The sequence below is a fragment of the Dehalobacter sp. TeCB1 genome, assembly GCF_001707455.1.
Taxonomy (GTDB): Bacteria; Bacillota; Desulfitobacteriia; order Desulfitobacteriales; family Syntrophobotulaceae; genus Dehalobacter; species Dehalobacter restrictus.
Map to the genome: position 1 here is coordinate 1 of NZ_MCHF01000030.1, position 55,181 is coordinate 55,181.

Here is a 55,181-nt window from a genome sequence, read left to right on the forward strand (position 1 = left end):
GCTCCGAATCAGTGAGATGCTTGTTTTTTGCCATGGTAAATTCTCCTTTGACTCAAAGATTCCCGCAGAACACATCCTAAAGTTCTTGTCGGAATATTGCCAGACTAAATGCAATCACTCCCCCATGGGGGAGTGAAGAAAAAGGAGACTTTCGATTGTAAGACTTAATGCCACTATCCTGTTTGAAGATTTAAATGCAATCACCCAGTAATGTATAGGTTGCATTTACAAAGTCAATTGAGGTTTTAAGGACTTCAAACAATAAGTCCAAATTTGTTCGTGACATAAGCTCTTTTATAAGATATAATAATAGAAAAATTGAATATGTGGTAATGAGCGATTCTTGCCCGAGGGCAAGAACTGAAAAGGGAAGTCAGTGAATGCTGACGCGGTACCCGCCACTGTACGAGGGAGTCGATCCACAAAAATGTCACTGGGATTTGCCTGGGAAGACGTGAGTCGATGATGATCTTGAGCCAGGAAACCTGCTCTTGCCAGCCGCTACGGCAATCTACGGGATGTTAGGGAGGTGAATACTCTGTGTTTTCTGGATTCTTACCGTTTTTTGATACAGGTTAGACTCTTTACCCTTTCATGGTAAAGAGTTTTTTTGTTTTTCGGATTTTGTTATTAGCTATGGAGGTTAAAATGATCATCCTTCTGGGAGAAACGCCTGCAGCTCGTGAGATTAGTGAACATCTCCAAAACAGGGGGATCAACTTCATCAAGAAGTCGGCTTGGATTGGCAAAGACAACCTGACGCTGCCTTCTGTTATTGTCGATATCAGCCATCCTTCCAGTGATAAGTTTGTTTCGCTAAGTCAATTTTGCAAACAATCCGGAGTCCCTTATCTTAGGCTAGAAAGGCCTGAAACCAATATTCCGGATAGTCCCTTAATTTCTCAGGCATGTAATTGGGAGGAAGCGCTGCTTTGTCTGAATGAGCGCATTAGCACATTATACCAGAAGAAAGAACGGCAGGTAAAAGTTTTTATCACTACCGGCAGTCATCAACTGGAAAGTATTGTGCATAGCCCCTTTGCCGGTATGGCCCGTTTCATTGTCCGCGTTCTTCCCGAAGGCTGTCTGGTGCAGAAATGTCAGGATTTAGGCATTCATCCCCGGGACATCCTGGCCATGCAAGGTCCTTTTTCCAAAGATATTAATAAAGCACTGTTTAAGTTTTACGGAGCGGACATCGTTTTGACAAAGGATAGCGGGCTTGCCGGCGGAACGGATACAAAAATATCGTCAGCTTTAGAATTGGGGTTAGAAATTCTGCTGATACGGAAAAATAAAGCTGGCTATGGTTTAATCATGAATAATATTGACGAATTAATAACATGGATTGATGAGAATATTTTAAAATAATTCATTAAAAATTTTGGATAAAAAGAAAGGTGACGCTAATGAATAGTAAAAGAATAATGATGATCGCAAGCATTACGTTGATGCTGATCTTATTGCCTCAAAACGTTTTCGCCATGCATATTATGGAAGGTTTTTTGCCCCCGGTTTGGTGTATTTCCTGGGGTGTCCTGACAATCCCGTTTTTAGCTTATGGTTTGTATTCCCTGCGTAAGTTGACGACAGAATCTTCAAAAGTGAAGTTACTGCTGGCGATGGCCGGTGCGTTTGTCTTTGTCTTATCCTCTCTGAAAATACCCTCCGTTACCGGAAGCTGTTCACATCCCACCGGAACAGGGTTAGGCGCAATTTTATTCGGTCCGGCGATCATGAGTATCCTTGGCATCATTGTTTTATTATTCCAGGCTATTTTGCTGGCCCATGGAGGGCTTACGACTCTGGGAGCGAATACATTTTCCATGGCGGTTGTTGGTCCGTTTGTAGCCTTTGCTGTTTATCTTATTGTGCTCAAAGCAAAAGGACCCCGGTCACTGGCAATCTTCTTAGCGGCAACACTTGGGGATTTAGCTACCTATATTACAACATCAATTCAGCTGGCACTTGCTTTTCCTGACCCAACGGGAGGGATTACAGTTTCTGCAGCTAAATTTTTGGGTATTTTTGCTGTTACCCAAATCCCCTTGGCAATCAGTGAAGGAATACTGACTGTGATTATCTTCAATGCAATTATGAATTACCTTAAAGGCGATGAACTTCAATCCTTAAAAATATTTTCCAAGGGGGCCGCACGATGAATAATACTTATGATAAACAGGGCAATAAAAAAAGAATTACTACCAATCTTATCTTGATTGTTATTGTTATCCTGCTGGCTGTCATTCCGCTTATTATCGCTAAAGATGCGGAATTCGGCGGAGCGGATGGCCAAGCCGAAACTGCGATTACCGAGATTAACCCTGAATACAACCCCTGGTTTTCTTCAATTTTTGAGCCTCCCAGCGGTGAAATTGAAAGCTTGTTGTTTGCTCTGCAAGCAGCGTTAGGTTCCGGCATTCTCTTTTATGGACTGGGTTACCTGAAAGGGCGCAGTAAAAAAGAAGAGAACAGAAATAAAGCTTAGTGGCAACATCGTAAAGTATGAGTATTCTGCGTAAGAATATAAGCAAAATTCGTATGAAATAAGGAAAAAAGCATGATAAATATTGACAATTACGCCTATGCTTCAAAACTGAAACGTAAAAATCCGATGGAAAAAGTTGCCTTTGCTTTGTTGACCCTGGGTGTCTGTCTTTGGGGGAATTCCATCCTGCTCTCGCTTGTAGTTTTACTGATCATGACGTGGTTGTCCGTCAGGAAGGGTGGGATCCCGCTCCGCTTTTTTCTTAAACTGATGCTCCTGCCGATGTCATTCTTAATCTTGGGAGTGCTTATGATAGCCTTTCAAATCTCAAATGATCCCCAGCAGTTTGTTATGTCTGTGCCGGTGTTCGGTACATTTTTAGGATTTTCTAAAATCGGTATAGAGACAGCCGCACAGCTATTCTTCAGGGCCTTAGGAGCGGTATCCTGCTTATATTATTTGTCCCTGAATACGCCGATGGTTGACCTCCTATCTGTACTGCGGAAGCTGAAATGTCCTAAAATTCTGGTGGAATTGATGAGTTTAATTTATCGGTTTATTTTTGTATTGATGGAAACAGCGGAGACAATGTATACGGCTCAAAATTCCCGCTTAGGTTATTCCAGCCTGAAAGCGGGGTATCATTCGTTGGGGGCTCTGGCATCAACTCTTTTTATCCGGGCCTACAAACGCTCGGATGAGATTTTTACGGCGATGGAAGCCAGGGGATATGACGGGGATATTGAAGTATTGGAAGAACTGGCTCCTTTCTCTTGGCAGGGTTTCTTACCAGCAGTATTGATAAATATGATTTTGATCGGTTCCGTATTGTTGGGAAGGCAGTATATAGGGGGATTGCTTTGATGAATTCGGAATGTCCATTTGAGGCTTCCGCGCATCGGACACTTGATGAAAATACTGAAATAAAAAGTCATTACATGTTCTAACTAACTGAATACTGACAAAGCTCAGGTACCAAAGTCCGAGGATTTTGGTTGAAAAGGGAAGCAGGTGCAAATCCTGCACGGTCCCGCCGCTGTAATGGGGAAATGTTTCATGAATGCCACTGGTTTATTCCGGGAAGGCGTGAAACATTGATGATCCGGAGTCAGAAGACCTGCCTGAGTAGTTTACTTCAACTCTGCGAAAGACAGAGGAGGTGCTGTATGTTAAACATCATATATTTTACTAAATATATTGTTGACACCTCTTGACGTGAAGTTGAGAGGTGTTTTTGTTAAAGGATAAAGATGGAGGAATTTTCATGATTAAGTATCAAAAGAATTTTTTTATTGTCGTCATACTGATTATGATTTGTTCGCTGATAGTGGCAGGCTGTTCCGCCGGAAGCCAGGAAAGCAATAAGCCCTTAACCGGCAAAGAGGTCAGTTTAAGTTATACAAACGCATTTAAGATTGCTGATTATGGCAACAATATCAAGCTGTTGACGGATGCGGAAAACAATCAGTTCCTGCTGGTGCCGGAAGGAGTGAAGACACCTAAAATACCGGAGGCCGCAGGGGCGACGGTTATCAATACACCGCTGAAAAAGGTAGTTTACTGTTCGACCACACAGGTAGGCTTGCTTCAGGCAATATTCTCAGACAAGGACTGGGACAGTATTGCCGCCGTCACTACAGATACAGCAGAATGGTATGTTGATGAAGTGAAAACGCGCATGGAGAATGGAACGATTCAATATGTCGGCACAGGGGGCATGGCAGATCCGGATTTTGAAAAGATCCAAGCACTGAACCCCGATATGGTCTTTGTCTATACCGGAGATTACGGACTGCAGAAAACGCTCGCCAAAATGAAGGAACTTCATATCCCCTGCGTGGTCGTCAATGATTATACGGAACCTACGGATATGGGACGTCTGGAATGGCTGAAATTTTTAGGCGCGTTCTACAACAAGGACCAGAAAGCCGCCGGCTTTATTGAAGAGAAAGCGGCGATGCTGCAGGAAATCACAGCTGCCGTTAAAGATAAGCCGAGTCCAAAAGTTGTCTATGGCATGGTCTACGATGGCAAGGTGTATATTACCGACGGCGGATCCTATGTGGCAAAACAAATAAAGGAAGCCGGGGGAGATTATGTATTTGCGAATGTTAACCCGGATAAAACCGGCAGTTCCCAAATTTCCATGGAAGAATTCTATGAGAAAGGCAAGGATGCGGACGTATTTATTTATTCCTCAATGGTTGCCTATATGCCCTCCGTCGAGAGCCTGCTAAAGGCCGAACCGTTATTAAAAGATTTTAAAGCTGTCAAGAACGGAAAAGTGTATTGCTTCGCTCCTTGGTACTACATGTCGATTAACAAAACGATTGAAGGCGTGAAAGATATGGCCTCGCTCTTCCATGAAGGACTTTACCCGGAATGGAAACTTGTCATGTTCCAACAGCTGCCGGGAAAATAGAACATGGAACAAAAGCGTGTCAAACCAACCTTGTTTTGACTGCAAGACTTGTTTGAGCGGTGCAATCATAACATGTACAGCGGAGGAAAAAATGAAAATTCATACTTTATCGACTGGGGATGAAGTCCACAGGTATCAAAAGAGCATCATCATTCCGTTCCAAGAGGACCGCAAGGTGCTAAGCACCTCCGTTCTAAACGGAGGATACAGCGAAAAGCTCAAAGCGGCCTTCAACCACGATTCCAATCCGGGAGAAGGGATGACCTGCTCGCTTAGGACAGATTCCTACCTGAACGACCTGAAGCTGCTTGCCGCAGAGATCGGCCTCGATCCGGAAACGGTGACGGGCATTTCCACCGCCGCGTCGATGGATAATGTTTCGATCAAAACGGTTTCTTATGATAATCTCACGGTGACCGCCATTGTCACCGGAGGAGTGGAAGTCAACGGCGGGAGGGTCGGAGACCCGGCATCTTACCATGAAGCTCAGGGCAAAACCGTCATGACAAAGGAAGGAACCATCAATATTATCCTGAATATCGATGCGGATTTACTCCCAGGTACGTTGACCCGCGCTTTGGTAACCTGCACGGAGGCCAAAACGGCCGCCTTGCAGGAGCTGATGGCGGGAAGCAATTACTCCCGGGGGTTAGCGACAGGTTCAGGAACAGACGGTACGATTATCATTGCCAACAGCCAATCCGATTTAAAACTGACCTATGCGGGCAAACACAGCAAGCTGGGTGAACTGATCGGCTTAGCGGTGAAGCCGGCCGTCAAAGAGGCGCTGTTTTTGCAGACCGGTTTATGTCCAAAAAGCCAGCACAGTATGCTGCGACGCTTGAAACGCTTTGGCATCACGGAAGATAGTATCTGGAACAAGCATTGTGACTTGGGAGAAAAAGCATTGGTCAAACCCTTATTTATTCAGCAACTGGAAATCCTGGACAGAGAAGAGGAACTTGTCGCCCTGACCTCGCTGTATGTCCACCTGATGGACCAAGCGGATTGGGAGCTGATCTCTCCCGGGCGTGCAGCACAGGAAGGCAAGGCTATTGCCGACAGAATAAGACAAAAGTACGGGCTCGACGTTGAATATACTTATTGCTGGCAATCCGCTGAGGAGACAATAACCGGAATGCTGGAAAATTTCGCGGATCTGACGGCAAGAATCACCACAGTATGCTCGGATTAATGGTACTTACCGGGATCAATGTACATGTTTCCGGCAAGCACAATAAGTAGGGGAGAAAAAATGGATCAACAAAGACTGAAATTGAAAATGCATGTGTTTTTTATTATTATACTGGCGCTGCTGGCAACAATGGTGTTTCTATTGAATATTTCAGCCGGTTCTGTAAACATCAGCCTGGAACATATTATCAAAATATTGACGGGACATGAAACCGGGAATGACACCTATGCATCGATTGTCATGAACATCCGTCTGCCAAGGGCGTTGGCAACGCTAGTCGGTGGCGCTTGCCTCGCGGTGGCAGGACTTTTGCTGCAAATCTTCTTCAGGAACCCGATCGTAGAACCCTACGTGCTTGGCATCTCATCGGGCGCCAGTCTGTTTGTGGGCCTCGTGGTCTTAGGGGGATATACTTTCGGCATGACGCATATGACGCCGATGTTTCTGTTCGGCGGCGCGTTTCTCGGTGCGATGGTCGTCATGCTGGTTGTGGTATTAGCCGCCAAAAAAGTCAGGAATATCACCACACTGTTAATTATCGGGTTAATGGCGGGATTTATCTGCAGTGCAATGACCAGTATGCTGACAGCGTTTGCCGATAAAGAAAAAATTCATGCGTTTATGATGTGGACGCTGGGGAGCTTTTCCGGTTTTTCCTGGACGCAGGTGGAGTGTCTGTATCTGATCGGTGTTCCGTTCCTGCTGATGTCCTTATTGATTTGCAAACCGCTGAACGCGATGCTTTTCGGAGAAAAATACGCCTTATCGATGGGGTTGAACATCAAACGGTTCCGGATGCTGGTTATCCTGATTTCCAGCGTACTGACCGCGGTAATCACGGCGTTTGCCGGCCCGGTTTCCTTTGTGGGTCTGGCGGTCCCCCATATGGTGAGAATTTCTTTTGGTACTTCCGACAACCGTGTTTTGCTTCCGGGTGTTATCCTGGCAGGCGCGTTAATGACCGGAATTTGTGATTTGGGAGCGCGGATGCTGATGGCACCGACAGAATTGCCGCTGAGCGCGATTACTTCGTTGATTGGCGCGCCGATTGTTGTCTATCTGCTGCTTAGAAAGGGGAGTGAACTGTGAATAATGTGATTCTTGCTGAGAAAATGGATGTCGGATATGAAAAAACGGTGGTGGTGGAAAATGTCGACCTCCGGGGCATCAAGGGACAGCTAATTTGCCTGCTTGGTCCCAACGGAGCCGGAAAATCCACCATCCTGAGAACGCTGTCCGGGCTTCTTGCGCCTGTCAGCGGGACAGTGTATATCAACGGCAGTGATTTAAAAAGCATTAAAAAACCAGAATTGGCGAAAAAGTTAGCTGTAGTCTTGACAGAACAGGTATCGTTAGGTCTGCTTACCGTTTTTGAAATTGCAGCTATGGGACGCTTTCCGCATACCAACCTGATCGGCAAATTGTCGGACGAGGACAAAGGAATTATTCAGGAAGCCCTGCAGGCGGTAAATGCCGTCCATTTGAGGGACAGATATTACGCTGAACTCAGTGACGGTGAAAAACAAAAAGTGATGATTGCCCGCGCCTTGATCCAGCAGCCGGAGCTGATTGTTCTCGACGAACCAACAAGCCACCTGGATGTCAAACATAAAGTTGAAGTCATCAGTATCCTGCGCAGGTTATGCCTGGAAAAAGGCATAACGGTCGTGCTCTCGCTCCATGACATTGATCTGGCCATTAAAGGCTGTGAAACCATCCTGCTGATCCAGGACGGAAAAATTGCAGCCCAGGGTACGCCTGAGGAAATCATCAAGGCCGGAACGATTCAATCGTTGTATGAGATTGAAGGGGCGCAATACAATGAATTGCTGGGAAGCCTGGAATTTTTCAGCCGTCAGTATCCCGAGATTTTTATTGCAGGGGGGAATGGAACGGGCGCAGGCGTGTATCGTGCGCTTTCCCGGGCCGGATACGGAATGTGCTGCGGGGTGCTGCACAGCAATGATATTGATATCCATATCGGTAAGGCCTTAGGTTGTGAAATTATTGAGGAAGAGGCTTTTAACGCCATCCATGAAGATAAATATCATCAGGCCAGGGAGATTATGAAAACCGTGGATTATATGATTGATACAGGTTTTCCGGTAGGAAGCATCAATCAGCGCAATATGGACCTGGTGATTGAAGCGGTGAAAATGGGGAAAACCGTATTCTCCTTGTTCCCGAAAGAACATGCATTCAAGCGTTACGGGGAGTGGACGGATAAAATCCGCTATTGCTCGAAAGCGGCGGAAGTTACCAAATGCATTGAAGACAAAAAAACAATGGAAAGGGTGTGAGGCATTATTATGATCATTGCCCGACTTGCTACGGGAGATCAAGTTTACAAGTATAACCGCTGCCTGGTGGTACCTTTCTTAGGAAAGCGCAAGGTCATGAGCACCTCCATGCATAACGGAGGCTACCGTGAAGATTTAACGGCGGTGTATAACCAGGATGTCAACCCGGGTTCCGGCCGGGAATGTGAACATTGCAAACCGGGACAGGAAGAAAAAATCAAGCGGTTTATGATCGACGATCTGGGACTGGATTACGACACAGTGGCCTATATGGCGACCATTGTCTCCATGGACAGCGCTGCCGTCAAAACGGAAACCTATGATGAGCTGACCGTTACCGCCATTGCTACAGCCAGTCTGGAAGTCAACGGCGGACGGGTGGGAGAGAAAGCCACAAGCTATGAAAAACGTGGGAAAAGCGTTAGTCTCAAGCCGGGAACCATTAATATCATGGTTTTTGTCAACGCCGATATGACACCCGGATGCCTGGCACGCAGCATTGTCACAGCTACAGAAGCTAAAACCGCCGTCCTGCAGGAACTGCTGGCCGGAAGTTTGTATTCATCCGGAATTGCCACCGGATCAGGAACAGACAATGTGATGATTATTGCCAATGCGGAATCGGATAATACCTTGACCTATGCCGGGAAGCACGGCAAACTGGGGGAATTGATCGGCCGGATGGTTATGGATGCAGTCAGGGAATCGCTGGGGAAACATATGGGCCTTACCAGAGAGAGCCAGCACAGTATGCTGGCCAGACTGAAACGGTACGGCATCACTGAAAAAAGCTTCGGCGACAAGTGCCGCGAGGTCTGTTCCGGAGTGAGCCTGGCCGATGCAATCGGCCGTATCCATGTGCTGGATTCACAGGATGAAATCGTTTCCTTAACGTCACTTTATGTCCATTTGCTGGATCAATTGTCTTGGGGATTGCTTTCAGTAAAGGAAGTTGAGTTTTCCGGAAAAATTATCTTGCAGAATCTCGCCGAACACCGGAAGACGACAGCGGAATGGACCGCCTGTGCCAATGCGGATCAAAAAGAATGGGTGCAAGCGATGCTGGATTCATTTGTTACGACAGTCTGCCGGGGAACAGCAGCGGCAATTCAAACGAATCAAGAAGATTAATGAGGGTTGACCGTAGGGCTTTCAGACGAAATGTATTTCATATTTAAGTTATAAGGAGAAAAATAATAATGAAAAGAAAATCTCAATTGCAATGTTTTTTAATTTTAACAATGGTACTAACTTTGCTGGTGATGCCCCTGGGGTGTGCCAAAGAGACTGCGCAAATGGATTCCGGTATAGCCGCCGCCATCGGCAGTGTTAAAGATGTGAAAGCCATGTATCCTGCCGGGAGCAGCATGAATTTGAAATTTGCCAAAAACTTCAGCATTGCGTACCTGGAAGACGGCATGAAACTTGTTACCGACGGCCAGAAGAGACAAATGCTTCTCCTGCAGGAAGGACAGCAGGCGCCTGCGGAATACAAAGAATTACCAACAGTCACCCTGCCTTTAAGTCAGGCGATCTACTCCAGTTCGACACAGGTCGGTTATCTGCGGGCGTTTGATAACGATATGCTGTTTGACAGTATCGTCGGCGTTCGGATGAAAGCGGAAGACTGGGACTTTGATGCGATGAAGAACCGTATGCTGAGCGGGCAAATCAAGGATATCGGCGATAATACCACGACAAGTACCAGCTATAACCATGAAATTATTCAATCCTTAAATCCAAAACTTGTTTTTACGAGCCAGGGAATGGGGACAGAGCAGCAGAAACTGATGGAAATGCTGAATCAGGCAGGGATTCCTTATTTGTTCGACGGGTCGAGTACGGAGCTTGATTATCGGGGAACGATGGAATGGCTGAAATTCTATGCGGCCTTTTACAATCTGGAAAAAGAAGCAGACATTTACTTTGATCAGGCGATCGCCCGGATTGACGAAATGAAAGAAAAGGTCAAGGACGCTCCGAAACCGAAGGTCGGCTGGGGAATCATCAGTATGGGCAAAGTCTATGTGGAAAACGGCGGCTCCAAAAGTGCGCAAATGGTCAGAGACGCAGGCGCTGAATATATTTTTAACGATATTGGCGCCGGTCAGGACGGTGTGACGAGCATCAGCGTTGAGGAGCTTTACAACCGTCTGGCGGAAGCGGATATTTTCCTCAACAGAGGGATGCCGAAATATGGGCCGGATATAAAATCCATCACGGATCAGGCCCCGGTCTTGGCTGAGCTGCCTTGTTTCAAAGATAAAAAAGTCTGGCAGATTACGGATAGTTACTGGAGTACGTACCATAATATCGACCAAAAATATATTGAACTGGCGGCGATCTTTCATCCTGATCTTTATCCGGATTATCAGTTTAAAAACTTCATCCTGATGCCGGATGTTGCGGAGTAAGGGAGGAGAGTCATGGTCAATATTGTTGTGATTCTGACACCGATGGAGCCTTTTTTGACATTCAGGGAAGCACAAGCGGAACTGGACAGCCAATATCCGGGACAATTTCAGATCCATTTATTTAATACAACGGAACTCGACAATGACAAGGAGCAGGCTGCGGCCTGCCTCGAGGCCAGTCGCAACGCGGATTTTGTCCTGATAAAAATTCACGGGTCATTATCTTTTTTCAAAAGTTTTCTCAATCTCTTCACCTGTCTGAAGCAAAAACAACGTCTTTTTGTTTATACCACGATTGAAGAAGAGAATGCGGAAGTTTTTCCGGATTGCAGCATCCTTCCGGAGGATTTTAAGACGATCAATAAATACTATCAATCCGGCGGGCTTAAGAATACGGTCAATTTAATCAAATGGCTGGGCAATCAGTACGCCGGAGCAGGTGTTCCTGTGGAAGCGCCTGTTTGCCCGAAATGGAGCGGGATCTATGATCCGGATGAGAATACGGAAGACGAAGACGCATACCTGACACAGGTGAAAAACAGCGGGCTGCCGGTCATCGGCATCATTATCAATGTCCTGCTGGTTCAAAAGAATAATCTGGTCCATGTCGATGCCTTAATCCGGGAAATAAGAAAACAAGGCGCGCATCCTTTGTGTGTTTATTCGGATATGCTTCCGGACCAAGACCTGGGCTGTGAGGGAATCAGAGCCGCTCTGGAGCGCTGCATGATGTCTGAGGGAAAACCTTTGGTGGATTCGATCATTAACACCACCGCCTTCAGTCTGACCATCCTGGCTGATCCGGGTGACGGGTCCAAGCCGAGGGAAAGCAGTATTTTTGAACTTTTGCAGGTTCCGGTTTTTCAAGCCATGACCACATTGCAGTCTTTTGAGGAATGGAACCATTCGGTCAAAGGGCTGGACGGCCTGTCATTGAGCTGGAGCGTTTTCCAGCCGGAATTTGACGGACAGGTCATCACGTTCCCGTTCGCGACGACGGAAACAGTCGAAACGGCGTTGGGGCCAAAAAGAGAGGCGCAGCCGATTGCCGAGCGGGTGGAAAGTATTACAACCCTGGCAATCAACTGGGCCAAACTGCGATACAAGGATAACACAGAGAAAAAAGTCGCAATCATCCTGCATAATAATCCGCCCCGCAATGACAACATCGGCGGCGCTGCCGGGCTTGATACCCTGGTATCGCTGCAGCGGATGATCGGACGGCTGGAAGAATGCGGCATTAAGACGGATTACCATTTTGCCGACGGCAAAGAAATCATTGACCGGATCACCGCGGGACTGACCAACGACGGCCGGTGGTCCTCCCCGGAAACCATGCTGGAAAAGAGTATCGACACCGTCAGAAAAGAGCAGTACGGACGATGGTATGATGAATTTATTCCCCGGGTGAAAGAGAATCTGGTCAAATACTGGGGCGAACCGGTAGGCGATTTCATGGCGGTCGACGAACAATTGCTGGTTCCGGGCATTCTAAACGGCAATATTTTTATCGGGCTGCAGCCGCCGCGGGCGTTTGAGGAAAAAGCGGAAGAGATGTACCACAGTACGGATATTCCGTGCCCGCATCAGTATATCGGCGTTTACAACTGGGTGGAAAAGGTGTTTCAAGCTGATGTCATTATACACGTGGGTACCCATGGCACCATTGAATGGCTGCCCGGCAAGGAAGTCGGGCTGTCCAAAGATTGCTACAGCGATATTTGCATCGGCACGGTTCCGCATTTGTATGCCTACATCATCAATGCTCCCGGTGAGGGAACGCAGGCGAAAAGAAGGACCTACGCAACCATCCTGGATCACATGGTTCCTTCAATGATGGAAAGCGGCGTTTACGATGAACTAGCCGAGGTCGACGAGCTGATGAAGCAATATTACCATATCCAAAGCGCCGATCCGAAGAAACTGCCGGTCATTCAAAAGCAGATACGGGAGCTGGCGGTCAAGATCAATCTAAACAATGATATCGGTCTCACCCCGGAGATGCTGGAAGAAGATATCGACGGCTGCATAAAGCAGATGCATTCCTGGGTCAGCAAGGTGCAGGCCTGTGATATTTATGACGGGTTTCATATTTTTGGCATGGTCCCGGAAGAGGACCGGTTTCGGAATATGCTGAAGATGTTGGTAAGAAACAGAAACGGGAACACACCGTCACTTCGGGAAGGCGTATGCGATCTTCTGGGTCTTGATTTTGAAATGCTGCTGGCAGTGCCGGAGACACCGACAGCAGACGGAAAATCCTATGGGATTTTGCTGGCTGAAGCAGATGAAATGGGAAGAGAAATCTTTCTGGAATTGGAAAAACATCATTATGAGCTTCAGGCAGTGGAGGGAATGATTGAACAGTTTAAGGCGAAGTGCGTTAGCTGTTCAGAAAGCACGGACAGTTTCCGTAAGATGAACAGTACGGATAGGCTCAGACAATGCCTGAACTTTGTCTGTTCCTTCATTAAGCCGCGGGTGATGCGGATTACAGATGAACTGGACCGCTTTATCGGCGGTGTCAACGGGAAATTTGTACCTCCCGGCCCTTCAGGAGCGCCGACCAGAGGGAATGCTCGAATACTCCCGACAGGCCGCAATTTTTATTCCGTTGATCCGGGAGCTATGCCCTCGCGGTCATCCTGGGAGATTGGCCAGACCTTAGCGGACCAGCTGTTGGAACGGTATCTCCGGGATGAGGGAAAATACCCGGAAAGTACTTCAATTTTAGTCTATGCCACCGAAGCCATGCGGACGTACGGGGACGATATTGCGGAAACCTACTATTTGCTGGGGGTACGGCCTGTCTGGCTGGGCAATACGGACCGGGTCATCGGGATTGAAGCCATTCCCCTGGAAGAACTGGGACGGCCGCGCATCGATGTGACGTTAAGAATTACCGGATTGTTCAGGGACGCATTCCCCAACTTGATCGAACGGGTAGAAGACGCGGTGAATTTAGTCGCATCCCTTGATGAACCGGAAGAGCAGAATTACATTAAAAAACATGTCAAGGAAGAAGTAGCCGAACTGGTCGCCCAAGGCATCGAGATGGAACAGGCTTATGAATATTCGCTGATCAGAGTCTTCGGAGATGCTCCGGGCGCTTATGGCGCCGGGACCAAAAATGTGGTGGAAAGCAAAAAATGGAATGACGTCACCGATCTGGGCAAAGTTTATACCACCTGGGGCTGTCATGCTTACGGCAAGAAACTGCACGGGGAAAAACTGCCGGAAGTGTTTGCCTTGCGGATGAAAAAAGTCAATGTTGCGGTGAAAAACGAGTCTACCCGGGAGTTTGACATGCTGGACAGCGATGACTTTTACAATTATTTTGGCGGCATGGTGGCGGCGATTACCACCCACAGCGGTTCCCAAAAACCGGCCTATGTCCCGAGCACATCCGATACCGATCATATAGAGACGCTGTCATTGCATGAAGAAGCGTCACGGGTCATGCGGGCCCGGGTCAATAATCCCAAGTGGATCGAAGGATTGAAAAAGCATGGCTACCGGGGGGCGAAACAAATCTCGGCCATGGTCGATATTACCTTTGGCTGGGATGCGACGACCAATGTAATTGATGACTGGATGTACGACTGTATTGCCCAGCGTTATGCGTTTGACCGGGAAACGGCGGACTGGATGCGGGAAGTCAATCCCTGGGCCCTGCATAATATGGCCGAGCGTTTGCTGGAAGCCAATCAGCGCGGCATGTGGCATGCGCCGGAAGAAAGTGTGGAGAAACTGAAAAAGATCTATCTGGAAATGGAAGGCAGCTTGGAGGAACTGGGATAGAATTTTTCGGGCCTGTCTGCATGCCACAATTCCGCTTTCGGCCGTTGTGTCTTCCATGACACAAAAGGCCGCGCTTCGCTTCCTTGCTTCGCTGACGCCGGAACTGTGACATGCAGACTGATCAAAAGTTGGTTAAGTAAGTTCAGTAGAAGGAGATGGAATAATTGGCTCACATTTATCCTTTTGCGGCAGTTGTCGGCCAGGATGCCGTGAAGAAGGCGTTGATTTGGAATATGGTCAATCCCAGTATCGGCGGCGTGCTGATCAGCGGCGAGAAAGGGACGGCCAAATCCACGCTTGTCAGGGGAATCAGCTGCATTGCACCGGATGTCCGGCTGGTGGAATTGCCGCTGAATGTGACTGAGGACAGGTTATGCGGCAACATCAACTTTGAACATGCCGTGAAATACGGGGAAAAACGTTTTGAAGCCGGTATTTTGCAGCATGCCCACGGCAATGTTCTTTATGTGGATGAAGTTAATCTTTTAAGCGATCCTATCGTGAAAACGCTGCTGGAGTCGGCATCATCCGGGATGAATATCGTCGAAAGGGAAGGAATCTCGTACCGGCACCCCTCACGGTTTATTCTGGTTGGCAGTATGAATCCTGAAGAAGGGGGCCTGCGTCCTCAATTTTTAGACCGTTTCGGCCTGTATGTCGAAGTCAGCGGGGAGCAGGATACCCGGATCAGGGCGGAAATCATCCGGCGGCGGGTGGAATATGAAAAAGACCCGGCGGCATTTTGCGAAAAGTGGCAGGAAGAAAGTGAACAGCTGCGTATTGACATCCGGCGGGCAAAAGCAGCGATCAACCGGATTGAAGTAACAGCAAATGCCATACAATTGGCTGCTGCTATTGCCAGGGAAGGTAATTGCGCCGGTCACCGGGCGGAATTGGTGATTGTGGAAACGGCCAAGGCAATTGCAGCCATGGATTCCCGCATTGCCCTAAATATCTCAGACATCAAAGAAGCAGCGCAATATGCCCTGCCTCACCGGACAAGAGAAAAGCAGGAACAGCCGCCGTACTCTCAGCCGGAGCAGGAAGAACAGGAACAAGAGCAGGAACAGGAAGATCAGGAACAGACCCAGGAAGAAAACGAAAATCAGGAACAGGATCAAAATCCGGATCAAAGTCAGGACCCGGCGGATTCCAATGAGGCGCAGCAGGAAAAACAGGATCAAAACGACAACGACCGACCGGATGAAGGATCGGAGGACTCTCCGTCTTCCGAGCAGCAAAACCAAGATGACAGGGAACCAAATGAGGATCAGGAAGGCGCCGAAGGACCGTCTGAAACCTTGGATATTCCGGAAGAATCCTTTATTGTTTCCAGATGGCTCTCCGATGCCGGCATTCGTACCATCCAAAAGGGAAGCGGCAAGCGGAGTCTGGTCAAAACATCATCAAAGCAGGGAAGGTATGTGCGCTATCGTTATCCGGGCAGAGACGAAAGCTATGATCTCGCTTTCGACGCCACGCTGCGGGCGGCAGCTCCATACCAGGTTTTCAGAGAAAAAAACGGCAGAGCGGTGGCTGTCGAAAAAACGGATATCCGGGTGAAGGTTCGCGAGAAGCGGACAGGAAATACCATTATCTTTGTCGTGGATGCCAGCGGTTCCATGGGGGCGAACAAAAGAATGGCAGCGGTAAAGGGGGCAATCCTCTCTCTGCTCAATGACGCGTATCAGAAAAGAGACAAAGTCGGGATGATTGCGTTCAAAAACCGCTCGGCAGAGCTTCTTCTGGGAATCACCCGAAGTGTGGAATTGGCGGAGAAAAGGATGGCTGCGCTTCCTACCGGCGGCCGAACACCGTTGGCCGCAGGGCTCAACCTGGCCTACGAAATTGTTAAAGCGGCGAAAATAAAAGACAAAGACACGCTTCCGGTGATTGTTTTGGTCTCAGACGGCAGGGCGACCTACAGTGAAAGCGGATTGGATGCTTTTGAGGAAGCCGTTGCCGCAGCCCAAAGGATTGGGGCGGAGAAAATCAAATCTGTCGTCATAGACACCGACCAGAGCTTTATTAAGTTGAACCTGACGGAGAAGATTGCCAAGAGCATGAAGGCGGACAGTTTTGTTATTGAAGACCTCCGGGCACAAAATCTTGTCGCGGCAGTATCGTTATCGATCTAGGGATTGAAGCAAAGGAGAATAACGAATGAATAATGAGATTAAAAAGTACCCGTTTACAGCAATTGTCGGCCAGGAAAAGATGAAATTGGCATTAATTCTGAATGTGATTAATCCGTTTTTAGGCGGGGTCTTAATTCGCGGCGAAAAAGGAACAGCCAAATCAACGGCTGTTCGGGCGCTGGCTGATATGCTGCCGGAACGTTCGCAGGCGGAAGGATGCCAATTTTCCTGCGACCCGCTGCAGTCGGATAAAGTTTGTAGTGAATGTGCGGAAAAGATGAAGAATGATCAACCGATCAAGAGTATCACGACAAAAATGAAAGTCATTGATCTGCCCGTCAGCGCCACGGAAGACCGGGTCGTCGGAACACTTGATATTGAGCATGCCATCAAAAAAGGAGAAAAGAAATTTGAACCGGGTATTCTGGCCCAAGCCAACCGGAATATCCTTTACGTTGACGAAGTCAATTTATTGGATGACCATGTGGTGGATATCCTGCTTGATTCGGCAGCAATGGGGATCAATACCATCGAAAGAGAAGGCATCTCCTTTTCTCATCCGGCAAGATTTACTTTGGTTGGAACCATGAATCCGGAAGAAGGGGATTTGAGACCCCAGCTTTTGGATCGCTTTGGACTCGTTGTCGATGTTGCAGGGGAAAATGACACCGCCCAAAGAGTGGAGGTCATAAAGAGAAGGCTGGCTTACGAAAAAGACCCGGAAGCCTTTTGCCGCTCGTTTGATCACGAACAGTCGGCGTTGGCGGAAAAAATTCAAAAGGCAACCGCACTGCTTCCCCGGGTAAACTTTGAGGATGAACTTTTAGAAATGGCTGCGAAAATATCCATAGCACTCGGCGTTGACGGGCACCGGGCAGATATTGTCATGATCAAGGCTTCTATGACGATTGCTGCTTTCTATGGCAAAGATAAGGTGACCAAAGAAGAATTAAAAGAGGCGGCTGCCTATGTTTTGCCGCATAGAATGCGGCGGAAGCCTTTTGATGATTCGCAGATGAGTATCGATACAATAGAAGAGATCATTAATAAAATCATGGAACCGTGCGTTTAGAAAGCAAAAAAATATAACATGCCGGAAAATAGAAGGACGAATAAATCTTAATGAGTAATGAACAAGGTAAGTTAGCAATGAAGAAAGAAAGAACCCTGATTGTATTATGGACCACAAGCAAATGCAACCTGCAGTGCAAATACTGTTATGCCTCGGCTGCCGGAGAGCAAAAAAACATGGATTCGGATACGGCGGTAAAAATCTTGGATTATTTTGCGGATCAGCCCGTGAAGCTTCAGTTAACAGGCGGAGAGCCCTTGCTCAATTATGACCTGGTTTGTACAATATATGACTATATTGTCCAGCGCGGCTATGACGTCTCGCTGCAGCTGCAGACAAATGGAACCATCATCAATCAGGAAATCGCTAACGGCATTAAAAAAATGAAAATGGCTGTCGGCGTGAGCCTGGACGGTCCTCCGGCGGTGAATGAAAGTATCAGAGGCGGAACGCAGCAGACCGTTCAGGGCATTCAGCATTTAGCCAAAGCAGGGGTCATGCTTAATTTGAACAGCGTGGTGACAGCGCAGAATGTCGATAAGCTGCCGGAACTTGCAGATTTTGCGCTGTATCTTGGCAATGTGGCCGGTATTGGCTTTGATCTGCTGAGAAACGCAGGACGGGCCAAAGAAAACAGCGGGGCGGTGGGCAGGCCTACAGGCGAACAATTGAACACCGCGTTAAGACGCCTTTTTGAAAAATCGGAGTCAATTTATCAACAGTTCGGCAGAAAGATTATGATCCGCGAGGTCGAAGAAGCGAAGAAGCGCCTGTCCTCTCCGGCTGGCACTCAGGAATATTGCTATGCTTCCTGTGGACGCTCTTATGTTTTCTTACCCAATGGCGACTGCTATCCCTGCGGCTCGCTGATCGACAATCCCGACTTTTATATGGGCAATATCGGGAATCCGCCACTGAAACCGATTGCCATAGTCAAGCAAAGAGCGGGCCGGTGTGAGGCGTGCTGTTATCACCCCTTCTGTCCGGGAGGCTGTCCCTCCAGACTGATCGTCAATGCGGATGAGGCAGAGGATACATTAGACTGTGTTTTAAAAAAATCGGCTTTTGATATTGCCTCCGGTTTATTGAAATAAAATATTAGGTATTTCGGAAGCAATCGTTATGAAAATAAATTGAGAGGAGCATACCCATGTTACGTCTTATCAACTTGACTAAAAAATATGGAAACCTGACAGCGGTTAACGGGCTGAACCTGGATATTGAAGACGGGGAATTCTTTGGACTGCTGGGGCCGAATGGAGCAGGAAAGACCACGACGGTCAGAATGATCAGCACTCTGACGCCTAAAACTTCCGGTGACATTGTCATTAACAACGAAAGCATGGACCGGAACCTGGTTGCAGTTAAGATCAAAATCGGCGTTGTCCCCCAGCATAATAATCTGGAGAATGAGATGACCGCCTGGGAAAATCTTGAGGCTCACGGGATGCTTTATAACATGTCTAAGGCCTTAAGGAAAGAACGAATTGATGAACTGCTGGAATTCACGGAACTGACAAAACGGAAAAACGACCTGGTGGGCAAATATTCCGGCGGCATGAAAAGAAAACTGATGATTGCCAGGGCGTTGATGCACAATCCGGAGATTTTGCTTCTGGATGAGCCTACCGTCGGACTGGATGCCTCGGCCAGGAGGAAAATGTGGGACCTGTTAAAAAGCCTGAAAAGCAGAGGGCTGACCGTGCTCTTAACAACGCACTACATTGAAGAAGCTGAGGTGCTGTGCGACCGGGTAGGACTCATTAATGGCGGGGCCCTGGTGGAATTGGATTCACCCCAAAAATTGATTGAAAAAGTTGGTAAATTTGCCGTTGAAAATTTTGTTAATGGTAAGACCAAAGAAGAATTTTTTGAAACAAGGGAAGAGGCTGTCGCCTATGCAGCGGCTTTAGAGGGAAGCGTCAATATCCGGCCGTCCAATCTGGAGGATGTTTTCCTGAAATTAACCAATAGAAGGGTGGAATCCTGATGGCTGCCTTATACGGAATATTGTGGCAGGAGTTTGTTTTATTTAAAAGAAAGTTTTGGAGCACAACGATCGGCGCCATGGTTTCACCGACACTGTATCTGATCGCTTTCGGCTGGGGATTAGGCAGCGGGATGCAGGTAGAGGGGCGCTCCTATATGGAGTTTGTGATTCCGGGGATTATCGCCATGAGTACGATGTTGGTAAGCTTCAGCAACGCCGCCAACTCCATTAATATCGCCAGAATGTATTACAAAACGTTTGAGGAATTTATGGTCGCGCCCGTGAATATGACGGTATTTGCGCTGGGCAAAATTATTGCCGGAGCGTTATACGGCATGTACTCCGCACTTTTGATTATCATTTTGGTATCCGTTTTTGCAGGAGGACTTCCTTTGTCGCCTTATTTTATCCTCATAACACTGCTGAACTGTTTTGTTTTCTCTGCCGGCGGCTTTCTGGCAGGTTTAATGATCAACTCACACGGTGGGATGGCCAAGTTTTCCAACTTCGTGATTACCCCGATGTCATTTCTCTGTGGGACGTTTTTTTCTATTGAGAAGATGCCCCTGGTATTGAAGTATTTCATCCAGGTGCTGCCGCTTACGCATACCAGCATAGGTCTAAGGAGCACAGGAGAAGGGATCGCAGCGATGGCCCTGCATTTCGGTGTATTGGCAGGCTATTTCATTGTGCTTTTTATTGTTGGGGCGTGTTATTGTAAAAAAGTAGAATGAAAAAGTCAGAAGAAAACGATTCGATGATAACGAATATCTTGCCTATTGGTTATAAGTCTCGTTTTTCAGCGTTTAAAAATCGTGGTAAAACATCTTACAAATACCTTTATTTCATCTTCAGTCAGTTGCCGGACATAATGTTCGGACAGTATCCGGAATTTCTTGAAGATTATCTTTCGTGGAGCCTCGAGGTTCAAGAAGCCTGTAAAAGAGCAAAAAATTAGTTGCGTTAAAGGCAAACTCATCAAAAGATGGGGACGCAAAGCCGCAGGGGCTAAGGTACTTACTCGTACTATGGTAGCCTGGCTGCCGTAGAGACTTTGTCTAACCTGCCTTTAACGGCAGTTTTTTTTATGCATTGTAAGGAATCAATTTACTATTATTACAATATTAGAAAATATCGACATATTTCGATCAATTTATCAATGCTCACGAAGCTATTATCTTTACTTTTTTTTGTAAGTAAGTTGATGACAGATAAAAAATGGATTTATGTTAAAGGAGCTAAAACAGTATATGTACAGGATTAAATTTAACTTTTATCTTTATAGGATAAATTACGGAATCTAACTGCTGTACAATAAAATACAATATAACCTGGAAAACCGCAGTTTGCAAAAATTAGGCTGCGGTTTTCTTATTGACAAAAACAACGCTTTTTCGACTTTAAATAAATTAAAACAATCTCTTTATGATCTGATGATATTGAAGAATAAAGGGATAGCGAACAAACTGGTTTTTGCTGTTTTCTTTGAATATTTCCCAGTATGCCGTTCTCCGCCTCTGTTTTGGTTGTTCTACCCCCTTGAGGTCTTTGAAAATTGAATATGTGTTTTATCCGGTACGTTCCCCATATGTCCTGTAAAAGGAAAGCCAGATTGCAGGTACGCAAAGATCACCTGTCCGGTAATTCTTGAGGATTGCAATAAGAGGATCAATAATGCTTAATCGGGTTGATGAAGGTAAGGTTGAAGCGATCAATACCCATGCAATAAATAAATGTTGGTAGCATTTATGGCCATGACACATATGGCGGGATAATGATACTTGCGTGCAGTCGAGGTTAAGTCCCAGAGTGCGCCCCGGTCGTTGACGGGGAGGTGAATTTCCTATGAGACGGTTAACCGCCGTCTGCCGGATAAGATCGTGATTGAAAAACCAAAACAGAGGTGCAGTTATAGGGGCACGCTTATTTTTTACGTATTAATCTATCACAAAGGTGTGCCCCTGTAATTGCAAATATATAAATAGGAAGGAATTATAAATGGACGAGAAATTTTATACGGTACCTGAAGTTGCTGAACTTCTAAAGGTAAGCAAAAATTACATATATGAATTGATTAATCGAAAGCAAATTAATTATTTACGTTTGTCGGAAAGAAGAATAAGGATTCCTGCCAGTGCTTTGGAGAATTGCAAACTACAAGATTTGGACACTCTTGGTTATAATCAGATTGTCCAATCCCCAAAGGCGGGGAGGCCAAGAAATGTCTGTAAGAGAGCGCGGTGAGAGTTGTTGGCAGATCCAAATTTATTTAGGGAGAAAGGAGGACGGCGCAGAAGATTATCATTATGAAACATATCATGGAAATGAGACTCAAGCGAACAGATATCATGATAAATTGAAAAAGCAAATAAAAAAACAATTAAAGTCTGCTTCAGGAAAATTGCTGTCTGTTGAAGATCTAATTGACAAGTGGGCCAATATATTAGGAAAAGAAATTGAGGATACAACCAAAGATACTTACAAGCGGCAAGCGAATGCAGTAAAGCCGCTTGTTGAAGGGCAGATGCTCTATGAATTGAATGTAGAAATAATCGAAGAAAGATTAAAGACTCTTGACGGGAAAATTGACGCCGGCATCCTAAAGGTCAGAACAGTGAGGAATTACTATTCGATATTAAAAAGAATTCTTGCTTGGGGAGCTTCGAGGGATTTGGTTCAGCCGGATTTAATGAAAGATATAAAACCCCCGAAGGTCTCCAGGATCAAAAGAGATGTTTATTCTCAAAGCAACTTAAATATTTTCATCGATACTGCTAAAGAATATAAACACTATTTGCCCCTTAGAATCCTAGGAGTAGGCGGCTTACGCGTCGGGGAAGTAATCGGCGGCAAGTGGAAGAATTTAGACCTGACTCATGAGAACGGGAAAATGAAAATCGTAGAAGCCATGAATTCCAGAACGAGAAAAGATAATAAAGAGACAAAGACCTTGAATAGTGAACGAACGATTATCTTCGATGTGGAAACAACAAAAGAATTGGTAATTCATAAAGAATCTATGCAAAAGCTGAATAAAGCGAACGACAACGATTTCATTTTCCTAAGTGAAGACGGCAACCCGTTACGGTATCAAGTTTTATTCAGAGCGAAAGAACGTGTCCTTAAAAAAGCCGGACTGCATCATATCCGGATTCATGACCTGAGACATGGGGTGGGGTCGATCTTGTTAGACAAAGGTTATTCACTAACAACCGTGGCAGAATTTTTAGGACAAACCCCGGCGACGACAGCCGCGGTTTATGGCCATTCCTTACGACTAGGTAACTGTGAAGACGTATTGCGGTGAATTACCAAAATCCAGTCAAAAAACCCAGTCAATTCATGCAAATTGAATAATACCAGCGGTTTAAGGGTTGCGTTCAAAGCTTCGAGTCCTCTCAAACCCACCAAAATTAAAAACAAGAAAACCTTGTAATCCTTGATATTAGCGGATTTACAAGGTTTTTTACTATTATTACGAGTATTTTTAGTAGTTCATTATAGGCGCTAAGCTTGGATGACCGCTTGGGAATAACTAAGATTCGAATCCGGATTCGAATCTGGCAAGTTCCCGCCGGGAGAGGTTGGTTTAGGGTCAGAATTCCTTGTAGATTCACTTCCCATCAAAACAAAAGACTATATGATTTGGTTAAGTACGGTCAAGTAATTAAATTATAATACAAAGAATACACTCAAAATACAAAACATTATATTCCCAACTTTGAAAAATAGCCTCCTTTATAGTTAATTTATAAAACAATTAACTATAAAGAGAGGTTATTTTTTATTTGGGATAATCGTATAAAATAGGTGCATCGTTATAAGGTTCTTAAATTGGGATAAAATATAGTATAAACAATACGTGGAAGGTTTACTTGTAAGGGAATATTAAAGGAGTGACTGGCCATGAAGAAGAAAATTGTCTTGCTTTCTTTAACAGTACTTCTATTTGGGTTAGGCATTACAGCCATCGCCTATTATAATACGCCTATTAAAGATTATCAACAGCCACGGGCAGGAGAGGAAAATGAACAAACTCCACCTGAAGACAGTTTTGCTATCCGCGGAGTTATTGAGGGGTTCTACGGAACCCCCTGGACCATGGCGCAAAGAATCAACATGCTTACCTTTATTGGCCAACACCATTTAAACACGTATGTCTATGCTCCCAAGGATGACCCTTATCAGCGGACCAATTGGTCAGACCTCTACCCAATTGGACAACTACAGCAGATGAAGAGTTTGGTGCAAAGTGCAAAAGCGAATGGAGTTAATTTTGTTTATTCTATTTCTCCTGGTATCCCGTCACCGCTGCCTGGTGAAACATTGACCTCAGCAATGGTTGCCAACTCCATTACCTTTACATCTAAAGCCGATGTACAACTGCTTGAAAGCAAAATTGATCAGTTGCGTTCGATTGGAGTTCACACTTTTATGCTTTCATTTGATGATGTTCAACACTACTTGAAAAGTTCTGACCAACAAGTGTATGGTTCTGATTATCCTAAGGCTCATATCGATTTAGCAAATAAATTGCTTGAGGATGAGACTGTAAAAGATTCAAGTTTCAGGCTTTGGCTTGCTCCCACAGACTACTACGGTCTTAAGGACAGCGCCTATTGGACTACAATACGGTCACAGCTAGATCCCTCTATACAGGTGATCTGGACGGGGTCTTGGGTTTTAAACAAATCCATTACAAGTAGTGAAGCTGACCAAGTACGGCGGCTTTTGGGTAGGAAACCTCTTATCTGGGACAATTATCCGGTCAACGACTATACCTATGCAGTAAAGAAAGCGCCACAACTATTTATGGGACCATTGATCAATCGTTCGGAGGATTTGTCGGCATACACGAGTGGCATGTTAGCAAATCCCATGCTTCAACCTGAAGCGTCAAAAGTCGCACTTTATACTGTTTCCCAATATCTGTACAATCCCAGCACGTACCAGCCGCTTCAAGCCTGGGACGAAGCGCTCCAGAGCATGTCTGGCATAGGCGATGCATTGGCCTTCCGTAAATTTTGTCAATATTCAAGCCAAAGCACACTTGATACGGGTGACAATACCGGGTTTTCCAAATTAGCCGGCGCTTTTTGGCAAGAATACCAATCAGGCCAGCATGGACCTAGTGAATTAGAACTTCGTAAAGAATTACAATTACTGAGTGCTTTGCCCGATAATCTTAAGAAGACGATAACCAACCAACAGCTCTTGGCAGAAATTGGCCCATGGGCAGTAAAACTGGGTGAAGAAGGGCAAGCGGGACTACAGGCTTTAGTATATTTAGATTTATCGAACAATGATCCGCAAAAGCTTACGGCTAAGCAGCAACTTCAAGCAAGCTTGCAACAGTTACGAAACAACAACTTACAAATTGGATCGGAAGTACTATCATTTATTAATAAGGCCGAATCTAATTAGGAATTGCTAAAAATGGATAAGATCCAGTAATAAATCGAAAGTGTGGAACACTACAAGGATCAGCACGGATACTACCCCGAGTGCCATACATCAAACCCAGGCTAATGGTATAAAGTGCTCTGCTTGGTAATTATTGTATGGTATATTATTAACTTAGAAATATATTTATTTATTAAGTATTTAAGTTTCTCTATAATGATGGCCAAGGCCTAAAGGCTAAAATTAACTCCAATATTCATTATTTTTTATCGGAAAATGTAAGGCACTAATATTTTCTTAAGTCATAACCCCCTTTTGGGAATTACATTTTTTCTTTCAGGCACTATATTATTGAAAGAAATCACCTCTTTTCTGTAATTGGTTTTGGATAAATTCCTAAATCAAAAGAAAAGAGGTGATTTTTACTTTAGGTAGATTAATATTATCTGAATCAGTTTATCTGCCTGAAACTGAAATAGCGGTATTAAGGTTGGAATACCCGGTATTATGATCGATCATAACCAGATCAGCCCGATTGTCACCATTCATGTCTGCAGCAAGTGCAGCATCTTCATTCCTGGATCCCCATGGGCCAAAGGGTCTGTCGGCGATGAATTTACTGCCGTCGGAGATATAACTTTGCCAAAAACCGTCAGAGCCGTGTACCAGTAAATCGTCCTTACCGTCACCGTTAATGTCTGCTGCGAATATCTGAGAATCCGGTTTGAAGCAAAATGGACTGTTCCAGGTTCCAGCGGCAAGAGAGAATTTGTTTGCTTTTCGCCCGACCAGCATTTTCGACTGCTTGGTATCATGATCCATTACGAAAAGTTCACTGTTCCCATCACCATTAAAATCTCCTGCTGCAAGTTTTAGGTTCTTGGCTTTAAGCAGGCCAAAGCCTTGCCAGGTGATATCTGTAAAAAAACCGCCTTGATTGATTGCCGAACCAATTCTGCCATGTTCTTTGTCATACAGGAACAGGTCTGTGAGCCCGTCATGATTAAGGTCAGCAGCCAGGGGACGGATGGTCTGTGATTGATTTAAAGCCGGCCACTTTAAATGATAAGGAACAAATTTATTCCCGTCGTTTGCAGCTAAAATTAGATTCCCGGAGGCAGCATTGAACAACAGGAGATCTTCTTTGTCCTTATTTTTAAAATACCCGATTAAAGGAACCGTTCCTTTTTCCAGCGTTAAGTCCTTGAGCCATACACCTGAGTCTTGAAATGAGCGCGTGGCTCTGGGGGCATACCAGGAAGCTGTATATCGGAACATATGCCATTGATTTGCGCGCTTGTTCCATAGCAGCAGAGCTTTCCCCGAGGCATGCGGTACGAACTGACCGGCAAAAACTTCATCTCTCGGGTCAAACTGAATATTTTCCGCCCTTTGGGCAGGGACAAAGCCTACGAGTGAATAGATCGAGACAAAAGTGTATCCTCTGTTTTTTAGCTCCTTTACAAGCTGGTGCAAAAGGGAATTTTCATCATAAATATACTGAACTTCTCCGTTTTCTTGCTGGACTTTTTTTATAAACTGAAACTCATAGGTAGGATGGACGTATAAGGATGCCAGTGTCCCGCTTTTTGCCGGATCATCCAAGACAGCCAGCATAGCGGTAAGCCGTTCCGGGGAATTTAAATGCCCTAAAGGAGCAGGTACAACATCGAGGCCGCAATAATATTCTTGATGCTGATTTACAACGTTATTGCTTTTCCAGGCCTCAGGATAGTAATAATTGTTTTCATAGATCAAACCGATCTGTTCTTCAAAAGCGATCAGCTGCTGGGGCGAAGCGCTGTAATGCGGGGTCTCCCAGTAGGCCGGATAAATCCCTGCTTGATCAAACAGCGCGATCGCTTTTTCAGCCCGCTCTTTGGCATAGGCGTATGTATTGGGTACGTCGGGATTTTTTGCCGAGCTGTAAAATTCATACCCTGACACGCTATTGCTGTTCCCACTCTGGTGGGTATAGCCGTGGACCCCGATGATACCGCCTCTTTCTTCCAGGCTTTTAATGGTAGAGACGAATCTTTGGGCATATTCCGTATGATCGGTAATGGCAACATCATAGTTCCTGCCGGGAACAACCATCCTGGGAATTAAGGAGACTTCAAACGGTATCCCCTCTTGCTTAAGATAATCTGCCAGTACAATCAGTTTATCGAGGTTTTCCTGGCTTGCATATTCTTGCCCGGGACCTACATCCTCTAATCTTAATAAGGCCGACTTTTTTCCTGAAAATTGATCTTCTGACGTATTGTTGACATCGGCAGGTACGTTCGTATGTATAAGAATTGTTAAAAAAAGAACAAGTATCAGCGCCATTGCAAAGATTTTTTCTCTAGACATCAATTTTTGTTTAAACATAAATAATTACCCTCATAATATTTGAATTTTATAGAAAGATAGGATAATCATAATCGATCTGAACATATTGTCAATATGTATTATCAGGTATCCTGGAAATGTATCCTGAAAAATATAGGGTGGAACGTAGTGAGTTTACGCTGTAATGGATAGACAGCGCCAAGCGAAGTGCGATGTGAAGCGTGACCTTTTTGTTCCAAGGATGCAGCGATTTTATTGACATTGTCAAGATTGTCTACTATAGTAACGTTGATAGTTTTATAAAGTTTATAAAGACACAGACCATAGCAGAGGGTGGAGATTTTCATGCATTCGGCTTCCCAGGACAGAGCGCCTATTTATGAGGCCCTTCAAAAATATAAAGCAATGCGGATTGTACCGTTTGATGTGCCCGGGCACAAACAAGGGAGAGGCAACCCGGAGCTCAGGGAGTTTCTCGGGGAAAGGTGCCTTTCTGTTGATGTCAATGCCATGAAACCTTTAGATAATCTTGGACATCCTGTTTCGGTCATCAAAGAGGCAGAGGAACTTGCTGCGGATGCCTTTGATGCCTACCATGCTTTCTTTATGGTCAATGGAACGACCTCAGCAGTCCAGGCGATGATCATGAGCGTATGCAAACAGGGCGATAAGATCATTATGCCGCGTAATGTTCATAAAAGTGCCATTAATGCACTGATTATCAGTGGGGCCATCCCGGTATATGTGAATCCGGGAGTCAATAATGCGCTCGGCATACCTTTAGGAATGTCGATCAGCGAAGTGAAAAAAGCAATGGAGCAGCATCCCGATGCAAAGGCTATTTTTATTAATAATCCTACCTACTACGGGATATGTTCAGACTTAAAGACCATTACCGAACTTGCTCATCAAAAGGGTATGTTTGTACTGGCCGATGAAGCCCATGGCACCCATTTTTACTTCGGTGAAAACCAACCGCTGAATGCCATGGCCGCAGGGGCAGATATGGCGGCGGTCAGTATGCATAAAACTGGAGGAAGCTTAAGCCAAAGCTCTTTTTTGTTAATTGGCAGCCGTTTAAATATTGGACATGTCCGGCAGATTATCAATCTGACCCAGACGACCAGCGCTTCTTACCTGCTTTTGTCTTCTTTGGATATTTCCAGACGCAATCTTGCACTTGACGGGAAAAATATCTTTGCCAAAGTAACTTCCCTGGCCAACTATGGACGCGACGAAATTAACAAAATTGGCGGATATTATGCATTCTCGAAGGAACTGATCAATGGAGATTCAATTTTTGATTTTGATACGACCAAGCTTGTCGTACATACCCGGGATATAGGGCTTGCGGGAGTGGAGGTCTACGATATACTTCGGGACAATTACGATATCCAGATCGAATTCGGCGATATTGGAAATATTCTGGCCATTATCTCTGTTGGCGACAGGGCGCTGGCCTTGGAACGTCTGGTCTCGTCTCTGTCGGAGATCAAAAGGCTTTATATGCGTGATAAGACAGGTATGTTTGATCATGAGTACATTACGCCTGATGTCGGCATGGCTCCGCAGCGCGCGTTTTATTCAGAACAGCATTCCCTGCCTATAAGAAAGAGCGCGGGACAAATCAGCGGGGAGTTTGTGATGGCCTATCCCCCCGGAATTCCAATACTCGCGCCTGGAGAGCGGATCACCGAGGAAATCATTGATTACATTGTCTATGCCAAGAGTAAAGGAAGTTTTCTTACCGGGACGGAAGATATGTTTATTGAAAATATTAGGGTTGTGGGGGAATGAAATATGGAATTATGGTATACGGAACAGCATACCCAAAACGTCCGTTTTACCATCAAAGTCGATGAACAGCTCTATAACGGACAGAGTGAATACCAACGAATTGACGTCTTTAAGTCCAAGGAGTTCGGCACGTTCTTAACGCTGGACGGGCTGATGATGGTTACAGAAAAAGACGAATTTATTTATCATGATATGATTGTGCATGTCCCTATGGCAACGAATCCAGGGATTAAGAACGTCATGGTTATTGGTGCCGGAGATGGCGGCACTGTCAGAGAGCTTACCCGTTATAACGGGATTGAAAACATCGATATGGTGGAAATTGACAAGATGGTGGTCGACGTGTGCCGGGAATATCTGCCTCAGACAGCCAGCAAGCTAGATGATCCCAGGGTGCATCTTTATTTTGAGGACGGACTGAGATTTGTCCGTTCCAAGGAGAACACCTATGACCTTGTGATTGTTGATTCTACCGATCCATTCGGGCCGGGGGAAGGACTCTTTACCAGAGAGTTTTATGGCAACTGCTTTAAAGCGTTAAAAGAAGACGGCATTCTGGTCAATCAGCATGAAAGCCCTTACTATGATGAGTATGCGCAGGCCATGCAAAGGGCCCATAAACGCATTCAGGAATATTTCCCGATTTGTAAGGTATACCAGGCCCATATTCCAACCTATCCTTCAGGCCACTGGTTATTTGGTTTTGCTTCTAAAAAATATGATCCTGTCACGGATATTAAGGAAGAATCCTGGAACAGACTCGGGATCAAAACCAAGTATTATAATACCGATATTCATAAAGGAAGTTTTGCGCTTCCGACGTATGTGAAGGACCTCTTGACAGATACCGTGGAGTAAAAGCAGAGCGATATCAGCACGTGCACACTTTTCAGTAATGACATATTGCATAAATAATCGCCCTGGAGCTCAAGAGACTTCAGGGCGATTTAATTCTGACACTGTGTTTGGGTAATTCTGTGGACTAAAGACTACTAAAATATATTTGAGCCTGTCTGCGTGCCACAATATCCGCGTGCCATGGATGGCACAATCCGAAGAAAAGGCCGCGCTTCGCCATCCAGGCTCCGCTCGTCGCGGAACTGTGGCACGCAGACTGATCATAGAGTTATTCAAGCAGGTCTGTATGCCAGAATGCAGCTCGTTATTTGTGTAGTAACTTTAAGAACTTTTACTAGACAGCGATTCCAAAACAGGGTTAACTTCAAAAAAACTTTCATAAACTCCAGATTAGGTCTTCGTAATGGATGGACAGCGTCAAGCGGAGCATGGATTGCATAGCGCAGCTCTTTGTGCCAGGGAGGGCACAAGAGCCGAAAGCGGCCATCCATTACGGAGACTAGCCCGAGCAAAGCTATCATTGTTCTTAACGGGATATAGAAATCGGTCTGCTAGGCATTTAAATGCTTCTGTAAAGTTTCGATATGGTGATACTCATCACTTAAATTCTTTTGGATTACGGCGAGTGTTTCGGGCTCCCATTTCGCTGAATTGATGATTTTCTGATAGTCGGCCACGGCTTTTTGTTCTGTCCAGATCCCGGCATTCAGCATGGATTTTTCTCCCCGCAGGCGGCTGAAAAGACCAATGAACATTCCAACAAGCCAGAATAACCACCGTAAAGGGCTTGGGCTCCAGCCATATTCATAAAGTTTGATCTGATAATCCTGGACATGGGTCATCTCATTGGCCATGGCCTGAATGATCAGTCTGTTCAGATCGTTTGAAGCGCCAGCAATCTGAAATTTATAAATATTGACGGCCATGATCTCAAAAGTATGCAGTTTTCTCAGACCCTTGCGGATCATTGTGAGCTGGGCAGGGTCAATATTATCTGCGCGGAAGAAAATTTCCTGGGGTTCAACTGCTCCTCGGATCATGTAATTAGCCATTGATTAATCTTCCCCCTTTATTTATCAATGATAGATCAATTATATCGGCTGGAAAAGTAAGGTACAAGAACCATCCTTTGAAAATTTTCTGGTTTTAATTAACGGGCATTTGCGTTATGATGTAATGGAAATAGTATAAAGGTCCTAGGAAAAAGGACCAAAGTCCCGGATAAATAGCCCATTAGTCCTATTAGCCCGAATGGTTTGCAGAATCGAGCCAGATCAGTTATTAAATATTTTGCATTTTTGACACAATCACGACAAATTTTACCTAAAATATTCCAGAAATGATCAAAAAAAAATAAAGGATATTAAATTATTTTCAAGAATTAATATCAAAAATATTTCCACAAAAAATAAAAAATGGGATAAAAAGGAATTATGGACAAGATCAATCGGTATAAGGATAATTGGAGACGAAAACTTTTTTTGTATAATGCCTGTATAATCGGAGCTTTTGTTATTGTCTATTTGTTTATTGGGGATAATGATAAGCTGTTTTTTTGGCTGCTAATCATTATTATTTTGTTTATATTCTCCTTTGCTTTAAATGTGGGGATGCATAAGGAGATTCATAAAAAACGAATGATAGAAAATGCCTTGAAGCAAAGTGAAGCGTTGTACCGTGGGGTAATAAATAATGCAGCCGCAGGAATTGCCTTGCTGAACCAGGATGGGCATTATCACTATGTAAATGCGACCCTGTGCCAGATGACTGGTTTTTCACAGGAAGAGTTAAAAAGGTTAACCCTTTTTGATTCGATTGTGCCAGAGGAGCGGCAAGAGAGTGTTATGCATTGCAGGGAAGTATGGGAGGGCAAAGACGCGTGGAAGAAATGTGAGAAACAATTCCGATGCAAAGACGGACAGTCCTTATGGGCCGAAATCAATTTATCCACAGTTTGTGACAGCGGGGACAATGTCATTCATCTAATCATGATTGTTCTGGATATAACTGTCAGGAAAAAGTTGGAGAAGGAATTGCTGTACCAGGCAACCACAGACTTTCTGACGGGTATTGACAACAGACTTGCTTTTATGCAAAAAGCGCAGGAGGAATTTTCGCGCTCGGAGAGATATAAGCGGAATTTTACGATGCTTTTAATTGACATTGATAAATTTAAAAGCGTGAATGATCAGTATGGCCATCTGGTTGGTGATCGCGTGCTGAAAGAGGTCGTCAAGGCATTTAAGCTTGTTTTGCGTGAGATGGATGTCCTGGCCCGGATCGGGGGAGAGGAATTCGCGGTGATTCCAGTAGAATCCGACCTTATGATGGCCCAAACGGTGGCAGAGAGAATTCAACAGAAAGTCCTGGATGTCGTCGTAGAAATGGAAAATACCGAAAAGATCCAGGTTTCTGTCAGCATCGGAATTGCTGAAAAGAAAGAACTGGACCTCGGTGTTGATGACATATTTAAAAGAGCGGATGATGCACTTTATGAGGCTAAAAACACAGGCCGGAACAGAATTGTCGTAGGAAACGAATTAGTTGAAGATATTGGAGTTTGTAATGGTAATCCATGATATAACGATCCCGCTTTTTCCGGGAATGGTTTCTTATCCCGGGGATCCGCCGTTTCAATCAGAACCTGTGTATTCCCTAGACAAGGATGGATATTGTCTTTCGATGCTTTCGATGGGCTCCCATTGTGGAACCCATCTTGATGCGCCGTCTCATTGCCTGACAGGAGGAGGATCTGTTGATAGGATTCCTCTGGAGTTGCTTATCGGAGCGGCCAGGGTAATCGAAGTGGCGGCTGCGGGGAGTATCCTGCCTGACCATCTGATCCCCAAAGGAATCCGGGAAGGGGACAGGGTTTTATTGAAAACCCGGAACTCAGGCTTTTTAAAGGACCCTATGTTTCAACCGGAGTATACTTATCTTTCTTCCGAAGCCGCTGAATACCTTGCAGCAAAAAAGGTACAATTGGTTGGGATCGATTACTTGTCCATTGATGATTCTACGAGCAGCGCTTATTCAAGTCATACCATTCTGCTTTCCGGAAACAGTGCTGTATTAGAAGGACTAGACTTATCGGAAGTTAATGAGGGAGATTACTTTCTTGTTGCACTGCCTTTAAAAATAAAAGACTGCGACGGCAGTCCCGTAAGAGCAGTTTTGATCGAAGGCATCAATCTATAATTTATAACTTAGAACCTATACCCTATAACCAATCAATCAGGGAGAAAGATGTTCGAGTCCCTGGGTCAATATCCGATAAACATGGTCGTCACTCAAAGCATAAACACTTGTCTTGCCAGCCCGGCGCACCTTGACTAATTTGTATTGCCGGAGAATCCTTAGTTGGTGGGAGACGGCAGATTGGCTCATACCTAAAATTTCCGCCAGTTCATTCACATACAGCTCATTATCCAGTAGTGCAAAAAGGATACGTATTCTGGAGAAATCCGCAAATACCTTATAAAAGTCTGCCAGTTCCAGGGATAGTTCTATACCTGGAATATGTTTTTGGGGCTGTTCCGGGGCAGGAGCGTGAAATACCGACATTTTAACGGCCTCCCAAAGAAAAATATAATCAGGACTGTACATATGCACATATATGCATATGTACGTATTTATAATACTAAGTATTGTTGGGGGCTGTCAATACGAACCCCAAAAGTCATTTAAATTTTCCAGGTTTGAATAAACTGCTGAAGCTATCCCTGAACTGCGTAAACAACAGCCCTCCGAGGAAGATCAACCCGGCAAATCCGATCAAAGGATATATGGCAGAGACTGCCGCGGAAAAACCGTACTGGGCAGCGATAATTGCACCGATGGAAGCAAGGGTAGCACCAAGAATCCTTTGCTTGTTATCATAAGCAATCCTGGCTGTAAAGCCGTAGAGAATACTTACGGCAGTTGTATAAATTTCCAAAAGCAAAATTAGCCCGTAAGCATAGCCTACCAGTGGATTCAGTCTGGTAGCGAGAAATACCATGGGAACCTGAAAAGGAAGAATTTCCGGAGACCCGCAGATGATTGCCAGATTAATTGCCAGAATCCCGGCGCCCAACCCAAGACCACCCAGCAGGCCGCCCCAAACAAGACTCTTTTCACTCCGGCCTTCCACACCTAAAGGGGACAGGATAGCTACAGAAAGTACAATATTATAAGAAACATAGAGAATGGCGGCAGTAGACCAATGGGATGCTGTCGGAGATTCTAACGATCCGAGCAGTGCAATTTTGGATGGCGTGATTGGATCGAGGACAATCGAGATTATAGCAACACTGAAGACGGCAAGGAGCAAAAAAGGTACAACCAAACCAATTGCGCGTATGACGTTTCTGACCCCGGAAATGACGGTGAGAAACGAAAGCAGAATAACGGTAATACTGCCTAGAAGTGGGGAAAAGCCAAGCTGCTCTTCAACGACAGCGCCGGATCCTGCAGCCATGACGATCAGGACACCCAAGAAGCTCAAGGTAATAAACCAATCCATCAAAATGCAAAGAGGTTTCCCAAATGTGAATCTGACCAGTTCCAGGTGCGAATCGGCATTTTGTTCTCTGGATATCCGCATGATGAGAATCCCAAAATAACAAAATAAGACAGTACACACGGCGATACCGGCAAAACTTTTTATTCCAAATACAGTAAAGAATTGGAGAACCTCCTGTCCGGTCGCAAACCCTGCTCCGACAATTGTTCCGATGAAGGCGGCAGCAATTGAAACTGTGGAAAACTGTTTTGTATTTTTCATACTTCACCTGCTTTCCCTCTGAACATAGGGTTCCAGGAACAATATCCTTAAAGATTATTATGTTAAATATCTCTGGAAATGAACTTCAACGCATGCAGAATAGGTAATAATGGTGTAGAATAATATAGGCACAAGGGAATTAGTTTGAATGCTTATGGGGGGTAAAAATGTCACCGGAAAAGAAAAAAATATATGCTGTCATCATCATTGCTGTTTTTTGCCTGATTATTGTCACGGGGGTAGGAAATTTCCGAGCCAAACAGCTCGCAGTAGATTTGGCAGGCCAACGGGTCAGCAACACGCTTACTCTGGCCGTGGCTGATTTTGATAACGAAAAACTGCAGGAGCTTATTCAAACGCAGAATCAGCAGAATGCTTATTACGGAGAACTTCGGGCGAAGCTGATGCAGTTAAAGACAGAGCACCAGCTCGAAAATATTTACATGTTGTACAAGGATGAGCAGAATAAGGTATGGTTTTTCGTCGTTGATGCGAGGGCGGAGGATGACCCGGCACATTTGGCTTTGGGACAATTGGAGAACAACGCCTCGTCGGCAGTAGAGAACACGCTGAAGGGCAAAGTTGTCCAGGGAGAGTATCACACGACTTCACTGGGGACATTCGTATCGAGTTACCAGGAAGTGAAGGATGCCGGCGGAAAGACGTATGCTGTTCTGGCAGGGGATATCGATGTTAAGAATGTGACAGAATTCCTGTACTTAACCAGATATGTACAATTCGGGATCATGGCGGTTAGTTTGCTGCTGATTGGCCTTATTGTTTATTTAAGCGGCAGAAAAAATATTAATTAGACAAGAAACAATGTAATCCTAACCAATATAAGAATATATAAGAATAGATAAGAATAAGAAAATTCCTTACCGGAAATATTAGGAAGGATGATGCATATATTTCCAGGGGGGGATTTTTCTTTTGAATGATTATTATTTAGAAGTTGGGACTTCTGATTATAAAGAAGAGCTTTCTCAAGCAGTATACGATTTGTACCATAAAGACGGGCTGCCGATTGAAATATCTGAAGTCTGCCATGAGCCAAACTATCTGGTCAGCTTCATTTATGCCAATTTGAAGGGGAAAAATGTCCGGAATGAGCTTACCGTCAAAATCGTTCAGTACTATATTGCCCATGCACTGGGTAGCGTTGTTCTTCAGGGATGGGAAGAACGTTATATCAGAAAAAAATTAAAAGATGACTTCAACATGTTCGGGAGCGAAATCGACGAGGCTTATCCAAAGGTTGCCGGATATCTGAATGACCAGGCAGAGACTGGTTTTCTTCGGCTTAGAAACAGAATCCTGGTAAAGTCCATTCTGGAATTTTTGAATGACCATCAAAAAATTGATCTGGAAGGATTTATGAATTTCAGATCGGGCCAATATAAGAGAGAATTAAAGAAACAGATTGCACGTGCTGTAAATGTTTATGCCCTTCAGCAGGAGCATGAAAGCTTTGTACGACTCCTGAAAAGATTTTTTGAATCCCAGCGGGATAACAAAAATACGATGCATATGGTCATTAATCACAAAGATGAAGTGGCATTTTACGATGACAACCATTCTGTTCTGATAAATTCCAGTGCTGAAAGCGAAGATCACCCCATCAGTGTTTTGCTGAAACGCTCTCCGAATCGCCTGATTGTTCATGTTGCAGCAGAAAAACAGTCCGGAATTGCCCGGATCGTTCAGGAAGTTTTTGGTGATAAGATGACCTATTGCCGGGGATGCAGCCTGTGTAAAGACAACTGATTGACAACATACTTTAAGTGGTATAATCTAAGACTATATAAAAGGAATAATGAAGGCACGATGAAGAGGACAGTATCCTAATCGTTCGCATTTAGAGAGAAATGCCCTGGGCTGTGAGCATTTTTGCGATATTTGGGAAAAGACCGCCTCCGAGTTCCTCGCCGAACATGATATGCGTAGGCTGGACGTTTATCCGCGTTAAGGATGCCAAGGAAAATTAGCTGCCGGTATAGCAGGCGGTCGTATTTTTGAATTTGGGTGGAACCACGGGTTTCTATCGCTCTCGTCCCATAAGAAGGACGGGAGCTTTTTAGTATTAATACCAAAGAAGTTTGAATGGATAAATCATGAATAAAAACAAGGAGTGATAGGATCATGTTAAATGTAACCTTAAAGGATGGTTCGGTTCGTCAAGTGGAGCAGGGTTCAACTGTTCTGGAATTGGCTGCTTCTATTTCTCAGGGTCTGGCCAGGGTCGCGGTTGCAGGCAAGGTGGACGGGGAGGTCAAAGACCTCTCGTTTCCGATAGAAGATGACGCAAACGTAGAAGTACTTACGCTTGACAGTGAAGAGGGACTGGAAGTAATGCGCCATTCAGCTTCTCACCTTTTAGCTCAGGCTGTGAAGAATCTTTTCCCGGGAACCATTCTGGGTATCGGTCCCGCGATTGCGAATGGTTTTTACTATGACTTTGACTCTGAATACACTTTTACCCCCGAGGATTTAGGCAAGATTGAAGAGGAGATGCGCAAACTGGCGAAGAATGATTATAAGTTTGAACGCCGTGAGGTTGCGCGCGAAGAAGCGATTGACTATTTCCAAAATAAAGGGGAAAAATATAAAGTCCAATTGATCAACGATCTCCCCGAAGATGCTAGAATATCCATGTACACGCAGGGGAATTTTACAGACCTCTGTGCCGGACCGCATGTTCCTGGAACAAAGGTATTGAAGGCCTTCAAATTGCAGAGCCTGGCTGGTGCATACTGGCGCGGCAGTGAGAAAAACAAAATGCTTCAGAGAATCTACGGTTTAGCTTTTGCCAAGACCTCTGATCTTGATGATTATTTATTTAAGCTTGAAGAAGCCAAAAGGCGTGACCACCGGAAGCTTGGGATGGAGCTTGACCTTTTCAGTCTGCACGATGAAGGTCCCGGCTTCCCGTTCTTTCATCCGAAGGGTATGGTTTTAAGGAATACGCTGGAAGATTTCTGGCGCAGAGAGCACCAGAAAAGAGGCTATGTCGAGATCAGAACGCCTATCATTTTGAATACAGCTCTCTGGCAGCAGTCCGGGCACTGGGATCATTATAAGGAAAACATGTATTTTACGAAAATAGACAATGAGGACTATGCCGTTAAACCGATGAACTGTCCGGGTGGTATGATTATGTACAAGACAAAACTGCGCAGCTACCGGGATCTGCCGATCCGCTGCGGAGAACTAGGTCTGGTGCACAGGCATGAACTATCGGGTGCCCTTCATGGTTTGTTGAGAGTAAGAAACTTTACACAGGATGATGCCCATATTTTTATGCTGCCTTCCCAGATCAAAGATGAGATCATCGGCGTTATTAATTTAGTTGATTACTTTTATAAAATATTTGGTTTTGCGTACCATGTTGAGCTTTCCACCCGTCCGGAGGATTCCATGGGTTCGGATCAGGATTGGGAAATGGCGACAAATGCGCTGAAGGAAGCGCTGGAAGCTAAAGGGATGGATTACAAAATTAATCCTGGTGATGGAGCCTTCTACGGACCGAAAATTGATTTTCACCTGAAGGATTGTCTCGACAGAACCTGGCAGTGCGGAACCATCCAGCTGGATTTCCAGATGCCTGAGCGATTTGACCTGACCTACATTGGGGAAGACGGGGATAAACACCGTCCTGTCATGATTCACAGGGTCGTTTACGGCAGCATTGAGCGTTTCATTGCACTTCTGACCGAGCAGTACGCCGGTGCTTTCCCGGTTTGGCTTTCGCCTGAGCAGGTGCGCATTCTGCCGATCAGTGACAAGCACAGCGCCTATGCTGAGAAAGTTAAGGGACTGCTTATGGACCGGGATATCCGCGCCGCGCTTGATGAACGCCGGGAGAAAATCAACTATAAGATTAGGGAAGTACAGACCGATAAAATACCTTTTGCTTTGGTCGTCGGAGATAAGGAAGCCGAAGAGGGTACGGTATCCGTCCGCCGTTATGGAGAGCAGAAGACCAGCGTCATGGAATTGGAAGACCTTATTTCCTTGATTCTGGACGAAATAAGCACCAAAAAAATTCCTGCAGGCAATCAGGCCTAAATCGGATTGACCAGCGGAAAACAATACAAATTCCGGAGAGTGGTGGGTAACTTGACTGAGAAAAAGAATTGGAATGAGTTGAAGTCAGGAGAATCTTTGGTCGCATTTTTCCTGATTCGCAGGGTTGAAACGAAGACTACGGCTGGCGGAAACCGGTATCTTGATATCGTCTTAGGTGACGCCGGCGGGGAAATAACCGCAAGGATGTGGGACTGCAAGCAGGAAGATGAAACACTATATCAAAGCAATATGCTTGTAAAGATCAAAGGCAGTATTGCGGAATGGCAGGGCAAGAGACAAGTTAAGATCGATAAAATCCGTGCAGTTGTTGAGGACGATCAAGTTGACATTAATGCGTTTATACCTGTTGCACCGTATAGTCCGGAAGCAATGTACGCTGAGCTTCTGCAATACCTCTCCGGGATGGAGAATGTCAAACTAAGAGAAACAGTCCAGCTTCTCCTGACAGAAGCCGGAGAGAAACTGCTGATTCATCCGGCTGCTGTGCAGAATCATCATGCCTTAAGGTCGGGACTGCTGTATCATACGCTGACAATGCTTAAAGCTGGAGAAAAACTAGCGGATGTCTATACTTTCCTGGATAAAGATCTTCTTTATGCCGGGATCATGCTGCACGATGTTGCCAAGCTTGATGAAATTGATGCCAATGCCCTTGGGATCGCTACGGAATATACAGTTGAGGGGCAGCTGCTAGGCCATATTGTTCAAGGAATCAAGAAAATTGAAAAGGCTGCAGGCAAGGCGGGTCTCGATGAGGAGACCAGTCTCCTTCTTCAGCATATGCTGCTTTCGCACCATTATGAGCCGGAATATGGCAGTCCCAAGAGACCGATGTTTCCAGAGGCAGAAATCCTTCATTATCTGGATATCATTGATGCCAGGATGTTTGATATGCAAAAAGCCCTGAATGAAACCGAGCCTGGGAATTTTTCCGATAAACTTTGGACACTGAACAACAGAAGGCTATACAAGAGGTGAAAAAATGTTAAAAAGAAATGCAGTGAAAATATGGGGAAAAATGCTTTGTTTGCTTGTTATAGCCTTACTGTTACTGACTGGCTGCGGGATTCTGGGCGGAGGCGGTCAGGACGCACCTTCGGATGACTCGGGAAACTACGCGATCAAGGTCGGCCTGATAACCGGCCAGGACGGAATAGAGGATATTTATTCTGAAAAGGCCTGGGAAGGACTGCAAAAGGCACAACAGGAACTAAACGCCGGGATCGGCTATGCTAAGGTCAAAAATGATAAAGACTATCCGTCAGGACTTGCCGAGCTTAAATCCCAGAACTGTCAGGTCATATTCACCATAGGTCCTGCTGCCGTTCCGGCAGCTCTGGAAGCGGCAGAAAAAAACCCTAAAATTACCTATGTCTGTCTGGACAGCACCATCGAGGGAACCATTCCTGACAATGTTCTGGCCGTGTCGTATAGAGTAGAGGAAGCGGCTTTTCTGGCAGGGTATCTGGCGGCAAAAAGGACGGAAACAAATGTCGTTGGTTTTATCTCAGGGGACAATAAAGAAGCAGCACAGCCTTACTTTTATGGTTTCAAGAGCGGAGTACGGTTCGTCAATCCCAACTGTGAGCTTTTAAAAGGAAATGCCGCCACTTTCACCAATAAGACCAGGGTCGAAGAGATGGCGGAAGCGATGGTCAATTCTGATGCCGATGTTATTTTTCATAACGCAGGTCTGGCAGGAAAAGCAATGATTGAAGTCATGGAGGAAAAAGGCAAGTATGCCATAGGTGCTGACATTGATCAAAATAGTCTGGCACCTGAGACTGTCCTTACTTCAGTCATCAAAGAAAACGGCGAGGTCGCTTACAGCATCATCAAACAAATTGAAGAGAAAACCTTGGCGTCCGGTAAAAATGTATCGTATGGCTTAGCGGAGAATGCCGTCGGTTTGGCAGAGACAACTGAATCTATGGTTTCGGAAGAAACCTATACCAAAATAAATGAATATAAACAAAAAATGATTGACGGAAAGATCACGGTTCCAGCCAATGAAAATGAAACATTTAAAATCACATATTAGATGATTGACATTGAACGCTATACTATGTATAATACTTATGCCAAGTAGAAGCCATCCGCTTCTCACCTCATGACATAATGCCGATGAGGTCCTAGTGAGTTTTCCAGTATGGTTATGCTCATTTTGTATGATGAAGACGGGTGGAATACCGTCTTTATTTTTTTATACTCTTTGGCTCGTTGTAAGCAAAAAATTGGAGGTGATTCGCTATTAACAAAGATTTACGGATTAATGAAGAAATCCGGGCTCGGGAAGTTCGATTAGTAGGCGAAGAAGGAGAACAACTCGGGATCATTCCTATTAAAGAAGCCTTGAGCGTCGCTGCTGAAAAAGCGCTTGATCTAGTGGAGATTGCTCCTGCTGCCAAACCACCGGTTTGTAAGGTGATGGATTATGGGAAATATAAATATGAACAGGCGAAGCGTGATAAAGAAGCCCGTAAGAAGCAGAAGGTTGTTGAAATTAAAGAAGTCAAGCTCCGCCCGAATATTGAAGACCATGATTTTATGACCAAAGCTCGCAATGCCCAGCGCTTTTTAGGCGATGGCGATAAAGTTAAAGTTACCATCATGTTTCGAGGACGGGAGATAACACACCCAGACCATGGTAAAGTATTGTGTTTACGAATGGCTGAATTTCTTAGTGAAGAAGCTCTTGTCGAGCGTGAACCCAAAGTCGAAGGCCGTAATATGGTTATGATTTTAGCTCCTACCGCACACAAACACGATTAATATGAAAAGGGGGTTGTCATAAATGCCTAAAATGAAAACACACCGCGGAGCTGCCAAACGTTTTAAGAAAACTGCTACCGGTAAAATTGTTTGTTATCATGCCTATAAAAGCCATATCTTGGAGAAGAAATCACCAAAGCGTAAACGGAATCTTCGCAAAGCTACAACGATGCATAGTACTGATGCGAAGCGTATTGCTCGTTTGATCGCTTATGTAAAATAAGAATATCACTTAAAGGAGGTCTTTAAAAATGGCCCGTGTAAAAAGAGGCGTCAGAGCACATGAACGCCATAAAAAAATATTAAAATTAGCCAGAGGATATAGAGGACGTAAGAGCAAACTTTTCAGAATGGCCAAACAGCAAGTCGTTAAATCGATGGCGTATGCTTATGTTCACCGCAAACAGAGAAGACGCGATTTTCGTAAGCTGTGGATCACCAGGATTAATGCAGCTGCCCGAATGAATAACATTACGTATAACCGGCTGATGTACGGTCTGAAGCTGGCCAATGTCAATATCAACCGCAAAATGCTGGCCGATTTGGCAGTTAATGATGCTGCAGCTTTTACGAAGCTTGTAGAAGTTGCCCAAAGCAAACTCGACAACACCAATGCAAAAGCTCAGGCGAATGCTTAAGTCAAGAATACCTATGAATCTTTGGAGTTCGGTCTTTTCAGGACCGGACTCTTGCTCTATCTATTCCAGGTAATCCGGGAGGATCATCATGATCGTTTCTTTGCAAAATGAACAGGTCAAGCATGTAGTATCCCTGCATGATAAAAAAGGCCGTAAAGAATATAGGGAATTCCTTGTAGAAGGCAAACGTTTTGTACAGGAAGCTATTCTTAGGCAAGCGCAGCTTAAGAAGATTTATTATACGGCTCAGGACGCGGCGATGGAAAAATCGGATTTGCAGCAATCCTTAAGTATTGGCGGACTGGTAACGGAGATACGAGCGCTGGGAATAGAAGCTGAAGAGGTGTCTGAAGCGGTAATGCGCAAAATGAGCGCTACGGAAGAGCCACAGGGCATTCTCGGGATTATCCGCAAAACCGAATTTGACTGGCAGGATATCTTGATTGAGAAGGATACCATTCTTCTCGTCGTTGACGGAATCCAGGACCCGGGTAATTTGGGTACGATTTTAAGAACCGCCTTGGCTGCAGATGTCAAGCAAATCATTCTGACAAAAAAAACGGTGGATCTTTATAATCCCAAAGTTCTGCGCAGCAGTATGGGCTCCGTTTTTTCCGAGGTGATTCTGGCGGATAAAACGCCTGAAGAAATAGCAATTTTTTGCAGACAAAAAGAATGTTCCATGGTCGTATCCACCATGGGTGGAACTTCCATATTTAAGACGAACATTCGTGAAGACTATCCTTTGGCATTAATTGTGGGAAATGAAGCAACAGGGCCGTCAGCTTTTTTTATGGAAAAGGCCGCTAAGCACTATTCCATTCCAATGTTTAACAATGTTGAATCGTTGAATGCGTCAATGGCTGCCGGAATATTCCTTTATGAAATGCGAAGACAGGGACAATTCTTGTAAACCATGATTGAAAATGATATAATTCTGATCAGGCAAAGAAAACAATTACTTTGCTTTCCGGACCTAAGCCGAGGAAAGGTGGGCTCAAAATGTCAGCGCCTGATTATTTTTGGAAAGCCTTCGAGGCAACCGGTTCTCCCCAATTATATCTTTGGTACAAGAACAACGACAAATTGACAAGTGACAATGAACGGAACAAAAGGCAGGCAGGCCTCTAAAGGGAGGACCGACTCAGACTGAAAGTCGGCCAGGCAGGCAGCTACCTCAACATGGGAGTCTTGAGGTTGAAGTTCATTCCGGGAGTTATATCGGTTGGCAGCCGTTACCAGCTTATTAAGTGTGAACTGTGATTTGACGCATGGTCAAAAAAGGGTGGTACCACGGGAATACGAACTCTCGTCCCTAGTCGGACGAGGGTTTATTGTTTTTTTATATAATTAATTGCTGAAAGGGTGACCGCGATGCGAGAAGAAATTCAAAAAATTAAAGAAGATACACTGGAGCAACTGACCAAGCTGACTTCGTCGGAAGAGCTTCAGGAGCTAAAAGTTCGCGTGATGGGCAAAAAGGGATCACTCACATCCTTGCTGAAGCAGATGGGTCAGCTCAGCGCGGAAGAGCGTCCCAAAATGGGGCAGATCGTTAACGAACTGCGCACGCAGCTCGAAGATGCCTGGGACAAAAAATGGAGGGAATTTGAAAAGAATGCTTTGGAAAGCAGACTAAGGGAAGAACGAATCGATATCAGTCTGCCGGGGTATTCTTTGCCTCAAGGACACCAGCATCCTTTAAGCAAAGTGATTGAGGAAATTGAAGATATTTTTATGGGCATGGGTTTTACCATTGCTGAGGGACCAGAAATAGAAACGGATTACTATAACTTTGAAGCGCTGAACCTCCCGAAAGACCATCCGGCCAGGGATATGCAGGATACGTTTTTTATCACCGAGGATATTCTGCTTCGGACGCAGACCTCGCCGGTCCAGATCAGAACCATGGAGAAACAAAGACCCCAGCTTCCGGTCAAGATTATTGCGCCTGGTAAAGTCTTTCGCAACGATGATGATGCAACCCACTCACCGATGTTCCATCAGGTAGAGGGGCTGCTGGTCGATAAGGGAGTCAGAATGTCCGATCTCAAAGGACTGCTTCTGTATTTCTCCAGACAAATGTTTGGCGAATCTCGCGAAATCCGCTTGAGGCCGAGTTTCTTCCCATTTACTGAGCCCAGTGCTGAAGTTGATGTATCCTGCATGCTTTGTGGTGGTGCAGGCTGCAGGCTGTGCAAAGGGACCGGCTGGATTGAAATCTTGGGGGCCGGAATGGTTCATCCGCATGTGCTGGAGATGGGAGGATATAATCCTAAGGAAGTAACAGGCTTTGCTTTCGGTATGGGCGTAGAACGGATTGCAATGCTGAAATACGGCATTGAAGATATGCGACTGCTTTTTGATAATGATATCCGCTTCCTGGAGCAGTTCTAGGACATTGATCTTTAAATAATTTGACAAATATAATCATTGGGGTCTGGTCTGCGCGCCACATTCCGCTCTCGGCAGATAGCGCCCTCCATGGCGCTAACAGCCGCGCTCCGCATCCATGCTCCGCTTACGCTGGAACTGTGGCACGCAGACCCAGCTATGAAGGTTTAAATGTCTAGTTATTTAGAGAACGATATTCTAGAAATCGTTTGAGTGATTACAGATAGATTGTTTTTATTGATCATAAAATGTTGAAGTACTGGAGGATGCTCTGATGAGAGTAAGCATGGAATGGCTGAAACAATACCTCGAACTCCCTCTCAGTCCTGAGGAATTGGCAGAAGTCCTGACCGGGGGCGGGATTGAAGTTGAAGGGGTAGAATGCTTGAATAAAGGCTTCACAGAAGTCTATATCGGTGAAATTCTGGATATCCAGCCCCATCCCGATGCCCAAAAACTGCAGGTATGCCGTTTGAATACCGGCAGGGAAGAACTGACCATTGTAACGGGTGCATCAAATGTCCTTATCGGGGATAAAGTACCGGTAGCCGTTCCGGGAGCGGTGCTTCCAGGGGGTAAAGAAATTCAACCGGTCGATATGAGAGGCGTAAAATCGTATGGGATGCTTTGTTCCGACAAGGAACTTGAGATCGAAGCGGTCGGTCAGGAACGCAGTAAAGGCGGGATCCTGATCCTGTCTCCTGACGCGCCTGTCGGTCAGAGCCTGGAAACATATCTTGGTTTGCAGGACAGCGTCCTGGAACTGGAACTTTACCCTAACCGGCCGGATTGTCTGGCGATGGTCAATGTTGCGAGAGAAGCCGGGACTTTGCTCGGGAAAAAGCCTGTTCTGCCGGAATGGGGCCGGGAGGAAATGCCTTCCTGGCCGGAAGATGTCAGGCAGAAGGTTGAAATTGAAGATCCGGAACTTTCCTGGCGTTATTCGGCCCTGCTGGTGGATGATGTCGTCATTCAACCCTCGCCGGTTTGGATGCAGAACCGACTCCGGGCTGCCGGAGTCCGTCCGATCAATAATATTGTCGATATTACCAACTACTGCATGCTGGAAATGGGACAGCCGCTTCATGCGTTCGACCGGGATAAACTTCAGGGTACGGTCAGAGTCCGCAAAGCCAAACAAGGTGAAACCATGGTCAGCCTGGACGGCATCGAAAGAAAATTGGAACCCGATATGCTGGTTATTGCCGACGATAACGGGCCGCAGGCCATTGCCGGTGTCATGGGCGGCCTGGAAAGCGAAGTGACCGGCAAGACCTGCAGGATCCTGTTTGAATCAGCACATTTCCTCGGTTCGAGTGTCCGGCGTACCAGCAGAAAGCTGGGACTCCGTTCGGAGTCTTCCAGCCGTTTTGAAAAAGGCGTCAATCCTTACTGGACAGTCCCAACCCTGGGCAGAGTGGCAGAATTGCTGCTGGAACTCGAGGCGGGTGTACCGATGTCCTTTACGGAAAAAGTCTGTGCGCTTCCGCCCAAGGTTCGGATCGAAATAGCGGTTCCCACGGTCAATCAGGTCCTGGGTGTGGAATATACGTATCAGGAAATTGAAAAGGTGTTTGAAGCTCTTGATTTTGAATATCTGAAATTGTCTGATTGCCGGTACAGTGTTGAAATTCCTTCTTACAGGCAGGACCTTAAAATTGAAGTTGACTTGATTGAAGAGATTGCCCGCATCATAGGCTATGATAAGATTCCTACCACTCTGCCGCAGGGCAGCCAAACGCAAGGGTGCAGGACACCTGAACAGGTTTTCCGGCGCAAACTGCGTAAAATCCTGATCAAAGCCGGGATGAACGAGGTTATTTCCTACTCTTTCAGCAATAAAGAATTGGATGATCAATGGGGGTCAGAAGGCCGGAATATCCCGCTCTTAAATCCATTAAGGGAAGAATTAGGAACGATGAGGACGTCACTTCTGCCCGGACTATTGGAGATTGCGTCCAGAAATACCGCCAGACGCAACACGGATCTGCTGCTGTTTGAAATCGGCAATGTCTATTTGCCAAAAGAGCTGCCGTTAAAGGAGCAGCCCGATGAGGTTTCCCGGATTGCTGGCTTGGCGCAGGGGGAAAGCAAACGCCACTGGCTGAATTCGCAGGTGAAATTTGATTTCTTTTATGTCAAAGGGATCCTGACACAAATTGCGGAAGAATGCGGAATGGAATTTGAATATCGGAGAATTGAGGAAGGCAAGTACTGCAGCCTGCTTCATCCCGGAAGGTCCGCAAGCATTTACAGCAAAGGGGAGTACCTTGGTATTCTCGGGGAAATCTATCCACAGCTCGACCAGAAATGGGACCTGCAGTGTCCGGTGCTGTTTGAGCTCGATTTTGGAGCGCTTTCCAGGAATGCCAATCTCGCGGTTATTGCCAAATCGTATCCGCGTTATCCGGCAATTCAGCGTGACCTGGCCGTTGTGGTTCCTGAAGAGGTATCCGCAGAAGATATTAAGAAAAAGGTCATGGCACTCGGCGGGGAATTCCTGAAAGAAGTAGAGCTGTTCGACGTGTATCAAGGACAGCCCGTTCCGGCAGGACACAAAAGCCTTGCCTTTACGATGCGTTACCAGTCTGCAGAACGAACCTTGAAAGATGAAGAAGTGAACACTTTTAATTCCGACATCCTTTCGGGAATACAGCAGGAATTTGGGGCAAAATGGCGAAAATAAACAATAATGATGATGTAACAAGGTACTAGACAGGAGAGCGGGTGAAGACAGTGAATCCGGAAGAACAAAAAGTATCGGTTCTGATATTCGGAGAACTTCATGTTATTCGCGGCAAGGGATCTGAGGAATATATCAAGAAACTCGCCCATGATGTCGATAAAAGAATGGAAGAAATTGCGTTGAAATTCCCGAGGATACCAGCACATCAGGTAGCTATCCTGGCAGCACTCAATTTTGCAGATGAATTGGCAAAAATAAAAGAAGAACAGATGACGCTTCTTAACATGTTAGGAGAAAGCGGCGGCGAATAATTTTTTTTACATCTGACGGTGATTAAGAAATGGTCGATCCCGCTTATTATTCGGCCATTTCTTTATTATTTTTCGCAGGCGCCTAATATTTGAGAAGGACTGCGCTATTTTTGCTTTTGTTTATCAGGAAATGATAGAATAAAATGAAACAAACGGAGGTGTTACAATGAAAGGAATTGTCACTGTAATAGGAAAAGATAAAGTCGGGATCATCTATGGCGTTACCAAGATTCTGATGGAGAATAATGTAAACGTGGAGGATATCAGCCAGACGATTTTGCAGGATTATTTCACCATGATGATGCTGGTCAATCTTTCCAATATAAAATGCGATTTCAGTGTCCTGAAGGAAGAGCTCGATGCCTTCGGTAAAGAGATCGGATTGTCGGTGAAGATTCAAAGAGAAGAGATCTTTGACTACATGCACAATATTTAACTTACAGTTAACAAGGGTTGACAAGTTGCCAGCCAGAAACAGGGGAAGTCTTTTGGAGGTAAATAATGAGTCTCTATAAAAATATTTTTGAAACCACCCGCATGATCGAGAAAGAAAAACTGGATATCAGGACCATCACGATGGGCATTTCTTTGCTTGATTGCATTGACGCTTCAGGAGAAAAGGCCCGCCGGAGAATTTATGACAAAATTACCAGGTTGGCACAAAATCTTGTCAAAGTCGGCAATGAAATCGAAACTGAATATGGCATTCCCATTATCAATAAACGAATATCCGTTACGCCGATGGCTATCATCGCCTCCGGGAGTGAAGACGAAAGCTATGTCGAGTTTGCGAGAACGCTGGACAAAGCAGCCCGGGAGGTCGGCGTTAACTTTATCGGAGGCTTCTCCGCTCTGGTGCAGAAAGGCTTTACAAAAGGTGACAGAATCTTAATCGAATCCATCCCTGAGGCTCTGAATGAAACAGAACGGGTATGTTCGTCTGTGAATGTGGCCAATTCCAAAGCCGGCATCAACATGGATGCAGTCAAGATGATGGGAAGAGTCATTAAAGATACAGCTTATTTGACCAGGGACAGGGATTCTCTGGGTTGTGCGAAGCTGGTGGTGTTTGCGAATGCCGTCGATGACAATCCGTTTATGGCAGGCGCCTTCCACGGGGTTGGTGAACCTGAAGTTGTGATCAATGTCGGGGTAAGCGGTCCCGGCGTCGTTAAATGTGCCATGGAGAAGGTTAAGGGAGAACCCTTGCATGTCGTAGCCGAGAATATTAAGAAGACTGCCTTTAAAATTACCCGGGCCGGCCAGCTGGTTGGCAACGAAGTATCCAGAAGACTGGATGTACCGTTCGGCATTTTGGATTTGTCCCTGGCCCCAACACCGGAAATCGGAGACAGTGTGGCCAGGATTCTTGAAGAAATGGGCTTGGAAGCCTGTGGAACCCATGGCACGACTGCAGCGCTGGCCATGTTGAATGACGCTGTTAAAAAAGGCGGCATCATGGCCTCCTCCTCCGTAGGAGGACTAAGCGGAGCGTTTATTCCGGTCAGCGAAGATGAAGGGATGATCAATGCGGTCAAGTGCGGCGCACTGACCTTTGACAAGCTCGAGGCGATGACCAGTGTCTGCTCCGTAGGACTGGATATGATTGCGATACCCGGAGATACCAAGGAATCGACGATCTCGGCCATGATTGCAGACGAAGCCGCCATCGGCGTCATCAATCATAAAACCACCGCAGTCCGCGTGATTCCGGTTCATGGCAAAGGGGTCGGCGATACTGCCGAGTTCGGCGGCTTACTGGGCTATGCACCGATCATGGCGGTCAATCCATACAGCGCGGAAGAGTTCATTAACCGGGGCGGCAGAATTCCGGCACCGATTCACAGTTTCAGGAATTAACTGTTTCATTGGTAGTTGTATAATAATCTTAAAATCCCGTGTTCCAGTCATTCACCTCTTTTCCCACCGGATTGACAGGTCATTCGAATCTTGTCTGTACAGTCAGTAAATGTGCTTGTCCGGAGATTACAAAACAAAATGCCAGTCCGCAAAAACGAAATTGCTTTTGTTTTACGGACAGGCATTTTTATATGTGGTTATCATGATTGTCATGTCAATCTCATAAAAAGAGATTAAATTATTGTCTTTTGAATATAATGTAATATAATGGTAATAAAAGGGAGGTATTCTATGCGACAAGATAACATTATATATTTGAAAGAAAGAACGAGAACTATCAATAATATCTTATCAATTATCTTTATTATTGGGATAATATTACTTTTTGCAACATTGATTGTTTGTTTTATTTTATTCTTTACTCCAGAACAAGGATTTACTGTTGAAAAGGGAAATTTAGATTGGTTTATAGAATATAATCTAGCTAATGGTACCACCTTTGGTGTTTATATTCCTTTTAGCATTATACAATCTGTAGCTATTGAAAGATTTAATGCGAAATCAGCCTTTCTAACTTACTTAGTTTCAAGTTCAATTCTTAATATTATTATTCTATATGGGATAAAACAGGTAATAGACATTCTTAATACAATTTTGAAAAGCACAACCCCATTTAATACCAATAATGTCATAAGGCTGAAAAAAATAGTATTATCAATAATCATTTATTCGGTTGCGGCTGATCCAATAAAAAACTTTTTAGGTTGTGTTTTCGTAACAAAAATTTATTATTTTGATTTTTCAAATATTCATATAAGTGGAATCTTAATTGCAGTGCTTATCTCTATCATAGCTGACGTTTTTAAATATGGTATACTCCTTCAAGAGAAAGTAGATACAACATTCTAAAGTACACTAATCTTTTCTTATGACAAAGAACCGTAGGAATATAATTTATATTCCCACGGTTCTCTGTAAATAGAATTATATTAGACTGCATTGAATTGGTCAGTAAACGACATCGACCAAGTAAAACCAATTAAATAGGATCCTATTTGCACCCCTAATACAATTTTACCATAGATTAAAGGGTGGATTCTTTTCGAAGTAATCTGGTAAAGCCTCATCTGTTATCAAAATAAGATGAGTTCCACCATTGTTGGCAAAAGTTTCAAGGTTAGCGTTAGTACCCATATACAGAATATCGGATTCAAAGGTCTGCTTTCCAGTTTCTATGAGTTTCAAGGTTCGGATCGCAGATAGCCCATTGGCGGATTTATAGAGCTTTGGATTAAATGCATTTAATTTTTCCAGAAGTGTGGTCATGTAGATATCCAGCGGATATACCCCCCAAGTATAAAAGTCATATACTTTTCAAATTATACAGCTTATAATTTTCTTGTTTCGAATTGTATTAAGCTATTCATTAATATTGTTGTTGATCGACCAGTTTACATTCGTAAACCATTTGAAGTCTTCGGTTAATGGATTTTCTTATTAACATAAATTTTGTATTTGGCGGTAATAAGAATTCCTGTTCATTTAGCAAACTATCATTAAATTTTATAAATGCTCCTTTTGTACCTATTGGTAAAAATATCTTTAAAACACAATTATAGTGATGTTCTTTTGCAAAATCTTTTAGTAAATCTCGCACTAGAGTAGTGCTTAGAAATCCTTTTTCAACAAATGTTTTTCCCACCTTTGGTTTTGAAGAGTTAAATAATAATTTTAATAAATTCTTATGAGTGTATCTGTACACAATAATATTTTCTTTTAACTCAAATTTACATAATGCATTTGAAATAGTTTTTATATCTTCGGAATACTCTTTAGCCTCTTTATCGCTAAAGTCTTGATTTCCCCTAAGATAACGATTATAAACTATATTCATGTTACCGGAATATTCAAATAGAAGTTGAGATAGGTTTTTATCTGCTTTTAATTGCAAATTGTTAATCCATTCATGGAAATATTTCTTTGCCCAATCTTCAGCATCTTGAGAACTATGGAATTCTTTATACATTTCTTTACCAATCAAATTAATCTACCTCAATTATTTCGAATTAATTTATCCCACTAATCATTTATATTGATTTTGGTATTAATTTTTCTGCATATAGAGTGTCTAGATCATAATAATACACAATTAACCTAATAATACCTTGACGATCATTAATAAACAGTTGACCGTCATAATCTTTGTCTGCTATTCTCCATTTTTTCCCTCCATACTTAATTTCTTTCATGTTACCTCCCAGTAACTAAGACTTTTTTCTCCCTCCGCAGGACGCGGCGGTTCGTGCGCGCAATTTTATATAACGTTTAGGTGTTCCCGCCGCGTTCCAACTACATGCATCATCCTCTAAGTGACGGGAACACCGTGTTAGACGAAGTGCGTTGTTTAAACATTCAAAATCCACTATTCAATATACCCCTTTTTCTCTCAGGATACTTTCGACTTCAACACGATCATCATAAAAATCTTCCAAAATTCTTTGAGTATAATGATGTGACAGATCATATTCATCATAATCTACAATCCGCCATTCATCATGCAAGATGTTATTCCCTAATACTCTAATCTCTTCATGGGCCTTATTCTTTCTTGCAGAAGTAATAATTCCATCATCACAAACTTTATTTATCTTCTGTGCCAGATTACCTGAGGTATATCCATTTACTTTAAATGTCTTTTCTAAGCAAGAACGCAACAACGCAGTTGCTGCTCGATAAGCACCGATTGACGCACATTCCTCTGCCTCTGTAAATTCAGATTTTATGTCTTCAGGAACATTATTGGGGATGTTAGCTTTATCTACTGAATTTGGAAGAAACCATTCTAGATGACCGTTGTGTGATGTATTTCCCGAATCATGAACTTTAGCTAAGCCACCTCTTCCGCAATTTGCACATCGTAATAGTATGTAAAGAACTCTTGTATGCTCTATTCCATTGAAAGAAAGTTTTCCTTCAATAATTATTGAGCCAAATGATGAACCTGAACGAGTAGATTCAAAAGTTGTTATTACTCCATCACAATCCGGACAATTTGCCCTAACGTTATTTCCAGTTAATTCAGCTTTCATAATAGTCTTCCATCCTCCTAATATCTTTCATCAGTACTTCGTCTAACTGTCCTTATGCCGCCTTTTGGCGGCATCAATGATAATGAAAAGAGCCGATATCCTTATTTTACTTCAAATTACAACTATCTTCCATTATTTTCTACATTGGTGTATTAATAGTATATAGGCTGGACTGACGAGCGCGTGGGACGATTGGTAGAATCCAATCTTTTGCGTGGATAGACCCGTGCCTAACTCTGCGACGGCTGCCTTAGTGAATTTATGATTATGCTTAGAGCATGGAAACTACATTATTTTCTTTTCAGGCAGCCGTTTCCAGCCTATGGAGGAGATATTAACCGAAAGTTGTTCATTCTATCTGTACCGGTATTGATGTCCACAAAAACTATTGCTTGGCTTCAAGAGAACGACTGCCACGTTGTCGTTATGGAAAGCACCGGTAAGTACTGGATTCCTGTATTTAACCTGATGGAAGATTCTTTTTTTCTTACGTTGGCTAATCCCTCGTTTACTAAAACATTTCCAGGTAATAAAACCGACCGAAGGGATGCCAAGTGGCTGGCTGAACTTCATAGGCTCGGTCTGGTTCAACCAAGTTTCATCCCCCCAAAACATATCCGTGAGTTAAGAGAGCTAAGCCGTTATCGCCATAAGCTTATTCGCGACCGCTCTGCCGAGAAAAGCAGGATTCATAATATCCTTACTGTCTGTAATCTGATGTTGTCTTCCGTTGCTACTGATATTTTCGGCAAGTCAGGCATGAATATTATGCATGCTCTTCTTCGCTCTAAGTCCTTTGATGAGGATCTTCTCTCCAATCTTGTTATGGGCAAGCTCAGAGAGAAAATTCCTCAGCCTATTTGTGCCCTTAAAGGACATTTGACTTCAACGCAAGCGGCTAAGCTTTCCGTTGCTTTGGATAATCTTAAGAATTTCGACGATAAGATTGCCCAAATTGAGCGCTTGATCGAAGATAAGTCACATGATTTACAGCCTGCTATTCATTACTTTGCTCTCGTTTTGCTATTAGGAAAACTTCTGCGATTGCTATCCTTTCGGAGGTTGGAACCGATATGTCTGTTTTCCCTTCCGCTAATCATCTTTGTTTCTGGGCAGGCTTATGCCCTTAGAATAATGAAACAGGAGGCAAACGGCGTTCTGCTAAAACAAAAAAGGGAAATATGTATCTCAAAGCCGTTTTGACCCAATGTGTAAATAGCTTTTCAAGAAGCAAACGTTCTTCTCGTTTTGTCAGTAGGTATCCACTCTATTAAGCTGCGGAGGGGACATAATAAGGCGGTTATTGCTGTTTGCCGTTCAATGCTGGTTGCTATTTATTACATGCTCTCCAGAGATGAGTCTTTCAAGGAAGTATCCGAGTCTAAGGCTACCGAGAAGAAAAGCAGGCAAAATTCTATTCTGATCGTTCCTGATGATTTATTGATCCAAGAATTGATTAAACGTGGCTATAAGTTAGAGCCGGTAACTTAGCCGTTTTCCTATATTTGAAGGTGTTACTATGTTTATTTTTAGCATAGTTATTTTGTTATTGCCTTTTTTAGTTTTGATCATTATTTGGTACTATTTTTTCTTTTTTAAACTACGTCCCGAGTGTTTGCGACGCGCCCCAACCGCTTACATATTGGCTAAGTGTCGAAAATACTCTGTTGTAGTGCCTCACCCCAAATTAAGCATAAATAGCTATAGGAACTACCAACAAAACAGGTCCAGGAATTTGAGTAGTAAATTCACTTGGCGTTGATAATGTAGATGATAAAGTATTAAAAGCCTCAATAAATTGCATTAAATTATCCTCGGGTAAATAAGCAAGAGGCGTACCCCTCAATAAACTAACCGATTCGCCTATATCCTCAGGAATATATCTGACCACTTTACCAATGACCACAAATTGACCATCTATAATATCCGCTGGGCTTTGGTTTGAAAAATATTCAAGTTGAACTGGAATGACTGCCTTTATTTCAGGTTTTATAACTAAGTCCGAAACTAAATCTAAAGAGCCTGTTTGGGTAAGCATAGAGTAGAACTTTTTCATTTGAGTAAGAACTTCTTGTTCTGCTTTAGGTTTTTGTTTTCCCGGGGCAACTGTAAATAAAAGCGCAGCCTCCATCATTTGTATTAGCCCTTCCATGTTAGCAACCATAGGATTCTTTCTTAATATTCCCGAAAACTCAATAAAAGCACCCGGTAATAATGCTTCCATAGAAAATGCATTATCTAAAGAAACAAGTAATTTGCGTTCTATAAGGTTATCCCGCAATCTAGAGAAAAGTGAAGCTGGAGTAAATACCCTATCTTCTTGTACGTGTTTCTGCATAGATTGCGTATCTTTTTGATTGAGACC

Annotated in this window: 48 protein-coding genes, 3 riboswitches and 2 other annotated features; of the genes, 39 read left to right on the forward strand and 9 right to left on the reverse strand. The window is 44.5% G+C overall.

What is annotated here, in order from left to right:
- The first annotated feature begins 317 nt into the window (after nucleotides 1-317).
- A riboswitch (cobalamin riboswitch) is annotated at nucleotides 318-508 on the forward strand.
- Between the two features lie 140 nt (nucleotides 509-648).
- The 19 genes from A7D23_RS08535 to A7D23_RS08635 all read left to right on the forward strand — a co-directional run bounded on the left by A7D23_RS08535 (nucleotide 649) and on the right by A7D23_RS08635 (nucleotide 25,244).
- On the forward strand, nucleotides 649-1,371 hold the full coding sequence (locus A7D23_RS08535; RefSeq protein WP_019226633.1) for a precorrin-6A/cobalt-precorrin-6A reductase: 723 nt from the start codon (nucleotides 649-651) through the stop codon (nucleotides 1,369-1,371).
- Between the two features lie 38 nt (nucleotides 1,372-1,409).
- Nucleotides 1,410-2,162 (forward strand): energy-coupling factor ABC transporter permease, encoded by a 753-nt coding sequence (locus A7D23_RS08540; protein ID WP_019226632.1) that lies wholly within the window; start codon nucleotides 1,410-1,412, stop codon nucleotides 2,160-2,162.
- Nucleotides 2,159-2,488, forward strand: a complete 330-nt coding sequence (locus A7D23_RS08545) for an energy-coupling factor ABC transporter substrate-binding protein (RefSeq protein WP_019226631.1) — start codon at nucleotides 2,159-2,161, stop codon at nucleotides 2,486-2,488. Before A7D23_RS08540 ends, A7D23_RS08545 begins: the two co-directional genes overlap by 4 nt.
- 72 nt (nucleotides 2,489-2,560) lie before the next feature.
- Nucleotides 2,561-3,352, forward strand: coding sequence for a cobalt ECF transporter T component CbiQ (gene cbiQ, locus A7D23_RS08550; RefSeq protein ID WP_019226630.1), 792 nt, complete (start codon nucleotides 2,561-2,563; stop codon nucleotides 3,350-3,352).
- Between the two features lie 89 nt (nucleotides 3,353-3,441).
- Nucleotides 3,442-3,628: riboswitch (cobalamin riboswitch) on the forward strand.
- 124 nt (nucleotides 3,629-3,752) lie between these two features.
- A complete protein-coding gene (locus tag A7D23_RS08555) occupies nucleotides 3,753-4,910 on the forward strand; it encodes an ABC transporter substrate-binding protein (RefSeq protein WP_025205023.1) in 1,158 nt (385 codons plus the stop codon).
- Between the two features lie 91 nt (nucleotides 4,911-5,001).
- Complete coding sequence (locus A7D23_RS08560) at nucleotides 5,002-6,105, forward strand: adenosylcobinamide amidohydrolase (protein WP_025205024.1); 1,104 nt, start codon at nucleotides 5,002-5,004, stop codon at nucleotides 6,103-6,105.
- A 60-nt stretch (nucleotides 6,106-6,165) separates the two neighbouring features.
- A complete protein-coding gene (locus A7D23_RS08565; protein WP_025205033.1) occupies nucleotides 6,166-7,194 on the forward strand; it encodes an iron ABC transporter permease in 1,029 nt (342 codons plus the stop codon).
- Nucleotides 7,191-8,405, forward strand: a complete 1,215-nt coding sequence (locus A7D23_RS08570; protein WP_051408083.1) for an ABC transporter ATP-binding protein — start codon at nucleotides 7,191-7,193, stop codon at nucleotides 8,403-8,405. Before A7D23_RS08565 ends, A7D23_RS08570 begins: the two co-directional genes overlap by 4 nt.
- A gap of 9 nt (nucleotides 8,406-8,414) precedes the next feature.
- Nucleotides 8,415-9,536, forward strand: a complete 1,122-nt coding sequence (locus A7D23_RS08575) for an adenosylcobinamide amidohydrolase (protein ID WP_025205036.1) — start codon at nucleotides 8,415-8,417, stop codon at nucleotides 9,534-9,536.
- A gap of 68 nt (nucleotides 9,537-9,604) precedes the next feature.
- Nucleotides 9,605-10,819, forward strand: a complete 1,215-nt coding sequence (locus tag A7D23_RS08580; protein ID WP_025205038.1) for an ABC transporter substrate-binding protein — start codon at nucleotides 9,605-9,607, stop codon at nucleotides 10,817-10,819.
- Between the two features lie 12 nt (nucleotides 10,820-10,831).
- On the forward strand, nucleotides 10,832-14,620 hold the full coding sequence (cobN, locus tag A7D23_RS08585) for a cobaltochelatase subunit CobN (protein WP_025205040.1): 3,789 nt from the start codon (nucleotides 10,832-10,834) through the stop codon (nucleotides 14,618-14,620).
- Between the two features lie 164 nt (nucleotides 14,621-14,784).
- The gene (locus tag A7D23_RS08590) at nucleotides 14,785-16,758 is read left to right on the forward strand and encodes a VWA domain-containing protein (RefSeq protein ID WP_025205042.1); all 1,974 of its coding nucleotides are present in this window, start codon (nucleotides 14,785-14,787) and stop codon (nucleotides 16,756-16,758) included.
- A 25-nt stretch (nucleotides 16,759-16,783) separates the two neighbouring features.
- Complete coding sequence (locus A7D23_RS08595; protein WP_025205045.1) at nucleotides 16,784-17,830, forward strand: ATP-binding protein; 1,047 nt, start codon at nucleotides 16,784-16,786, stop codon at nucleotides 17,828-17,830.
- A gap of 50 nt (nucleotides 17,831-17,880) precedes the next feature.
- Nucleotides 17,881-18,924: a radical SAM protein gene (locus tag A7D23_RS08600; protein WP_025205047.1), complete on the forward strand. Its 1,044-nt coding sequence runs from the start codon at nucleotides 17,881-17,883 to the stop codon at nucleotides 18,922-18,924.
- 56 nt (nucleotides 18,925-18,980) lie between these two features.
- Nucleotides 18,981-19,820 (forward strand): ABC transporter ATP-binding protein, encoded by an 840-nt coding sequence (locus tag A7D23_RS08605; protein ID WP_025205049.1) that lies wholly within the window; start codon nucleotides 18,981-18,983, stop codon nucleotides 19,818-19,820.
- Nucleotides 19,820-20,554, forward strand: coding sequence for an ABC transporter permease (locus tag A7D23_RS08610; RefSeq protein ID WP_025205051.1), 735 nt, complete (start codon nucleotides 19,820-19,822; stop codon nucleotides 20,552-20,554). Before A7D23_RS08605 ends, A7D23_RS08610 begins: the two co-directional genes overlap by 1 nt.
- 224 nt (nucleotides 20,555-20,778) lie before the next feature.
- Nucleotides 20,779-20,868, forward strand: a riboswitch (cyclic di-GMP riboswitch).
- A 950-nt stretch (nucleotides 20,869-21,818) separates the two neighbouring features.
- Nucleotides 21,819-22,064 carry a helix-turn-helix domain-containing protein gene (locus A7D23_RS08625; protein ID WP_025205056.1) on the forward strand — a complete coding sequence of 82 codons (246 nt, stop codon included), beginning with the start codon at nucleotides 21,819-21,821 and terminating at the stop codon, nucleotides 22,062-22,064.
- A complete protein-coding gene (locus A7D23_RS08630) occupies nucleotides 22,042-23,127 on the forward strand; it encodes a site-specific integrase (RefSeq protein ID WP_025205058.1) in 1,086 nt (361 codons plus the stop codon). The genes A7D23_RS08625 and A7D23_RS08630 overlap by 23 nt, the downstream gene beginning before the upstream one ends.
- A 599-nt stretch (nucleotides 23,128-23,726) precedes the next feature.
- Complete coding sequence (locus tag A7D23_RS08635) at nucleotides 23,727-25,244, forward strand: protein O-GlcNAcase (protein ID WP_025205060.1); 1,518 nt, start codon at nucleotides 23,727-23,729, stop codon at nucleotides 25,242-25,244.
- A gap of 435 nt (nucleotides 25,245-25,679) precedes the next feature.
- Here the strand turns inward: A7D23_RS08635 and A7D23_RS08640 are convergent, their stop codons facing one another.
- The gene (locus A7D23_RS08640) at nucleotides 25,680-27,596 is read right to left on the reverse strand and encodes a DUF2334 domain-containing protein (RefSeq protein ID WP_019226627.1); all 1,917 of its coding nucleotides are present in this window, start codon (nucleotides 27,594-27,596) and stop codon (nucleotides 25,680-25,682) included.
- Nucleotides 27,597-27,902: 306 nt separating this feature from the next.
- Here A7D23_RS08640 and A7D23_RS08650 point away from each other — a divergent pair, with 306 nt between their 5' ends.
- Together A7D23_RS08650 and speE are read left to right on the forward strand one after the other, a co-directional pair.
- A complete protein-coding gene (locus A7D23_RS08650; protein WP_019226625.1) occupies nucleotides 27,903-29,354 on the forward strand; it encodes an aminotransferase class I/II-fold pyridoxal phosphate-dependent enzyme in 1,452 nt (483 codons plus the stop codon).
- Between the two features lie 3 nt (nucleotides 29,355-29,357).
- Nucleotides 29,358-30,212, forward strand: a complete 855-nt coding sequence (speE, locus tag A7D23_RS08655) for a polyamine aminopropyltransferase (protein ID WP_019226624.1) — start codon at nucleotides 29,358-29,360, stop codon at nucleotides 30,210-30,212.
- Between the two features lie 551 nt (nucleotides 30,213-30,763).
- On the opposite strand, the gene A7D23_RS08660 is transcribed toward speE, so the two are convergent.
- Entirely contained in the window at nucleotides 30,764-31,264 is a 501-nt protein-coding gene (locus A7D23_RS08660; protein WP_019226623.1) for a demethoxyubiquinone hydroxylase family protein, read from the reverse strand.
- Nucleotides 31,265-31,849: 585 nt separating this feature from the next.
- Between A7D23_RS08660 and A7D23_RS08665 the strand changes: the two genes are divergently transcribed.
- Entirely contained in the window at nucleotides 31,850-32,791 is a 942-nt protein-coding gene (locus A7D23_RS08665; protein ID WP_242837004.1) for a sensor domain-containing diguanylate cyclase, read from the forward strand.
- On the forward strand, nucleotides 32,778-33,410 hold the full coding sequence (locus A7D23_RS08670) for a cyclase family protein (protein WP_019226621.1): 633 nt from the start codon (nucleotides 32,778-32,780) through the stop codon (nucleotides 33,408-33,410). Before A7D23_RS08665 ends, A7D23_RS08670 begins: the two co-directional genes overlap by 14 nt.
- Before the next feature lie 36 nt (nucleotides 33,411-33,446).
- On the opposite strand, the gene A7D23_RS08675 is transcribed toward A7D23_RS08670, so the two are convergent.
- Together A7D23_RS08675 and A7D23_RS08680 are read right to left on the reverse strand one after the other, a co-directional pair.
- Nucleotides 33,447-33,776, reverse strand: coding sequence for a metalloregulator ArsR/SmtB family transcription factor (locus A7D23_RS08675; protein WP_019226620.1), 330 nt, complete (start codon nucleotides 33,774-33,776; stop codon nucleotides 33,447-33,449).
- Between the two features lie 115 nt (nucleotides 33,777-33,891).
- On the reverse strand, nucleotides 33,892-34,977 hold the full coding sequence (locus tag A7D23_RS08680) for a hypothetical protein (RefSeq protein WP_019226619.1): 1,086 nt from the start codon (nucleotides 34,975-34,977) through the stop codon (nucleotides 33,892-33,894).
- Between the two features lie 167 nt (nucleotides 34,978-35,144).
- On the opposite strand from A7D23_RS08680, the gene A7D23_RS08685 reads away from it, so the two are divergent.
- The 15 genes from A7D23_RS08685 to A7D23_RS08755 all read left to right on the forward strand — a co-directional run bounded on the left by A7D23_RS08685 (nucleotide 35,145) and on the right by A7D23_RS08755 (nucleotide 50,636).
- On the forward strand, nucleotides 35,145-35,789 hold the full coding sequence (locus A7D23_RS08685) for a hypothetical protein (RefSeq protein ID WP_019226618.1): 645 nt from the start codon (nucleotides 35,145-35,147) through the stop codon (nucleotides 35,787-35,789).
- A 121-nt stretch (nucleotides 35,790-35,910) separates the two neighbouring features.
- Nucleotides 35,911-36,744: a putative sporulation protein YtxC gene (locus A7D23_RS08690; protein WP_019226617.1), complete on the forward strand. Its 834-nt coding sequence runs from the start codon at nucleotides 35,911-35,913 to the stop codon at nucleotides 36,742-36,744.
- A gap of 51 nt (nucleotides 36,745-36,795) precedes the next feature.
- Nucleotides 36,796-37,038 (forward strand) — a binding site (T-box leader).
- A gap of 81 nt (nucleotides 37,039-37,119) precedes the next feature.
- The gene (thrS, locus tag A7D23_RS08695; protein WP_019226616.1) at nucleotides 37,120-39,045 is read left to right on the forward strand and encodes a threonine--tRNA ligase; all 1,926 of its coding nucleotides are present in this window, start codon (nucleotides 37,120-37,122) and stop codon (nucleotides 39,043-39,045) included.
- A 96-nt stretch (nucleotides 39,046-39,141) separates the two neighbouring features.
- Nucleotides 39,142-40,044 carry an HD domain-containing protein gene (locus A7D23_RS08700; RefSeq protein WP_019226615.1) on the forward strand — a complete coding sequence of 301 codons (903 nt, stop codon included), beginning with the start codon at nucleotides 39,142-39,144 and terminating at the stop codon, nucleotides 40,042-40,044.
- A 4-nt stretch (nucleotides 40,045-40,048) separates the two neighbouring features.
- A complete protein-coding gene (locus tag A7D23_RS08705; RefSeq protein ID WP_019226614.1) occupies nucleotides 40,049-41,107 on the forward strand; it encodes a BMP family ABC transporter substrate-binding protein in 1,059 nt (352 codons plus the stop codon).
- Nucleotides 41,108-41,143: 36 nt separating this feature from the next.
- Nucleotides 41,144-41,273 (forward strand) — a sequence feature (ribosomal protein L20 leader region).
- A gap of 43 nt (nucleotides 41,274-41,316) precedes the next feature.
- On the forward strand, nucleotides 41,317-41,838 hold the full coding sequence (infC, locus tag A7D23_RS08710) for a translation initiation factor IF-3 (RefSeq protein WP_083221889.1): 522 nt from the start codon (nucleotides 41,317-41,319) through the stop codon (nucleotides 41,836-41,838).
- Nucleotides 41,839-41,860: 22 nt separating this feature from the next.
- Nucleotides 41,861-42,061, forward strand: a complete 201-nt coding sequence (gene rpmI, locus A7D23_RS08715; protein ID WP_019226612.1) for a 50S ribosomal protein L35 — start codon at nucleotides 41,861-41,863, stop codon at nucleotides 42,059-42,061.
- A gap of 28 nt (nucleotides 42,062-42,089) precedes the next feature.
- The gene (gene rplT, locus A7D23_RS08720) at nucleotides 42,090-42,476 is read left to right on the forward strand and encodes a 50S ribosomal protein L20 (RefSeq protein WP_015044027.1); all 387 of its coding nucleotides are present in this window, start codon (nucleotides 42,090-42,092) and stop codon (nucleotides 42,474-42,476) included.
- An 88-nt stretch (nucleotides 42,477-42,564) separates the two neighbouring features.
- The gene (locus A7D23_RS08725) at nucleotides 42,565-43,389 is read left to right on the forward strand and encodes an RNA methyltransferase (protein WP_019226611.1); all 825 of its coding nucleotides are present in this window, start codon (nucleotides 42,565-42,567) and stop codon (nucleotides 43,387-43,389) included.
- Between the two features lie 461 nt (nucleotides 43,390-43,850).
- Complete coding sequence (gene pheS / locus A7D23_RS08730; protein ID WP_019226609.1) at nucleotides 43,851-44,873, forward strand: phenylalanine--tRNA ligase subunit alpha; 1,023 nt, start codon at nucleotides 43,851-43,853, stop codon at nucleotides 44,871-44,873.
- 271 nt (nucleotides 44,874-45,144) lie between these two features.
- Nucleotides 45,145-47,556, forward strand: coding sequence for a phenylalanine--tRNA ligase subunit beta (gene pheT / locus A7D23_RS08735; protein ID WP_019226608.1), 2,412 nt, complete (start codon nucleotides 45,145-45,147; stop codon nucleotides 47,554-47,556).
- 41 nt (nucleotides 47,557-47,597) lie between these two features.
- The gene (locus tag A7D23_RS08740; protein ID WP_015044023.1) at nucleotides 47,598-47,867 is read left to right on the forward strand and encodes a cell division protein ZapA; all 270 of its coding nucleotides are present in this window, start codon (nucleotides 47,598-47,600) and stop codon (nucleotides 47,865-47,867) included.
- Nucleotides 47,868-48,033: 166 nt separating this feature from the next.
- Nucleotides 48,034-48,303 (forward strand): ACT domain-containing protein, encoded by a 270-nt coding sequence (locus tag A7D23_RS08745; RefSeq protein ID WP_019226607.1) that lies wholly within the window; start codon nucleotides 48,034-48,036, stop codon nucleotides 48,301-48,303.
- 65 nt (nucleotides 48,304-48,368) lie between these two features.
- On the forward strand, nucleotides 48,369-49,727 hold the full coding sequence (locus tag A7D23_RS08750) for a PFL family protein (protein ID WP_019226606.1): 1,359 nt from the start codon (nucleotides 48,369-48,371) through the stop codon (nucleotides 49,725-49,727).
- Between the two features lie 291 nt (nucleotides 49,728-50,018).
- Nucleotides 50,019-50,636: a DUF2975 domain-containing protein gene (locus A7D23_RS08755; protein WP_019226605.1), complete on the forward strand. Its 618-nt coding sequence runs from the start codon at nucleotides 50,019-50,021 to the stop codon at nucleotides 50,634-50,636.
- Nucleotides 50,637-50,801: 165 nt separating this feature from the next.
- Here the strand turns inward: A7D23_RS08755 and A7D23_RS08760 are convergent, their stop codons facing one another.
- The 4 genes from A7D23_RS08760 to A7D23_RS08770 all read right to left on the reverse strand — a co-directional run bounded on the left by A7D23_RS08760 (nucleotide 50,802) and on the right by A7D23_RS08770 (nucleotide 52,816).
- Nucleotides 50,802-51,053 (reverse strand): hypothetical protein, encoded by a 252-nt coding sequence (locus A7D23_RS08760; RefSeq protein WP_019226604.1) that lies wholly within the window; start codon nucleotides 51,051-51,053, stop codon nucleotides 50,802-50,804.
- Nucleotides 51,054-51,153: 100 nt separating this feature from the next.
- Entirely contained in the window at nucleotides 51,154-51,768 is a 615-nt protein-coding gene (locus tag A7D23_RS08765) for an ADP-ribosyltransferase (protein ID WP_019226603.1), read from the reverse strand.
- A 46-nt stretch (nucleotides 51,769-51,814) separates the two neighbouring features.
- Complete coding sequence (locus A7D23_RS16040) at nucleotides 51,815-51,976, reverse strand: hypothetical protein (RefSeq protein WP_019226602.1); 162 nt, start codon at nucleotides 51,974-51,976, stop codon at nucleotides 51,815-51,817.
- Between the two features lie 177 nt (nucleotides 51,977-52,153).
- Nucleotides 52,154-52,816 carry a DUF4145 domain-containing protein gene (locus A7D23_RS08770; RefSeq protein ID WP_019226601.1) on the reverse strand — a complete coding sequence of 221 codons (663 nt, stop codon included), beginning with the start codon at nucleotides 52,814-52,816 and terminating at the stop codon, nucleotides 52,154-52,156.
- A gap of 345 nt (nucleotides 52,817-53,161) precedes the next feature.
- Here A7D23_RS08770 and A7D23_RS08775 point away from each other — a divergent pair, with 345 nt between their 5' ends.
- Nucleotides 53,162-54,019 (forward strand): IS110 family transposase, encoded by an 858-nt coding sequence (locus tag A7D23_RS08775; RefSeq protein WP_051008292.1) that lies wholly within the window; start codon nucleotides 53,162-53,164, stop codon nucleotides 54,017-54,019.
- Nucleotides 54,020-54,503: 484 nt separating this feature from the next.
- Here the strand turns inward: A7D23_RS08775 and A7D23_RS16045 are convergent.
- The coding region (locus A7D23_RS16045; protein WP_176714404.1) for a hypothetical protein at nucleotides 54,504-55,181 on the reverse strand (678 nt) is incomplete at its 5' end.

Excerpts from the sequence above, each read along its gene's own strand:
- A7D23_RS08535 (WP_019226633.1), top strand. The coding sequence starts at position 649 with ATGATCATCCTTCTGGGAGAAACGCCTGCAGCTCGTGAGATTAGTGAA.
- A7D23_RS08540 (WP_019226632.1), top strand. The coding sequence starts at position 1,410 with ATGAATAGTAAAAGAATAATGATGATCGCAAGCATTACGTTGATGCTG.
- A7D23_RS08545 (WP_019226631.1), top strand. The coding sequence starts at position 2,159 with ATGAATAATACTTATGATAAACAGGGCAATAAAAAAAGAATTACTACC.
- cbiQ (WP_019226630.1), top strand. The coding sequence starts at position 2,561 with ATGATAAATATTGACAATTACGCCTATGCTTCAAAACTGAAACGTAAA.
- A7D23_RS08555 (WP_025205023.1), top strand. The coding sequence starts at position 3,753 with ATGATTAAGTATCAAAAGAATTTTTTTATTGTCGTCATACTGATTATG.
- A7D23_RS08560 (WP_025205024.1), top strand. The coding sequence starts at position 5,002 with ATGAAAATTCATACTTTATCGACTGGGGATGAAGTCCACAGGTATCAA.
- A7D23_RS08565 (WP_025205033.1), top strand. The coding sequence starts at position 6,166 with ATGGATCAACAAAGACTGAAATTGAAAATGCATGTGTTTTTTATTATT.
- A7D23_RS08575 (WP_025205036.1), top strand. The coding sequence starts at position 8,415 with ATGATCATTGCCCGACTTGCTACGGGAGATCAAGTTTACAAGTATAAC.
- A7D23_RS08580 (WP_025205038.1), top strand. The coding sequence starts at position 9,605 with ATGAAAAGAAAATCTCAATTGCAATGTTTTTTAATTTTAACAATGGTA.
- cobN (WP_025205040.1), top strand. The coding sequence starts at position 10,832 with ATGGTCAATATTGTTGTGATTCTGACACCGATGGAGCCTTTTTTGACA.
- A7D23_RS08595 (WP_025205045.1), top strand. The coding sequence starts at position 16,784 with ATGAATAATGAGATTAAAAAGTACCCGTTTACAGCAATTGTCGGCCAG.
- A7D23_RS08600 (WP_025205047.1), top strand. The coding sequence starts at position 17,881 with ATGAGTAATGAACAAGGTAAGTTAGCAATGAAGAAAGAAAGAACCCTG.
- A7D23_RS08605 (WP_025205049.1), top strand. The coding sequence starts at position 18,981 with ATGTTACGTCTTATCAACTTGACTAAAAAATATGGAAACCTGACAGCG.
- A7D23_RS08610 (WP_025205051.1), top strand. The coding sequence starts at position 19,820 with ATGGCTGCCTTATACGGAATATTGTGGCAGGAGTTTGTTTTATTTAAA.
- A7D23_RS08625 (WP_025205056.1), top strand. The coding sequence starts at position 21,819 with ATGGACGAGAAATTTTATACGGTACCTGAAGTTGCTGAACTTCTAAAG.
- A7D23_RS08630 (WP_025205058.1), top strand. The coding sequence starts at position 22,042 with ATGTCTGTAAGAGAGCGCGGTGAGAGTTGTTGGCAGATCCAAATTTAT.
- A7D23_RS08635 (WP_025205060.1), top strand. The coding sequence starts at position 23,727 with ATGAAGAAGAAAATTGTCTTGCTTTCTTTAACAGTACTTCTATTTGGG.
- A7D23_RS08640 (WP_019226627.1), bottom strand. The coding sequence starts at position 27,596 with ATGTTTAAACAAAAATTGATGTCTAGAGAAAAAATCTTTGCAATGGCG.
- A7D23_RS08650 (WP_019226625.1), top strand. The coding sequence starts at position 27,903 with ATGCATTCGGCTTCCCAGGACAGAGCGCCTATTTATGAGGCCCTTCAA.
- speE (WP_019226624.1), top strand. The coding sequence starts at position 29,358 with ATGGAATTATGGTATACGGAACAGCATACCCAAAACGTCCGTTTTACC.
- A7D23_RS08660 (WP_019226623.1), bottom strand. The coding sequence starts at position 31,264 with ATGGCTAATTACATGATCCGAGGAGCAGTTGAACCCCAGGAAATTTTC.
- A7D23_RS08665 (WP_242837004.1), top strand. The coding sequence starts at position 31,850 with ATGATAGAAAATGCCTTGAAGCAAAGTGAAGCGTTGTACCGTGGGGTA.
- A7D23_RS08670 (WP_019226621.1), top strand. The coding sequence starts at position 32,778 with ATGGTAATCCATGATATAACGATCCCGCTTTTTCCGGGAATGGTTTCT.
- A7D23_RS08675 (WP_019226620.1), bottom strand. The coding sequence starts at position 33,776 with ATGTCGGTATTTCACGCTCCTGCCCCGGAACAGCCCCAAAAACATATT.
- A7D23_RS08680 (WP_019226619.1), bottom strand. The coding sequence starts at position 34,977 with ATGAAAAATACAAAACAGTTTTCCACAGTTTCAATTGCTGCCGCCTTC.
- A7D23_RS08685 (WP_019226618.1), top strand. The coding sequence starts at position 35,145 with ATGTCACCGGAAAAGAAAAAAATATATGCTGTCATCATCATTGCTGTT.
- thrS (WP_019226616.1), top strand. The coding sequence starts at position 37,120 with ATGTTAAATGTAACCTTAAAGGATGGTTCGGTTCGTCAAGTGGAGCAG.
- A7D23_RS08705 (WP_019226614.1), top strand. The coding sequence starts at position 40,049 with ATGTTAAAAAGAAATGCAGTGAAAATATGGGGAAAAATGCTTTGTTTG.
- rpmI (WP_019226612.1), top strand. The coding sequence starts at position 41,861 with ATGCCTAAAATGAAAACACACCGCGGAGCTGCCAAACGTTTTAAGAAA.
- rplT (WP_015044027.1), top strand. The coding sequence starts at position 42,090 with ATGGCCCGTGTAAAAAGAGGCGTCAGAGCACATGAACGCCATAAAAAA.
- A7D23_RS08725 (WP_019226611.1), top strand. The coding sequence starts at position 42,565 with ATGATCGTTTCTTTGCAAAATGAACAGGTCAAGCATGTAGTATCCCTG.
- pheS (WP_019226609.1), top strand. The coding sequence starts at position 43,851 with ATGCGAGAAGAAATTCAAAAAATTAAAGAAGATACACTGGAGCAACTG.
- pheT (WP_019226608.1), top strand. The coding sequence starts at position 45,145 with ATGAGAGTAAGCATGGAATGGCTGAAACAATACCTCGAACTCCCTCTC.
- A7D23_RS08745 (WP_019226607.1), top strand. The coding sequence starts at position 48,034 with ATGAAAGGAATTGTCACTGTAATAGGAAAAGATAAAGTCGGGATCATC.
- A7D23_RS08750 (WP_019226606.1), top strand. The coding sequence starts at position 48,369 with ATGAGTCTCTATAAAAATATTTTTGAAACCACCCGCATGATCGAGAAA.
- A7D23_RS08755 (WP_019226605.1), top strand. The coding sequence starts at position 50,019 with ATGCGACAAGATAACATTATATATTTGAAAGAAAGAACGAGAACTATC.
- A7D23_RS08760 (WP_019226604.1), bottom strand. The coding sequence starts at position 51,053 with ATGACCACACTTCTGGAAAAATTAAATGCATTTAATCCAAAGCTCTAT.
- A7D23_RS16040 (WP_019226602.1), bottom strand. The coding sequence starts at position 51,976 with ATGAAAGAAATTAAGTATGGAGGGAAAAAATGGAGAATAGCAGACAAA.
- A7D23_RS08770 (WP_019226601.1), bottom strand. The coding sequence starts at position 52,816 with ATGAAAGCTGAATTAACTGGAAATAACGTTAGGGCAAATTGTCCGGAT.